47 protein-coding genes (2 of these 47 only partly in view) are annotated in these 57,671 nt (G+C 71.2%); 24 read left to right on the top strand and 23 right to left on the bottom strand.

The genetic code is table 11. The annotated features are described in order from the left end of the window. Positions 1-185, bottom strand: the 5' end (the start) of a protein-coding gene (cobM, locus tag ACGFMK_RS13545; protein ID WP_392761776.1) for a precorrin-4 C(11)-methyltransferase. Its footprint begins 574 nt before the window's first position; 185 of the gene's 759 nt are visible here — the first part of the coding sequence; the start codon lies at positions 183-185; the stop codon falls past the left edge of the window. A 472-nt stretch (positions 186-657) separates the two neighbouring features. After that, a complete protein-coding gene (gene cbiE, locus ACGFMK_RS13540; protein WP_392761974.1) occupies positions 658-1,785 on the bottom strand; it encodes a precorrin-6y C5,15-methyltransferase (decarboxylating) subunit CbiE in 1,128 nt (375 codons plus the stop codon). A 133-nt stretch (positions 1,786-1,918) separates the two neighbouring features. Between cbiE and ACGFMK_RS13535 the strand changes: the two genes are divergently transcribed. Genes ACGFMK_RS13535 through cobC form a run of 4 tightly spaced genes read left to right on the top strand, consistent with a single transcriptional unit; the run spans position 1,919 to position 6,837 of the window. Continuing rightward, complete coding sequence (locus ACGFMK_RS13535) at positions 1,919-3,883, top strand: putative cobaltochelatase (protein WP_392761773.1); 1,965 nt, start codon at positions 1,919-1,921, stop codon at positions 3,881-3,883. Then, a complete protein-coding gene (gene cobO / locus ACGFMK_RS13530) occupies positions 3,883-4,497 on the top strand; it encodes a cob(I)yrinic acid a,c-diamide adenosyltransferase (protein ID WP_392761771.1) in 615 nt (204 codons plus the stop codon). The genes ACGFMK_RS13535 and cobO overlap by 1 nt, the downstream gene beginning before the upstream one ends. Beyond that, positions 4,491-5,828, top strand: coding sequence for a cobyrinate a,c-diamide synthase (locus ACGFMK_RS13525; protein WP_392761768.1), 1,338 nt, complete (start codon positions 4,491-4,493; stop codon positions 5,826-5,828). Before cobO ends, ACGFMK_RS13525 begins: the two co-directional genes overlap by 7 nt. Beyond that, the gene (gene cobC / locus ACGFMK_RS13520) at positions 5,821-6,837 is read left to right on the top strand and encodes an Rv2231c family pyridoxal phosphate-dependent protein CobC (protein WP_392761765.1); all 1,017 of its coding nucleotides are present in this window, start codon (positions 5,821-5,823) and stop codon (positions 6,835-6,837) included. The genes ACGFMK_RS13525 and cobC overlap by 8 nt, the downstream gene beginning before the upstream one ends. A gap of 87 nt (positions 6,838-6,924) precedes the next feature. Here cobC and ACGFMK_RS13515 read toward each other — a convergent pair whose 3' ends face one another. Genes ACGFMK_RS13515 through ACGFMK_RS13505 form a run of 3 tightly spaced genes read right to left on the bottom strand, consistent with a single transcriptional unit; the run spans position 6,925 to position 9,309 of the window. Continuing rightward, entirely contained in the window at positions 6,925-7,656 is a 732-nt protein-coding gene (locus ACGFMK_RS13515) for an adenosylcobinamide-GDP ribazoletransferase (RefSeq protein WP_392761763.1), read from the bottom strand. A 23-nt stretch (positions 7,657-7,679) separates the two neighbouring features. Further along, positions 7,680-8,693, bottom strand: coding sequence for a nicotinate-nucleotide--dimethylbenzimidazole phosphoribosyltransferase (cobT, locus tag ACGFMK_RS13510; protein ID WP_392761760.1), 1,014 nt, complete (start codon positions 8,691-8,693; stop codon positions 7,680-7,682). A 13-nt stretch (positions 8,694-8,706) separates the two neighbouring features. Beyond that, complete coding sequence (locus tag ACGFMK_RS13505) at positions 8,707-9,309, bottom strand: bifunctional adenosylcobinamide kinase/adenosylcobinamide-phosphate guanylyltransferase (RefSeq protein ID WP_392761758.1); 603 nt, start codon at positions 9,307-9,309, stop codon at positions 8,707-8,709. A gap of 36 nt (positions 9,310-9,345) precedes the next feature. Between ACGFMK_RS13505 and ACGFMK_RS13500 the strand changes: the two genes are divergently transcribed. Together ACGFMK_RS13500 and ACGFMK_RS13495 are read left to right on the top strand one after the other, a co-directional pair. Next, on the top strand, positions 9,346-10,404 hold the full coding sequence (locus tag ACGFMK_RS13500; RefSeq protein ID WP_392761755.1) for a cobalamin biosynthesis protein: 1,059 nt from the start codon (positions 9,346-9,348) through the stop codon (positions 10,402-10,404). Beyond that, positions 10,401-11,882, top strand: a complete 1,482-nt coding sequence (locus tag ACGFMK_RS13495; protein ID WP_392761753.1) for a cobyric acid synthase — start codon at positions 10,401-10,403, stop codon at positions 11,880-11,882. The genes ACGFMK_RS13500 and ACGFMK_RS13495 overlap by 4 nt, the downstream gene beginning before the upstream one ends. Here ACGFMK_RS13495 and ACGFMK_RS13490 read toward each other — a convergent pair. The 3 genes from ACGFMK_RS13490 to ACGFMK_RS13480 are packed head-to-tail and all read right to left on the bottom strand — an operon-like array spanning position 11,879 to position 13,411. After that, positions 11,879-12,382, bottom strand: coding sequence for a hypothetical protein (locus ACGFMK_RS13490; RefSeq protein ID WP_392761750.1), 504 nt, complete (start codon positions 12,380-12,382; stop codon positions 11,879-11,881). The two genes, ACGFMK_RS13495 and ACGFMK_RS13490, sit on opposite strands and share 4 nt — an antisense overlap. Before the next feature lie 33 nt (positions 12,383-12,415). Beyond that, a complete protein-coding gene (locus tag ACGFMK_RS13485) occupies positions 12,416-13,183 on the bottom strand; it encodes a CbtA family protein (protein WP_392761748.1) in 768 nt (255 codons plus the stop codon). Positions 13,184-13,201: 18 nt separating this feature from the next. Continuing rightward, positions 13,202-13,411: a CbtB-domain containing protein gene (locus tag ACGFMK_RS13480; protein WP_392761745.1), complete on the bottom strand. Its 210-nt coding sequence runs from the start codon at positions 13,409-13,411 to the stop codon at positions 13,202-13,204. A 193-nt stretch (positions 13,412-13,604) separates the two neighbouring features. Between ACGFMK_RS13480 and ACGFMK_RS13475 the strand changes: the two genes are divergently transcribed. Both ACGFMK_RS13475 and ACGFMK_RS13470 read left to right on the top strand, forming a co-directional pair. Further along, positions 13,605-14,501, top strand: coding sequence for an ROK family protein (locus ACGFMK_RS13475; RefSeq protein ID WP_392761972.1), 897 nt, complete (start codon positions 13,605-13,607; stop codon positions 14,499-14,501). Between the two features lie 95 nt (positions 14,502-14,596). Further along, a complete protein-coding gene (locus tag ACGFMK_RS13470; protein WP_392761742.1) occupies positions 14,597-17,578 on the top strand; it encodes a tetratricopeptide repeat protein in 2,982 nt (993 codons plus the stop codon). Positions 17,579-17,609: 31 nt separating this feature from the next. On the opposite strand, the gene ACGFMK_RS13465 is transcribed toward ACGFMK_RS13470, so the two are convergent. From ACGFMK_RS13465 to ACGFMK_RS13455, 3 genes are all read right to left on the bottom strand, one after another. Then, positions 17,610-18,884, bottom strand: coding sequence for a helix-turn-helix domain-containing protein (locus ACGFMK_RS13465; RefSeq protein ID WP_392761739.1), 1,275 nt, complete (start codon positions 18,882-18,884; stop codon positions 17,610-17,612). Positions 18,885-19,011: 127 nt separating this feature from the next. Continuing rightward, positions 19,012-19,179 carry a hypothetical protein gene (locus tag ACGFMK_RS13460; RefSeq protein ID WP_392761738.1) on the bottom strand — a complete coding sequence of 56 codons (168 nt, stop codon included), beginning with the start codon at positions 19,177-19,179 and terminating at the stop codon, positions 19,012-19,014. Between the two features lie 116 nt (positions 19,180-19,295). Next, the gene (locus ACGFMK_RS13455; RefSeq protein WP_392761736.1) at positions 19,296-20,081 is read right to left on the bottom strand and encodes an NUDIX domain-containing protein; all 786 of its coding nucleotides are present in this window, start codon (positions 20,079-20,081) and stop codon (positions 19,296-19,298) included. A 116-nt stretch (positions 20,082-20,197) separates the two neighbouring features. On the opposite strand from ACGFMK_RS13455, the gene ACGFMK_RS13450 reads away from it, so the two are divergent. After that, positions 20,198-20,779 carry a toll/interleukin-1 receptor domain-containing protein gene (locus ACGFMK_RS13450; protein WP_392761734.1) on the top strand — a complete coding sequence of 194 codons (582 nt, stop codon included), beginning with the start codon at positions 20,198-20,200 and terminating at the stop codon, positions 20,777-20,779. Next, a complete protein-coding gene (locus ACGFMK_RS13445) occupies positions 20,779-21,123 on the top strand; it encodes a hypothetical protein (RefSeq protein WP_392761732.1) in 345 nt (114 codons plus the stop codon). Before ACGFMK_RS13450 ends, ACGFMK_RS13445 begins: the two co-directional genes overlap by 1 nt. On the opposite strand, the gene ACGFMK_RS13440 is transcribed toward ACGFMK_RS13445, so the two are convergent. Continuing rightward, complete coding sequence (locus ACGFMK_RS13440; RefSeq protein WP_392761730.1) at positions 21,095-21,274, bottom strand: hypothetical protein; 180 nt, start codon at positions 21,272-21,274, stop codon at positions 21,095-21,097. The genes ACGFMK_RS13445 and ACGFMK_RS13440 overlap by 29 nt on opposite strands. A gap of 10 nt (positions 21,275-21,284) precedes the next feature. On the opposite strand from ACGFMK_RS13440, the gene ACGFMK_RS13435 reads away from it, so the two are divergent. From ACGFMK_RS13435 to ACGFMK_RS13385, 11 genes are all read left to right on the top strand, one after another. After that, positions 21,285-22,091: a toll/interleukin-1 receptor domain-containing protein gene (locus ACGFMK_RS13435; RefSeq protein ID WP_392761728.1), complete on the top strand. Its 807-nt coding sequence runs from the start codon at positions 21,285-21,287 to the stop codon at positions 22,089-22,091. Between the two features lie 71 nt (positions 22,092-22,162). After that, on the top strand, positions 22,163-22,825 hold the full coding sequence (locus ACGFMK_RS13430) for a nucleotide exchange factor GrpE (protein ID WP_392761725.1): 663 nt from the start codon (positions 22,163-22,165) through the stop codon (positions 22,823-22,825). Next, the gene (locus ACGFMK_RS13425; RefSeq protein WP_392761723.1) at positions 22,818-24,491 is read left to right on the top strand and encodes an Hsp70 family protein; all 1,674 of its coding nucleotides are present in this window, start codon (positions 22,818-22,820) and stop codon (positions 24,489-24,491) included. The genes ACGFMK_RS13430 and ACGFMK_RS13425 overlap by 8 nt, the downstream gene beginning before the upstream one ends. Before the next feature lies 1 nt (position 24,492). Further along, positions 24,493-27,123 carry a hypothetical protein gene (locus tag ACGFMK_RS13420; protein ID WP_392761720.1) on the top strand — a complete coding sequence of 877 codons (2,631 nt, stop codon included), beginning with the start codon at positions 24,493-24,495 and terminating at the stop codon, positions 27,121-27,123. Further along, positions 27,123-28,319: a zinc ribbon domain-containing protein gene (locus ACGFMK_RS13415; RefSeq protein ID WP_392761717.1), complete on the top strand. Its 1,197-nt coding sequence runs from the start codon at positions 27,123-27,125 to the stop codon at positions 28,317-28,319. The genes ACGFMK_RS13420 and ACGFMK_RS13415 overlap by 1 nt, the downstream gene beginning before the upstream one ends. After that, complete coding sequence (locus ACGFMK_RS13410; RefSeq protein WP_392761715.1) at positions 28,316-30,751, top strand: hypothetical protein; 2,436 nt, start codon at positions 28,316-28,318, stop codon at positions 30,749-30,751. Before ACGFMK_RS13415 ends, ACGFMK_RS13410 begins: the two co-directional genes overlap by 4 nt. 3 nt (positions 30,752-30,754) lie before the next feature. Beyond that, positions 30,755-32,389: a hypothetical protein gene (locus tag ACGFMK_RS13405; protein WP_392761712.1), complete on the top strand. Its 1,635-nt coding sequence runs from the start codon at positions 30,755-30,757 to the stop codon at positions 32,387-32,389. Continuing rightward, on the top strand, positions 32,386-32,577 hold the full coding sequence (locus ACGFMK_RS13400; protein ID WP_392761711.1) for a hypothetical protein: 192 nt from the start codon (positions 32,386-32,388) through the stop codon (positions 32,575-32,577). Before ACGFMK_RS13405 ends, ACGFMK_RS13400 begins: the two co-directional genes overlap by 4 nt. Then, positions 32,574-34,094 carry an Hsp70 family protein gene (locus tag ACGFMK_RS13395; RefSeq protein WP_392761708.1) on the top strand — a complete coding sequence of 507 codons (1,521 nt, stop codon included), beginning with the start codon at positions 32,574-32,576 and terminating at the stop codon, positions 34,092-34,094. The genes ACGFMK_RS13400 and ACGFMK_RS13395 overlap by 4 nt, the downstream gene beginning before the upstream one ends. 16 nt (positions 34,095-34,110) lie before the next feature. After that, positions 34,111-34,743, top strand: coding sequence for a VWA domain-containing protein (locus ACGFMK_RS13390; protein WP_392761706.1), 633 nt, complete (start codon positions 34,111-34,113; stop codon positions 34,741-34,743). Positions 34,744-34,966: 223 nt separating this feature from the next. Next, entirely contained in the window at positions 34,967-35,899 is a 933-nt protein-coding gene (locus ACGFMK_RS13385) for a hypothetical protein (protein ID WP_392761703.1), read from the top strand. 2 nt (positions 35,900-35,901) lie between these two features. On the opposite strand, the gene ACGFMK_RS13380 is transcribed toward ACGFMK_RS13385, so the two are convergent. The 7 genes from ACGFMK_RS13380 to gltB form a co-directional block, all read right to left on the bottom strand. Beyond that, positions 35,902-36,564, bottom strand: coding sequence for a hypothetical protein (locus ACGFMK_RS13380; RefSeq protein WP_392761700.1), 663 nt, complete (start codon positions 36,562-36,564; stop codon positions 35,902-35,904). Between the two features lie 2 nt (positions 36,565-36,566). Beyond that, a complete protein-coding gene (locus ACGFMK_RS13375; protein ID WP_392761699.1) occupies positions 36,567-37,226 on the bottom strand; it encodes a hypothetical protein in 660 nt (219 codons plus the stop codon). 7 nt (positions 37,227-37,233) lie between these two features. Further along, positions 37,234-38,847 (bottom strand): Hsp70 family protein, encoded by a 1,614-nt coding sequence (locus ACGFMK_RS13370; RefSeq protein ID WP_392761697.1) that lies wholly within the window; start codon positions 38,845-38,847, stop codon positions 37,234-37,236. Between the two features lie 26 nt (positions 38,848-38,873). Then, positions 38,874-42,743 (bottom strand): CHAT domain-containing protein, encoded by a 3,870-nt coding sequence (locus ACGFMK_RS13365; protein WP_392761694.1) that lies wholly within the window; start codon positions 42,741-42,743, stop codon positions 38,874-38,876. Positions 42,744-42,789: 46 nt separating this feature from the next. Continuing rightward, on the bottom strand, positions 42,790-44,187 hold the full coding sequence (locus ACGFMK_RS13360) for a Dyp-type peroxidase (RefSeq protein WP_392761691.1): 1,398 nt from the start codon (positions 44,185-44,187) through the stop codon (positions 42,790-42,792). 260 nt (positions 44,188-44,447) lie between these two features. After that, entirely contained in the window at positions 44,448-45,899 is a 1,452-nt protein-coding gene (locus ACGFMK_RS13355; protein ID WP_392761688.1) for a glutamate synthase subunit beta, read from the bottom strand. After that, positions 45,892-50,463 carry a glutamate synthase large subunit gene (gltB, locus tag ACGFMK_RS13350; RefSeq protein WP_392761686.1) on the bottom strand — a complete coding sequence of 1,524 codons (4,572 nt, stop codon included), beginning with the start codon at positions 50,461-50,463 and terminating at the stop codon, positions 45,892-45,894. Before gltB ends, ACGFMK_RS13355 begins: the two co-directional genes overlap by 8 nt. 533 nt (positions 50,464-50,996) lie before the next feature. Between gltB and ACGFMK_RS13345 the strand changes: the two genes are divergently transcribed. Together ACGFMK_RS13345 and ACGFMK_RS13340 are read left to right on the top strand one after the other, a co-directional pair. After that, on the top strand, positions 50,997-51,629 hold the full coding sequence (locus ACGFMK_RS13345) for a YigZ family protein (protein WP_392761684.1): 633 nt from the start codon (positions 50,997-50,999) through the stop codon (positions 51,627-51,629). 280 nt (positions 51,630-51,909) lie between these two features. Continuing rightward, entirely contained in the window at positions 51,910-54,630 is a 2,721-nt protein-coding gene (locus ACGFMK_RS13340; RefSeq protein ID WP_392761681.1) for a GH92 family glycosyl hydrolase, read from the top strand. A gap of 36 nt (positions 54,631-54,666) precedes the next feature. Here the strand turns inward: ACGFMK_RS13340 and ACGFMK_RS13335 are convergent, their stop codons facing one another. The 3 genes from ACGFMK_RS13335 to ACGFMK_RS13325 all read right to left on the bottom strand — a co-directional run bounded on the left by ACGFMK_RS13335 (position 54,667) and on the right by ACGFMK_RS13325 (position 56,125). Further along, the gene (locus ACGFMK_RS13335; RefSeq protein ID WP_392761679.1) at positions 54,667-55,239 is read right to left on the bottom strand and encodes a GNAT family N-acetyltransferase; all 573 of its coding nucleotides are present in this window, start codon (positions 55,237-55,239) and stop codon (positions 54,667-54,669) included. 41 nt (positions 55,240-55,280) lie between these two features. After that, positions 55,281-55,538 (bottom strand): hypothetical protein, encoded by a 258-nt coding sequence (locus ACGFMK_RS13330; protein WP_392761676.1) that lies wholly within the window; start codon positions 55,536-55,538, stop codon positions 55,281-55,283. Positions 55,539-55,666: 128 nt separating this feature from the next. Next, complete coding sequence (locus ACGFMK_RS13325) at positions 55,667-56,125, bottom strand: Lrp/AsnC family transcriptional regulator (protein WP_392761675.1); 459 nt, start codon at positions 56,123-56,125, stop codon at positions 55,667-55,669. 77 nt (positions 56,126-56,202) lie between these two features. Here ACGFMK_RS13325 and ACGFMK_RS13320 point away from each other — a divergent pair, with 77 nt between their 5' ends. Further along, a complete protein-coding gene (locus tag ACGFMK_RS13320) occupies positions 56,203-57,219 on the top strand; it encodes a Glu/Leu/Phe/Val dehydrogenase dimerization domain-containing protein (protein ID WP_392761672.1) in 1,017 nt (338 codons plus the stop codon). 90 nt (positions 57,220-57,309) lie between these two features. Here the strand turns inward: ACGFMK_RS13320 and ACGFMK_RS13315 are convergent, their stop codons facing one another. Continuing rightward, positions 57,310-57,671, bottom strand: partial view of a PHP domain-containing protein gene (locus ACGFMK_RS13315; protein WP_392761669.1) — the 3' portion only. Its footprint extends 448 nt past the window's final position; the window shows 362 of its 810 coding nt (coding positions 449-810); its start codon lies off the right edge, out of view — the gene reads right to left on this strand; it ends in the stop codon at positions 57,310-57,312.

The following is a 57,671-nucleotide window of genomic DNA, read 5'->3' as shown; positions in this document are numbered from 1 at the left end:
ACGATCTGCTCCAGGCTCAGCCCGGCCGTGTCGACCTGCTCGGCGTCGGGGCAGTACGCGAGCAGATCGGGCGGGGTCATGCTGCCGGGGTAGAGGCAGACGCCGCAGCGTTCAAGCAGGCCGCGCCCGCGCACGGTGATCAGGTCCGCGGCCCCGGGGCCGGCACCGACGAAGTACACGGTCACCGGCTGCTCCCCGGGGTGTGGTTTGTGATGGCGTGGCCGGACGGTTGCCGTACTCCTGGCGTGCGGGCTGGGGTGCTGTCGCCGGTCGCTGGACGTACCCCACAGGTGTGGGCTTCGACGGCGCAACCGGTCGTTGGCTGTGCCTCAGGCGCGTGGGATGCGGCGGGGTGGCCGACGGGTTGCCGTTGCTCGCGCGCGCAGGCGGCGCAACCAGTCGTTGGCCGCGCTTCGCGGACGTAAGCCCCGGCGGTGTGCCCGGTTGGTCGTCGTTGCCCGCGGGTGCGGGTTGCGGTGGTGCAGCTGGACGGTCGCCGTGCCCCGTCGGTGCGGGCGCAACCGGCCGCTCGTCGCCCCGCGCGGGTGTGGGCTGCGGTGACGCAGCCTGCCGGTCGCCGCTGATCGCAGGTAGGCGTGGCGTGGCCGGGCGTCGGCCGCCTCCCGGGAATGCGGTCCCAGGCCGCGGCAAGGCCGGTCATTGGCTGCTCCACTGCGTGACCGTCCGCGCCGGCGTCCAGCCGGTGAAGCCGCCCAGGGGCGCGGCTCGTTCGACCGCGATCCGCAGCAGCTCGCCGCCGTACTGCTCGTACGCGCGGGCCAGCACCTGCTCGGCCTCCAGCGTGACTCCGTGCGCCACCACTCGGGCGCCTGTGGCCAGGCACGCGTCGAGGACACCCGGCAGCGTCACCCCGCCGCCGATGAAGACGGCGTCCGGTTCGGGTAGTGCGCTCAGCGCTTCGGGTGCTTCTCCGGTCACCACCTCCAGTTCCGGTACTCCCAGGTCCACCGCGTTGCGGCCGATCCGCTCGGCGCGCTCGGGCTCACGCTCGATCGCGATCGCGCGGTTCAGCCCGTGCATCCGCGACCATTCGATGCCGACGCTGCCCGCGCCCGCCCCGACGTCCCACAGCAGTTCGCCGGGGGTCGGGGCGAGGCGGGCCAACGCCGAAACCCGCAGGTCGCGCTTCGTCAGCTGGCCGTCGTGGGCGTACACGTCGTCCGGGATGCCGATCAGGGGCAGCGCCGGGCCGGTGCACTCCAGCGCGAACACCGTCAGCGGACCGGGATCGCCGGTCCAGCCGTCGGAGATGCGCTCTTCGGGCCCGCCCAGGTTCTCCAGCGCGAACAGCTCGCTCTCGCCATAACCCCGCACGGTGAGCAAGGAGCGCAGAGCCGCCGCGTCGGCACCCAGCACGAGCACTCGCCGGAACGGCGCCAGCACCCGGGCCACGCGCGCCGACGATCGGCCGACGAGGGTCACCACCTCGGTCTCCTCGGCGGACCAGCCCAGCCGGGCCCGGGCCAGTGTCACCGACGAGAGCGCGGGCAGCGCCTCGACTTCGTATCCATGGGCCACCAGCGTAGAACCCACCCCCGACAAAAACGGATCCCCGCTGGCCAGGACGCACACACGCCGGCCTTCGTGCTCGGCGAGCAGCGCGTCGAGCCCGGGCAGCAACGGCGACGGCCAGGCCACGGCCGGCACGTCCGGAGGCAGATACCCGAGCTGCCGCGGCGCGCCGATGACGACATCGGCGCCGAGCACCAGGGCCTGGGCCTGTTCGGACAGGCCGGGCCAGCCGTCGGCCCCGATCCCCACCACGGTCAGGCGTCGCGGGGGAGGCCTTTCGCCGGCCGGTGGACGTGATTCTTCGCGCACGATTTCCCACCCTAAGCGAGGCGGGCGCTGTGCGATGATCGGCTGGTCGCCGACCTCCGCCGCTGAAGGAGCGCTGTTGAAGCCGTATCCGTTCACCGCCGTCGTCGGGATGCCGGACCTGCGCCTCGCGCTGATCCTGTCCTCGATCTCGCCCGCCGTGGGCGGAGTGCTGGTGCGGGGCGAGAAGGGCACCGCGAAGTCGACGATGGTCCGCGCGCTCGCCGGTCTCCTGCCGGGCGTCGACGTCGTCGACGGCTGCCGCTTTTCGTGTGATCCCGCGGCGCCCGACCCGGCCTGCCCGGACGGCCCGCACGACGGCGCGAGCAGTCACCGGCGTCCCGCACGGCTGGTCGAACTGCCCGTCGGCGCGGCCGAAGACCGCGTCGTCGGCTCGCTGAACCTGGAGAAGGCGCTGGCCGAAGGCGTCACGGACTACCAGCCCGGCCTGCTCGCCGCCGCGCACCGCGGGCTGCTGTACGTCGACGAGGTCAACCTGCTGCACGACCACCTCGTCGACACCCTGCTCGACGCCGCCGCGATGGGCCAGGCGACCGTCGAGCGCGAGGGCGTCTCGGTGTCGCACGCGGCGCGGTTCGTGCTGATCGGCACCATGAACCCCGAGGAAGGCGAGCTGCGCCCGCAGCTGCTGGACCGGTTCGGCCTGACCGTCGAAGTCGCCTCCAGCCGCGACCCGGAGCAGCGCGTCGAGGTCGTCCGCCGTCGCCTGGCCTACGAAGCCGACCCGGACGCCTTCGCTGCTGGTTACGCCGACGAAGACACCCGCCTGGCCGAGGAAATCGAGTCCGCGCAACGGCTTCTGCCCGCCGTCAAGCTGCCCGACGACGCGCTGCGGCAGATCGCCGAGATCTGCGCGTCGTTCGAGGTCGACGGCATGCGCGCGGACATCGTCACCGCGCGCGCCGCGGTCGCGCACGCCGCCTGGGCCGGCCGCGACGAGGTGACCACCGAAGACGTCCGCGTCGCCGCGCGGCTCGCGTTGCCGCACCGGCGCCGCCGCAACCCGTTCGACGCGCCCGGAATCTCCGAAGAGCAGCTGGAGCAGGCGCTTCAGGACGCCCAGCCGCCCGAGCCCGGCCCCGAAGACGACGGCCCCGGCAGCGGTTCGACGCCGCCCGAAGCGCCGCAGGAAGGTCCCCCAGAAGTTCCTCAGGGTGACGCGCCGCAGGGCCAACCCCAGCAGCAACAGGGCGGGCCGCAAAAGACCGTCGGCGCCGGGGAGACGTTCAAGGCCCGCGTGTTCCGCGTCAAGGGCATGGGTGAGGGCGAGCGCGGACGCCGGTCGCGCGCGATCACCGACAGCGGGCGCACCATCGGCGTCCAGCCCCCGAGCGTCCGGGACGGCCGGCCGCACCTGGTCGCCACCGTCAAAGCCGCGGCGCCGCACCAGAAAGCCCGCGGCCGCGAGGGCGCCGGGCTGAAGATGCGGCGGCAGGACCTGCGGTTCGCGCTGCGCGAAGGCCGTGAAGGCAACCTCGTGCTGTTCTGCGTGGACGCGTCGGGCTCGATGGGTGCGAAGGCCCGCATGCGCGAGGTCAAGTCCGCGGTGCTGTCGCTGCTGCTCGACGCCTACCAGCGCCGCGACAAGGTCGGGCTCGTCACTTTCCGCGGTGACTCCGCCGAACTCGCGCTGCCGCCGACGATCAGCGTCGACGCGGCCGCGTCCCGCCTCGAAGGCCTGCCGACCGGCGGCCGCACGCCGCTGGCCGAAGGACTTCTGGAAGCCGCGCGAGTCCTGCGGGTCGAAGAGATCCGCGATCCGCGACGCCGTCCGCTGCTGGTCGTCGTCACCGACGGCCGCGCCACCAGCGGCGCGAACGCCGTCGCCCGCGCCCAGGCCGCGGCCGGGCTGCTCACCGGTGTCACGACCGTGGTGATGGACTGCGAGAGCGGCAGGATGCGCCTCGGTCTCGCCGCGGATCTGGCCGCGCACCTCGGCGGCGAGCACGTGCCGCTGGCCGACGTCGCGGCGGAGTCCCTCGCCGACGCCGTCCGCGCGCGCACCGCGGGAAGGGCTGCCTGATGCCGCAGGGGAAACCGGAAGTCGTCCCGAAGGACGGGCTGACCACGCGCCAGCGCCGCAACCGGCCGCTGCTCGCCGTGCACACCGGCGACATGAAGGGCAAGTCGACCGCGGCGTTCGGAATGGCGCTGCGCGCCTGGAACCAGGGCTGGTCGATCGGCGTGTTCCAGTTCGTCAAGTCGGCGAAGTGGCGCGTCGGCGAGGAAGCCGCGTTCCGCGCGCTGGGCAAGCTGCACGACGACACCGGCGAGGGCGGCCCCGTCGAGTGGCACAAGATGGGCGAGGGCTGGAGCTGGGCGCGCAAGTCCGGCACCGACGAGGACCACGCGACGAACGCGCGCGAAGGTTGGGCGGAGATCAAGCGAAGGCTCGCCGCCGAGACGCACGACTTCTACGTCCTCGACGAGTTCTCCTACCTGCTCAAGTGGGGCTGGCTGGAGGTCGACGACGTCGTGTCCACTTTGGTCGATCGGCCGGGCCACCAGCACGTGGTCATCACCGGCCGGTACGCGCCGCCGGAGCTGGTCGAAGCCGCGGACCTGGTCGCCGAGATGACCAAGGTCAAGCACCCGATGGACGCCGGCCAAAAGGGGCAGCGGGGGATCGAATGGTAGCGCGTGTGGTGATCGCCGCGCCCGGTTCCGGGCACGGCAAGACCACCGTCGCCGCCGGCCTGATGGCGGCCCTGCGCGCGGCCGGGCACCGGGTGTCCGGGCACAAGGTCGGCCCCGACTTCATCGACCCGAGTTACCACGCCCTGGCGACCGGGCGTCCGGCCCGCAACCTCGACCCGTTCCTGCAGGGTGAGGACACGCTGATCCCGTTGCTGCGCCACGGTTCCCGCGACGCGGACATCGCGGTGATCGAGGGCGTGATGGGCTTGTTCGACGGCGCTTTGGGTACCGAAGGCTACGCGTCGACCGCGCACGTGGCGCGGCTGCTGGACGCGCCGGTGGTGCTGGTGGTCGACGCTTCGGCGGCCTCGCGCAGCGTCGCGGCGACCGTGCTCGGGTTCGCCTCTTACGACACGCGGGTGCGGCTGGCCGGCGTCATCCTCAACAAACTGGGTTCGCAGCGGCACCTCGACGAGATCGCGTCCGCGCTGGAGGCGACCGGCGTTCCGCTGCTGGGTGCGTTGTACCGCAACGAAGAGATCCACGCGCCGAGCCGTCACCTCGGGCTCGTGCCCGCGGCGGAACGGGCCTCGGAGGCCGAGCGGGTGCTACCGTCGCTCGCCGCGTGGGTCACCGAGGGTGTCGACCTCGAGGCGATCGTCCGGATCGCGTCGGGTGCGTCGCGGCTTTCGGCTCCGATGTGGGAACCGTCCGGTGTGGACGGTCCGCGCGTGACGGTCGCGGCCGCGGGCGGGGCGGCGTTCACCTTCCGCTACACCGAGAACATCGAGCTGCTCGCGGCGTGCGGGGTCGACGTCGTGGACGTCGACCCGTTGCGGGACAGGACGTTGCCGGACGGCTGCGCCGGGCTGTACTTCGGCGGCGGGTTCCCCGAGGTGCACGCGGCCGAGCTGTCCGCGAACACGGCGTTGCGCGCCGAGGTGGCGAAGGCGGTCGACCGCGGGATGCCGGTCAGCGCGGAATGCGCCGGGCTCCTGTACCTGTGCCAGTCGCTGGACGGCGTGCCGATGGTCGGTGCGGTGCCGGCCGACGCCAAGATGACGGCGCGGGGCAAGCTCGGCTACCGGCGCGCGGTCGCCGTCGAGGACAACGTGGTGGCCACGGCCGGTCAGCGCGTCACCGGGCACGAGTTCCACCGCACGGAAGTCACGCCGTCGCACGGTGTTTCGGCGGCCTGGGGCTGGGACCGGCAGCTGGACGGCTTCGCGTCGCCGACGCTGCACGCGTCCTACCTGCACGTCCACTGGGCCGGCTACCCCGAACTGGCGCAGCGGTTCGCGTCGAGCGTCCGCGCCTTCGCCCATGGGTGACTACGACCTGCACCACCACGGCGACCGCGAGGTCGGGCCGGGGCTGGTGGACCTCGCGGTGAACGTCCGGTTGCCGCGACCGCCGTCGTGGCTGCGGGCCGAGCTGGCGTCCGCTTTGGACACTCTCGCGGCCTACCCTTCCGCTGTCGAGGCAACTTCCGCCGTGGCGGCACGGCACGGCCGTTCCCCATCGGAGGTGCTGGTCACCGCTGGTGCCGCGGAGGCGTTCACGCTGCTGACGTCGGCGCTGCGGCCGCGTCACGCGGTCGTCGTGCACCCGCAGTTCACCGAACCAGAGGCGGCGTTGCGGGCCGCCGGACACGCGGTCTCGCGCGTGGTCTTGTCCGAAGTGGACGGGTTTGCGCTCGATCCGGCCGCGGTGCCCGAGGACGCGGATCTGGTGTTCGTCGGCAACCCGACGAACCCGACGTCGGTGCTTCACCCGGCCTCTTCCCTGCGTGCGCTGGCCCGGCCTGGTCGGTTGCTGGTCGTCGACGAGGCGTTCCTGGACGCGGTCCCCGGTGAGGTCGAGAGCCTGGCTTCCGGCTGTCCCGGTGTCGTGGTTCTGCGCAGCCTGACGAAGACCTGGGGTCTGGCGGGGTTGCGGGCGGGTTATGTGCTGGCCGAACCTGCCGTGGTCGAGCGGCTGCGAGCGGTTCAGGTGCCGTGGTCGGTGTCCACTTTGGCCGGTGTCGCGACGGTGGCGTGCTGCCGTCCGTCCGCTTTGGAGGAAGCCGAAAAGCTTGCTGTGGCGGCGGAATCGGACCGTGAGTACCTGGTGTCCGGCCTGGCCGCGGTGGGGATTCCCGTGCTGGGTGAACCGCGTGGCCCGTTCGTGCTGGTGCGCGTGCCCGGTGGCGCCGACGTTCGGCTGCGGTTGCGTGAGGCGGGCTACGCGGTCCGCCGCGGCGACACGTTCCCGGGGCTGGGGCCGGACCACCTGCGCCTGGCGGTGCGCGACCGCGAGGTGACGGACGCCTTTCTCACGGCACTACGCAGATGTGTTTGAACGACGTCGCGTCGCGGCGGACCAGGAAGTTCACCTCGTGGGTGACTGGATCGTGACGGCGGCGACCAGAGCGCCGGGCGGGAGGTCTCAGGTCGACAGCGCGAGCAACGCGGCCGCGACGCCGGCTTCGACGCCCGCGCCGAGGACGTCGCCGGTGACGCCGCCGAGCCGCTTGGTGCAGCGCCAGAGAAGCGCCGCGGCGACGGCGTAGGCCAGCAGCACCGCCAGCGGCCCGCGCCACCAGGCCAGGCCCGGCGCGAATGCGGCCAACGCGGCCGCGACCAGGGCCACGGCTGCTGCGGCGGCCTTGGGCACCGAGCCCGCGACGGTCGCGCCGAGCCCCTCCGGCCGGGCCGGCGGGACGCCTTTCGCGCAGGACATCGACAGCGTGCAGCGCCCGGCGAGCACCGCCACGACGGCTGCCGCGATGCCGTGGTCCGCGGTGATCGCCCCGGCGAGCGCGCCGACCTGGACGAGCAGGACGAACACCAGCGTCGCGACCCCGGTCGGCCCCGAGTCGCCGCGGCGCATGACGTCGAGGGCCTTGGCGCGGTCGTAGGAGGCACCGAGGCCGTCGGCGGTGTCGGCGAGCCCGTCGAGGTGCAGGCCGCGGCTGCCGAGCGCGACGGCGCCGAGCGCCAGCCCGGCAGTGGCGAGGGCGGGCAGGTGGACGGCCTGCCCGGCGACGACCACCAGCGCGGCCGCCGCGGCCAGCGGAATCGCGGCGAGCGGCGCGAGCAGCATGGCGCCCCCGGCGACGCGCCGATCGATGACGCGTGGCGCCGGGACGGGCACGGTGGTCAGCGTCCCGGCGGCCATTCGCGCGGCATCACCCCAGCGGCTCAAGCCAGGTCCGCCAGCAGGCCCATTTCCGCGAGGATCGCCCGGGCCGCGCGCAGCGTCGGGATCGCTTGCACGGCGCCGCTGCCTTCGCCCAGCCGCAGCCCCAGGTCCAGGATCGGTTCCAGGCCCAGCGCCTTCAGCGCGAACGCCTGCGACGGCTCCGTCGAGCGGTGCCCGGCCAGCCACCACTGCTCCGCGCCCGGTGCGATGTCGCGGGCCACCAAGGCCGCCGCGCCCGAGAAGACGCCGTCCAGGACCACCGGGATGCCGTGGACCGCCGCCTGGACCAGGAACCCGGCCGTCGCCGCCATGCACGCGCTGCCCAGCGCCGTCAGGCGCTCGAACGGGTCCTCCACGCGGCCCGCGGTGCGCGTCAGCGCCGCCGAGACCGCCGCCGTCTTGCGGTCCAGGCCCGCCGCGTCGACGCCCGTCCCGGTGCCGACCACCTCGGCGGCCGGCAAGCCGAGCGAAGCCGCGACCAGGGCCGCGCACATCGCCGTGTTGCCGATGCCCATGTCACCCGGGATCAGCACGTCCGCGTCGCGTTCTTCGTCCGCGATCGCGCGGCCCGCGTCGAACGCTGCCCGCGCTTCGCCCGGCTCCAGGGCATCCTCGACGTCGATCGAGCCCGAGCCGCGGCGGATCTTGTGGGCCGTCACGTCCGCGGGGACGTCCGAGCCGTCCCAGTCGACGCCGATGTCGGCGACCCGCACCTTGGCGCCGACCTGCGCGGCCAGCACGTTCACGCCGCTCTTGCCGGCGAGGAACACCCGCACCATCGCCGCGGTCACCTCGCGCGGGTACGCCGAGAGCGCGGACACGCCGTGGTCGCCCGCGAAGACGACCACACGGACGTCGTCCAGCGGGCGCGGCGGCACGCTGCCGTGCGCCGCGGCCAGCCAGGCGGCGATCTCCTCCAGCCTGCCCAGCGAGCCGAGCGGCTTGACCAGGCCGTCGAGCCGCTCGAGCGCGGCGGCGCGGGCGGCGGGGTTGGGCACGGGTACGTCGAACACGGGGCGCCTCCGGTTACAGGTCGAGCACCCGGCCCGCGACGACCAGCTGAACCCGGTCGGCGTCGGCGGACACCCGGTTGTTGAGTGCGCCCAGCACATCACGGAACAGCCGTCCGGACGAGGTTGCGGGCACCACACCACTGCCGACTTCGTTGCTGACCGCGACCACCGGCACCCGCGCCGCGGCCCACGCGGCCAGGAAGTCCTCGAGCCGGTCGTCCAGCCGGTGCTCCCAGCCGCGCTTCTGCTCCCACGCGCCGACGTCGTCCAGCACCCGCGAGAGCCAGGTGCCGAGGCAGTCGATCAGCAGCGGTTCGGTCGCTTTCCGGAGGGTGCCCGCGAGGTCCGTGGTCTCGACGGTCTTCCAGTTCGACGGCCGCCGCGCCTGGTGCGCGGCCACCCGGGCGGCCCATTCGGGGTCGTCGTCGCTCGCGGGCAGGCCGGGCGCGACGTAGACGAGGTGCGGGTGGCGGGCGACGAGCCGCTCGGCGTGCCGTGACTTCCCCGAGCGGACCCCGCCGAGGACGAGCACCTTTCCTTCGTCGCGTCCGTACCGGCGAAGGGCGCGGGCCAGGTTCTCCAGATACCCGGCGAGCCGGTGCGTCAGCTTGGTCATACCGGGCATTGTGGTGCACGCGCTAACGTGCGCCACGTGCCACTCCGTCTAGGGACAACCGCGGCCGGACTCGTTACCGGATATGTCGCCGACGCACTGTTCGGTGACCCCCGTCAGGGGCATCCGGTCGCGATCTTCGGCACCGCCGCGGCAGCGCTCGAACGCCGCATGTGGGCTGACTCGAAGGCGCGCGGAGCCGCGTACGCGGGCTTGTGCGCCTTCGCAGCTGTCGGCCTCGGCGCCACGCTTCAGACCGCGACGCGGCGACGCTCCTTCGCGCGCTTCGCGGCCACTACCGTCTGTACGTGGGTCGTTCTCGGCGGACGCGGTCTCGCGGACGAAGGCGCGGAGATGGCGAAGCTGCTCGAAGCGGGCGAAGTGCCTTCGGCGCGTCAGCGGCTCTCGCACCTCTGCGCGCGCGACGCGACGACGCTCGGGTCCGCCGAGCTGACCCGCGCGGCCACCGAGTCGATCGCGGAGAACACGTCGGACGCCGTGGTCGCGCCGCTGTTCTGGGGAGCGGTCGCCGGGCTACCCGGCCTGCTCGGCTACCGCGCGCTCAACACGCTCGACGCCATGGTCGGCTACCGCTCGCCGCGCTACCGCGAGTTCGGCTGGGCCGCGGCGCGCGCCGACGACCTGGCGAACCTGGCGCCGTCCCGGCTCGGAGCCGCACTGACAGCGGTGTGCGCGCCTCTCGCCGGTGGGCGTTCGCGGGCGGCTTGGCGGGTCTGGCGACGCGACGGCGGACTGCACCCGAGCCCGAACGCGGGTCAGGTGGAGGCGGCGTTCGCGGGTGCGTTGGACATCCGGCTGGGGGGTACGAACAGCTACGGCGGTGAGGTCGAGCGCCGGGCTCGGCTGGGCGAGGGACGTGATCCCGAGCCGGTCGACCTGCGGCGGGCGGTGCGACTGTCCCGCCTGGTCGGGCTCGCCGCGGTCATGGTCGCCGCGGTGGCAGCCCCCACCACTCCCTGGGGGGCGGCCCCTGTCCAGTCTATCGGGGTGAGGACCGGCGGAAGGGCCGCTCGGCGATCTGTGGACAACTCGGCCGACGCCGCCGCGGCTGTGGACAACTCCGGGGGTGCCCGGTGAGCGGCCTGCTCGTCGCGGGGACGACGTCCGATGCCGGGAAGAGCCTCGTCACCTCCGGGATCTGCCGGTGGCTCGCCCGGCGCGGGGTGCGGGTTGCGCCGTTCAAGGCGCAGAACATGTCCAACAACTCGATGGTCTGCGCCGACGGTGCCGAGATCGGGCGTGCCCAGTGGTTGCAGGCGCGGGCGGCCCGCGTCGAGCCCGAGGCCGCCATGAATCCCGTCCTGCTCAAGCCCGGCAGTGATCGGCGCAGTCACGTCGTCGCGCTCGGGAAGCCCTTCGGGACGCTCGAAGCGGGGGAGTACGCGACCGGGCGGGCCGGTCTCGCCGAGATCGCCTTCGGCGCGTTCGAGGATCTCAGCGCGCGCTACGACGTCGTCGTCTGCGAAGGCGCCGGCAGCCCCGCGGAGATCAACCTGCGCGGCGGCGACTACGTCAATCTGGGGCTGGCGCGGCGGTTCGGGCTGCCCGTGCTCGTGGTCGGCGACATCGATCGCGGCGGGGTGCTCGCCGCGATGTTCGGCACCCTCGCGCTGCTCTCGGCCGAGGACCAGGCGCTCGTCGCGGGCTGGGTGGTCAACAAGTTCCGCGGCGACGTCGGCCTGCTGCGTCCGGGGCTGGACAGCCTCGAGAAGGTCACCGGCCGGCCCGTGCTGGGCGTGCTGCCCTGGCTCGACCGGGTGTGGATCGACTCCGAGGACGCCCTGGCCGCGGCCGGCTGGCGCCGGGAGGCCCATCGCGGCGGCTTGAGCGTGGCGGTGGTCCGCTTCCCGCGCGCGTCCAACGCCACCGACGTCGACGCCCTCGCCGCCGAACCCGGCGTCACGGTGTCCCTGACCGCCGACCCGGACACGGTCGCGGCGGCGGACGTCGTGGTGCTGCCCGGCTCCCGCGCCACGGTCGACGACCTGGCCTGGCTGCGCGCCCGCGGCCTCGATGCGGCCCTGGCGGCCCGGGTGGCGGCCGGGAAGCCGGTCCTCGGCATCTGCGGTGGTTACCAGATGCTCGCGGAGTCCATTGTGGACGACGTCGAGTCCGGCGCGGGCGAGGTCACGGGCCTGGGCCTGCTGCCGGCCCGGGTCACGTTCGCCGAGGAGAAGGTGCTCGCGCGTCCGTCGGGTGAGTGGCGCGGCACCCCCGTCGAGGCCTACGAGATCCACCACGGCTCGGTGACGGCGTCCGCGCCCCTGGAGTCCTTTCTGGACGGTCACCGGTCCGGCGCGGTCTGGGGAACCCTGTGGCACGGCGCGTTCGAGAACGACGCGTTCCGCCGCGCGTGGCTCACCGAGGCGGCGGCGCAGGCGGGCGTCGCGTGGACGCCGTCACCGGACGCGCCGGGCTTCGCCGACCTGCGTGAGGACATGCTGGACCGGCTGGCGGACGCCGTCGACGAGCACCTCGACACGGCGGCGCTGCTCACCTTGCTGGAGCTGGGGGCGCCGAAGGGCCTGCCGTTCGTGCCGCCCGGCGCGCCCTAGCCGTCACGGCCCGACGTGCTCGGTGAGCTTGCCGCTCGCCTTGCCGAAGGTGCAGGTCGCCTTCCGGGCCCCGGCACGCCAGGACGACTCGGTCGGGACGTGCGCGCGGAACTCGAGGCCGGGCGGCGGGGCGCCGTCGGTGAAGGACGCGGGCCCCGCAGCGTGGCGAGGCCCGGGTGGGACTCCTCCCCGTTACCGACGTCGACCTGCTCGGCGATCTGCTCGTCGCAGGCCATCCGGATCACGTTGCCGCCGTCCGCGTCGGCGCCCAGGCAGTCGCCGACCGCCATGCCGCTGACGTAGTCCGGGTCGGCCGCTCGCCCGGCGGTCGCCGGCCCGTTGCCGCTCCGGATCCCGAAGCCGAACGCGAACGGGACCAGCTCCAGCAGCGCCATGACGAACACCGTGATCGCGAACCCGTCGGTCCCGGCGGACTCGACGGGTCCGCCGACCGTCGTCTGGCTGTGGTTGGACAGCGTCGAGCGCGTGTCACCGAACAAGATTTCCCCAGAGGAGCGGCGCCGCTTCCGTGATCACGAAACGGCGGCGGCCGGGGCCTTCCTGTTCAGCGACTTCTCCGCGAGGGCACCGAAAGACAGGCCCAGGGCCAGCCAGAGCGTCGCCTGCGTGCCGACCGAGGCCGTGCGGAAGCGCCAGAGGGTCGACGCCGGGAACGCCGCCGGGATCTCGTCGACCACCGGCATCAGCCACGCCACCAGGGCGACCACCACGACGTAACCCACCGCCGCGAGGAGGAAGCCGTTCAGCGCGCCGAAGCGGTCGGCGAGCTTGCGGCCGAACACCGTCGCCAGGATGCCCGCGAGCAGCGACACCGCGACGAACCCGAAGTACAGCTCGGTGCGCGAGCCGATCGTGCCCGGCTGGCCCACCGCGGGCGGGTTGGCCGGGTACTTCAGGAACGGGATCAGGAACACCACGGCGAACGCGCCGCCGGTGAGCAGCAACGCCGTCACGCGCGGCCGCAGGTTGCCGAGCCGGCCTTGGGCGAACGCGAAGGCGAGCGAGAGCAGGCCACCGATCGCGACGGCGTAGACCAGCACCCCCGCCAGCAGCCCGACGGTGCTCTGGATGTCCCGCGGGACGAGCTCCTCTTCGGGCGCTTCGGCGGCCTGGCCGGTGTCGGCGGTCCCGGCGCCGTGGGCGTGGTCGTGCGAGAGGGTCCCTTCGAGGCCGATGGACGCGTCGACCGGCGGCTCACCGAAGGCGTAGGCGAAACCGAACGCGAGCACGCCGGCGATCAGGCCCGCGAGCATGCCGCGGACCAGCAGGGTCTTCATCATGGGAGAACGTGCCGCCGATCAGTGGCAGGGGAAGGCCAGCAGGTGCCGGCCGTCGTGCACGAACTCGTGGACGTACATGTTCGCGAAGATCGAGGTGGCGCCCTGTTCGGCGCTCACGAAGTAGACCGCGATCAAGGCGAGGAGCACCACGAACACTGCCCACGGGACGATCTCACGAAGCGGGATCCGGACGGGGAGCGGAACGGCGGGAACTGCCGCTTGCGACATGGTGGGGGCCTCCTCGGGCTTTCGCGGCCTCATCGGGGTTCATACGACGGTCCGGGTCTGGCTTCCCCCTCGTGGGGGTCACAGTGGCGCGACCGCGCGGACTTGCACCGCGTTCCGGAATTCGTCGTCTTGCCGGTTGAGCGTAGGGCCGCACTTCCGGGTCCGTCAATGTGACAATGCGCCGGTGACTCGAATGGTGGCGGCCCTCGATGTGGGCGGTACGACGATCAAGGCGGCGCTGCTCGACGAGCAGCTGCAGCCGAAGGCGACGCTGCGGGCCGAGACGGCGCGCAGCGCGGACGGCACGGCGCTCGCCGCGCAGGTGGCACAGATCGTGGCTTCGTTGTCGGAGCAGGCCGGTACGGGCACGCCCGCGGCGGTCGGCGTGGTGGTGCCCGGGATCGTCGACGAGGAGACCCGGATCTGCCACTTCTCGGCCAACCTCGACTGGCGCGAGGTCCACTTCGGCGAGCTGCTGGAGGACCGGGTCGGGCTCCCGGTGGCGTTCGGGCACGACGTCACCGCGGGCGGCATCGCCGAGTTCCGCGTCGGCGCCGGGCAGGGGGTGCGGAACGCGGCGTTCATCCCGGTCGGCACCGGGATCGCGGCCGCGCTGCTGCTCGACGGCCGGATCCACCGCGCGGGCGGGCAGGCGGGCGAGGTCGGCCACATCGACGTCGGCCACTCGCTGAAGTGCGGCTGCGGGGCGATCGGCTGCCTGGAGGCGATCTCGTCGGCGGCGGCGATCGCCCGCCGCTACACCGAACGCACGGGCCGCCCGGCCGACGGCGCCCGCGAGGTGGTGGAGCTGGCCCGCCACGGCGACGAGGTGGCGGAGGAGGTGGTGCAGGACGCCCTGGACGGCCTCGGCCACGGCATCCGCACCCTGCTGACGCTGCTCGGCCCGGAGGTGATCGTCCTGGGCGGCGGCCTGTTCACGGCGGCGGACTACGTCCTCGAGCCGGTGCGCGCCTGGCTGGCCTCGCACCTGACGTTCCAGAAGATGCCGGAACTGCGGATCGCGAAGCTGGGGGACGAGGCGGGCCGGCTGGGCGCGGGGCTGCTGGCCTTGGACCGGCTGGACGGCTGAGCCGGTGGGGCGCGGTGGATGCGGAAGTGGACAGAACCTGGACAGCTTCCGCGTTCCGCTCGATCCCCCGTTCGGCCGCGCCAAAGTGGGTGCCGATGGAAGACGGTGTGGAGATCCGGCTGCTCGGCCAGTTCGAGCTGTGCCGAGGTGGCGTTGCGCTGGAGCTGGGTGACCTCCAGCAGCGGTACATCCTTGCGGTCCTCGTCCTGCACGCCAACCGCGCGGTTTCGACGGATCGGCTCATCGAGATCGTGTGGAGCGGTCAGGCGAAACCCCGGACCAATCTGGTGCCCGGGTACATCGCCAAGCTGCGGCGGATCCTGCGGGAGAGCGGCGGTGTGAACGAGCCGGTCATCGACCGGGCGCCCACCGGCTATGTCCTGCGTGTCGAACCCGCCCGGATCGACGCTGTGCGGTTCGCGCAGCTGCAGACCCGGGCCGGTGCATGCGACGACCCTGCGGAGCGGCTGCCGATTCTCCGCGAAGCAGTGGCCCTCTGGCGCGGGTCCTACCTGGAAGACCTCGACAAAGACCGTGTCGGAGCTGCCGAGCTCATTTCCCCCGAGGAAGCCTTCCTGGACGCCCTCGGCGACCTGGCCGAGCTGGAGCTCGCACAGGGTAACCACCGTTGGGTGCGGGACCGGCTGCGGCCGGTCGTCCACGTCGACTGCACCCGGCACCGCCTGGCCGGGCTGCTGATGCGGGCCCTGACCGCCAACGGCGACCGCGTGCAGGCCATGGATGTCTACCACCGGACCCGCGCCGCGCTCGACGAGTTCGGCATGGACGTCCCCGTCCCGCTGCGCAAGCTGGCCAGGGTGACCCAGGTGAACGACACTCCGGACACACTCCCGCCGACTGCCCGTCTCTTCACCGGACGCCGGAGTGAACTCGCCGGCATCGGCTCTCGGCTGCTCGCCGCCGCGGCCGAAGACCGGCCCGGCGCGGTGTGGGTCAGCGGGATGCCGGGGATCGGGAAGACCGCCCTCGCCGTCGAGGCGGCGCACCGCATGCGCCGACTGTATCCGGACGGCCGGATCTTCCTCTCCTTGAACGGCTTTGTCCCGCAGGTGCGGCCGAGCGAGCCCGGCGAGGCGTTGGCGGCGCTGCTCGAAGCGCTCGGGGTGCCGCCCGAGCAGCTCCCCGGTACGACCGGTGAGCGGCTCGCGCTCTACCGGTCGACGCTGGCCGGGACGCGCACTCTGGTCGTGCTGGACAATGCCGCATCAGAGGACCAGGTCCGGCAGCTGATTCCGGTCGCACCAGGCTGTGCCGCGCTGATCACCAGCCGGTGGGTGGGCGGTCTGGACGTCGAGGATGAGATCCGGCTCGGTTCGTTGGACCCGGCCGAGGCCGCGCAGCTGTTCACCGGGTGGATCGGCGCCGAGCGCACCACCGGCCAGCAGACCCTGACCGGAGAAGTGGTCGCCCGGTGCGGGCACGTCCCGTTGTCCGTCAAACTGGCCGCGGTGCAGATGCGCCTGCACGGCTCCTGGTCCCTGCGGGATCTGCTGCAGCTGCTGGAGCGGTCCGGGCAGCTCCATGCCGTGGCCGGTTTCGGTGATGCGGTCGCGGTGTCCTACCAGCAACTGCCCGATCGGCAGCAGTACCTCTTCCGGCTCTTCGGACGGTTGCCCGGAAATGACATCACCGTCCGCGCAGCCTCGGCCCTCGCGCGGTGCACCGTGCCCGAGGTGCGTGCGTTGCTCGACGGTCTGTACCGCGCCAGCTTGATCGACGAGCTCGAGCCGGAGCGCTACGCGATGCCGGACCCGCTCAAGCACTTCGCCGCCGGCCTCCCCGTGGGCGACCCGGGCGCGCAACTGGAGGCGTTGACCGGCCTACTGGACTTCTACCTGGGGTCCGTGGCCAACGCGGTCGCTGTGGCCTACCCGTTCGACCAGGACCGCCAGCCGCCGGTGGACCGGCGCGGGACGGCGGCGCTGACGTTCGCCGACGCGGGCGCTGCTCGCGCCTGGTTGTCGGATGAACGCGCGAACCTGCTCGCCGCGATCAGGTTCGCCGCAGCGAACGGGATGTCGGAACACACCTGGCTGCCGGCCGTGCTGCTGTGGCGCTGGCACTACGCCGGCGGGCACCTGCACGACTGGGCCGAAACCCTCGAACTCGCCCGGACGGCACTGACGGCCGCGGGCGACGACGACGTCGGCCTGGCGCACGTGCTGTTGCGGCTGTCCGGCGCCAGGAGAACCGCGGGACGGCCGGCGGAGGCCGTCGACCTGGCCGCGCAGGCCCTGGCATTGTGGACGGAGCTCGACGACGTCCTGGGGCGGGCGAACGCACTGTGTGCCATGGCTCTGGGCGAAATGGACCAGGGCGCCGAGCGATCGGCGATCGCGCACTTCGAGGCGGCGCTGGCGGACTACGAAAGGGCCGGGGACCGGCGAGGCCAGGCCAACGCCCTCAGCAACTTGGGTCAGCTCGACGAACTTCGCGGGGACTTGCAGCGTGCCGAGCGACGGCAGGCGGCCGCGGTAGGCCTTCTGCGCCGGCTGGGGCACACCCAGGGCCTCGCGCACGCGCTGGACAACCTGGGCGTGACACGGCGTCGGCTGGGCCGGTGCCAGGAAGTGCTCGCCGATCACCAGCGAGCCCGCGAACTGGCGGTGGCAGTCGGCGACCGGGGCTGCGAAGCGCACGCGCTCACCAACATCGGCACCGTGCACCGCATCACCGGTGACCGCGCGAGCGCCGCAGAGTTCCAGGAACGGGCCGGCGAGCTCGCCGAGGCACTGGGCGAACCCGGCTTGCGCGCACAGGTGCACCTCGACCGGGGCGGTGTGCTGTTGGAAAGCCGGGATGACGGCCGTGCCCGCGCTGCCTACCTCGCCGCACTGGACCTGGCCGCCGGTGCCGGCGACCGCGGGAAGCAGGCGCAGGCTCACCACGGGGTCGCGCGGGCGTTGCACAACTCCGGAGCGCACCAGAGCGCACTGGTCCACTGGCGGGCCGCGGTCGGGGTGTTCACCGAATTGGACCGGCGTGACGCGGAGGTCGTGCACCGGGAATGGACCTCACTGGGGTGCGCGTGCCGGGAAACGGAAACCGAGCCGTAGGCGTGTGACCTCGTCCGGCAACGCCTCCGGGTCAGGTGTCCGGCGGCATCCGGAGCCGCAGGACCTTGCTCAGCTCGTGCCGCAGATCGCGGACCGCCGCGTGGGTGTGCCAGCGGGCGGTCAGCTTGGCCAGTTCCCGCAAGTCGATGCGAATCGTCGCCGAGTCGACCCGGGCGGCGTCTTCGATCACTTCCCTAGCCAGTTCACAGGCGTGGTCGATCTCGCCGTTCCCGGCGTGCGCCAGCACACGCCGGGAGCCGAAGCGGGCGCGCGCCCGCAGGGCGCCACGAGCGATCTCCGGTACGTGCCGGTCCAGGCGTTCCGCGGCTTCCGCCGGACGGCCCAGGTCGTAGAGGGACCACCCTTCCACCAGCGCGACTTCGTTGCTCACGCTGGCGGAACCCAGTACCGGCGCGGCATCCGTCGCGGAGTCCCGTTCGGCGAGGAGGGCGGTCGCCCGGCCAATGGAACGCCGGTAGGCGTCAAGATCGCCGATCAGCGCGTGCCCCTGCGCCTCACAGCGGGCCGCCAGGCCGAGCACGCGGGAACCTGCCCGGCGATCCGCCTGCGCTCGCTGCGCCAGGTCGATGGTGGAGAATGGATCCTGGTGGTACATCGCGATCTCGGCGCGCCGGACGAGCGCGTAGCTGGCCAGGCTGTCGTTCCCTGCTTCGACGGCGCACTCGACGGCTTGACGTGTCCACCAGAGCGCGGCGGCCTCGTCGCCGGCTTCCTGGCTCATCCACCCCGCGTACTCCGCGCCATGGGATGCCAGAAGCAGCAGCTGAGATCGCAGGGGCGCCGGGCTTGCCGCCGCGAGCCCGTGCAGGGTGTTGACGTGCGCGACCAACGGCGCCAGCACGAGCGCCGGGCTGCTGTGCGTGCCCAGGGTGCGGTAGTAGTCGAACGATGACCGCAGGGCCGCCAGCATCGGCTCGTCGATCACCGGCCGGCTGCCCCCGGTCAACGCGAAACCCACTGCCGCGCCCATTCCGGCCAGCACCTGGCGGCGGGGGAGACGGTGGAACCGTTGGGTGCCCGATACGTCCAGCACCATCACCCACACCTCCCCCTGGCCGAGTTCGACTTCGGTCGACACGTGCTCGGCGATCATCTCCGAGAGCGTCCCGCCGGTGCCCAGAACTCCGTCGCACCGGCGGGCGATGTCCGCGGTCGGCGGACTGAGATCATTTTCTATTTTGCTGAGGTAACTCTTGCTGTAATTGATCTTCTTGGCCATTGCGGCCAGTGAAATCCCGTTTTCATTGCGAATGAGTCGCAACGTGGTCCCGAACGAATCGGCCATCTCGGCCCCCTCGTGTCATCACCCGGATCGTCGAGGCAGTACAGCATCCGGATGGTCATCACCGCAAGAATGGGGTGCGGGACCGCCGGTTCGTGAAATCGTCACCGGAAATGAGCTGTGTGCCGGCTCAGTCGATCCAGCCGTGCCCGTCGGGCGACGCCGACGAGGGGGGCTGGGCCGCCGCCTTCGGCCCCGATTCGTTCGTGACGGCGCTGGACGCCAGCGTGACGAGGATGGCGAGAACCGCCGCGGCGATCTCGATGACGAACTTGACGAAACACGGGTTCCTCGGCATGTGCCCTCCTCGGCCACCGGGCGCCGGATCGCGCCCTGTTCCGAGGATCGGCCGGAGGTCCCCGACGCGACAACGGGTTGCGCGTTGCCTGCGTCACGGGGGCCGGGAAACGCCCATCAGGCCAGGCCGAGCGCCCGAGTGGCGAGGAGGGCGAACGAACTTCCGGCGTGTGGCATGCGCCCATCCAGGGTCAGGGAAAGCGCCTCCTCGAAGGAAAGCTGGTGAACTTCCAGGTCGGCTTCGCCCGCCTCCGGGCGCGCGGTGCCGCAGTGCAGGCCGGTCGCGAGGAACGCGTGGTCGCGGTGATCCGTGAACGAGTCGGCGCAGTTCACGGTGCCGAGGTGGCGCCAGCGCTCGGCAGTGAGTCCCGTTTCCTCCGCCAGCTCGCGGGCGGCGGCGGCCCGCGGATCCCGGTCCTGGGGGTCGATGCCACCCGCGGGGAGCCGCCACTGCACTTCGTGGTGGACGTAGATCCATTGGCGTGTCACGGTGACCCGGCCGTTGTCGGTCATCGCGACGACAGTCACGGAGCCGGGGGAAACGACGTGGTCATAACGCCCGCGCGAGCCGTCGGGGCGGACGACCGCGTCCTGGCGCACCTCGAACCAGGGTGAGGTGAACACGCTGGTCGAGCTCTCGCGGGACCAGCTACCGGGTGCGGCGTCCGCCTCTTCGTCGATCACCGTCCGAGTCAACCACAGGCCCGTGATTTCCGGATGCATTCCCGATCCATTCCTGGTCCACCCAGGTCTTGCATCATCCGGCGCGACCGGCGGAGACAGCGGCGGTCGCCGGTCCGCGTTAGGCCGGGTGGCCGAGGAGGGGGCCGGCCGGCCGAACGCCTGCTGCGGCTTCCGGGGGTAACGCTTGTGCAACATCCATAACAGCGCGGAGCCGCGCATCGATCCTTGGTGCGTTGTTCGAATCCCGGCGACGCAGGCCGGGCCGAAATCGTTGTGCAGGATTTCCGGACCGCGAGTATCACGCCGGCCGAAATCGCCGGTGAGGAGTACGAGTAATGATCAACATCTTCCTGAGTTACCGCGCCGACGACGGTGTGCACGCGAGTGCGCGAATCTCGAGAATGCTCGCTGAGCACTTCGGCAGGGACCGGGTGTTCCGCGATCACGACTCGCTTGAGCTCGGGTCCCGCTACCCGGATGAGCTGCGAGGGGCGCTCACCCGTGCCGACGTCGTGATCGCGATCATCGGGCCGAACTGGCTCGGCGCGCGGCGCGGCGTGAGCAGCCGATGCGTCGACGACCCCCGCGACTGGGTGCGGACCGAGCTGAGGACCGCCTTCGAGTCGCGACGCCGGGTCGTGCCGGTGCTGCTCGACGACGTCCCGGTGCCGGCGCACGATGAGCTGCCACCCGACATCGCCGAGGTCAGCCGGCTGACGTACTGGCGGGTGCGGAACCGCACCCTCGACGCCGACGTCCACGCCCTGATCCGATTGCTGGACCCGTCGGCCGTCGAGGATCCGCCGGACGCCGGTCACCGCGCGGGCACACAGGTCAACTACGGGATGGGTGGCGTGCTGTACGCGAACCAGGGTGTGCAGCACATCCACGGCACCCCGGTTCGAGGTGAGCGGTGATGAGCAGGCGCACCGGCGACGACCGGCGAAAACGGCAGGCCAACCACGGTGGCGACGGCACGCTCTACGCCAACCAGGGCACCCAGAACGTCCACAATGGCGACTACTTCGACAACGGGGACTACCGAAGCACCCACATCCAGCAGATCGCGCGAGCGCGTTCGCGCGCCGGGTGGTGGGTGCTGGCCATTCTGGTCGTGGACGTCGGCTACTTCTTCTACGGAAAGGCCGCCTACACCGGGGTTTCCGGCGACACCGGCGACATCTGGCGCATGGTGGCCTTCTTCGTGCTGCTCTCCCTCACCGGAAGCTTGATCAGGCGCTGGTTCCGGGTCGGCCGATGACGGAGACGTCCACTCGCCGGGTCGTCCGCGCCGGAACAGTGCTCTGGACGGTGCACGACAGGGGATCCGCCGCCGTGGACGTCGGCGGGCCGTTGTCCACCAGCCGGGCCTGCGCGGTCATCGCCGCGTTGCTGCCGGACCCGCGGTTCACGTCGGTGGGCGTGCGGGAGCTGCCGCCCGGTGCCACCGACGACAAGGTGATCTCCGCCGTGCGGGTGCTCGAAGAGCTCGTGGTGCTTCAGGATCCGGCCGAAGCCCAGGTGCGGCCGGACGGCACGCACGGCGTCAGCCGGCTTTCACGTCACGCCTGGCCGGAATCGGAGCTGGAGCTCTTCCCCGGCTTCCGGGCGGATCTGCTCGAGCCGATGCCCCGATCCGCGGTCGCGCTGGACGACCCGGCTGGCCGCGCGTTACTCGACGGGGTGCTGGGGCCTTACCGCATCGAGTACCCTGCGGGCCCAGTCGGCGCGCCGATGCTCTTTCTCAACTACCGCACGGCTGCGGGCACCGAGGAGGTCCTCCGGCTGGACCGGGAACTACGGCGACGGCTCGGCCGCCACGCCGTCTTCCGCGACCACCGTGAACTGCAGGCCGGCGACGAATATCCGGTCAAGCTGCTGGACGGCGTACGCCAGGCGAAGGTTCTGCTCGCGGTGATCGGCCCGCGCTGGGAAGACACCTTCGACGCTCATGGCGGACGGCTGGTCGACGACAGCAGCGACTGGGTCCGCAGGGAGATCGCCGAGGCGTTCCGCCGCGGCGTGCGGGTGGTTCCGATCATCCTGGGCCTGCGCGGCCCGCTGAGCAAAAAAGACTTGCCGCGGAACATCGAACGGCTCGCCACCCTGCAGGTGGTCCAGCTGGCCCACCGCGGCTCCGAGGCTTCTCTGCGGGCTTTCGTGGACGACCTGCTCGCGCAGATCTGGCCCCTGCTGCAAGAAGGGGACGACGGCCCCACCGGGCCGTAACAGACCACCGCGGTCGGCGACTCAAGGGCGACCGTGCACCGGAACACGAGAAGAACACAGGAGTTGATGGCGTGGGTGAATCAGGTCTGGAGAACGTCGCCGTTCGGGATCCCGAAGTGGGCGAAGGGGAACCGGCGACGGACGAGGCGCCGCCCGTCGGCGTCGCGGCGTTGACGGAAGCCGTTTCCGCGCTGGGAGAGCAGTTCCGGGCGCACCAGGCACGCGCCGAGGCGCGTGAGCGCGTGATCGATCAGCTGCACGGCGAGGTCGAACGACTGCGTGCGGGTGAACAGGCCGTGGTCCTCCGCCCGGTCGTCACCGACCTGCAGAACCTGCGCGGCGAACTGCTGCGGCAGGTGCGCACGCTACCCACGGAAATGGGCCGGGACCGCGTGATCGCGTTGCTCGAATCATTCGCGCTCGAGGTGGAGCTCGCGCTCGAACGGTGCGGCAGCGTTCCGGTCACTCCGCGGGTGGGGGACCGGTTCTCCGGCCGCGAACACCGGGCGGTGAAGAGTTTGCCGGCCGCGAGCCCCGACGAAGACGGGACGATCGGTGAGGTGCTCGCCGACGGCTACCAGGACATCACCACCGGACGGGTGGTCGCCGCCGCGAAGGTCCACGTCCTGCGGTGGGCACCGGCCCCCGTGGCGACGGACAGCGGGCGGCACGCCGTGTCCGCCGAACAGAACCGAGCCGGCGACGCGAACGAGGGGAGCACGAACGATGGCTGACGAGACACTCCGGGTTTTCGGCATGGACCTGGGCACGACGTATTCGGCGATCGCGTTCGTCGACGAAAGCGGGCGGACGACGGTGTGCCGGAACACCGAAAACGCCGAGACCACACCGTCGGTCGTCTACTTCGAGAACGAGTCGAACGTCGTCGTGGGCACTGTGGCGAAGGAGTCCGCGGCGACCGAACCGGACCGCGTCGTGTCGCTCGTCAAGCGGAGCATGGGCGAGAAAGCGGTGTACGACTTCGATGGGAAGTCGTACACGCCTGAGTCGATCTCGGCCTTGATCCTCAAGCAGCTGGCGCAGGACGCGGCCGAGTACAGCGGCGGCGCGGTCGACAAGGTCGTCATCACCGTGCCGGCGTACTTCGGCATGCTGGAGCGCGACGCGACCAAGAACGCGGGGAAGATCGCCGGGCTGGACGTGATCGGCATCGTGCCGGAGCCGGTGGCCGCGGCACTGCACTACGAGGCCACAACGGGCGCGCAGGACAAGACCGTGCTCGTCTACGACCTTGGCGGCGGAACCTTCGACACCACGGTGATCCGCGTCTCCGCAGAGGAGATCGAGGTCGTCTGCACCGACGGCGACGACCGGCTCGGCGGCGCCGACTGGGACGCGCGGCTGCGGGACCACCTGCTGAGCGCCTTCACCGATTCGGTCCCGCCCGGGACCGATCCGGAGGACGACGACGAGTTCCTGCACTCGCTGAGCACCATCGCCGAGAACACCAAGAAGCAGTTGTCCAAAGTGGACTCACGGCCGGTCGCCCTCCGCGGCGCCGGAGCCAGCACGCGGGTCGACGTCACGCGGGCCCAGTTCGAAGAGCTGACGAAGGACCTCCTGGACAAGACGATCGACATCGTCCGCCGGACACTCGAGACGCTCGAGAAGAAGTCCCCGGGCGCGAAGATCGACGAGGTCCTGCTCGTCGGCGGCTCGACGAGCATGCCGGCCGTGGCCGAGCGGCTGCGAGCCGAGTTCGGCTGGAACCCCAAGCTGCACGACCCGCACTTGGCCGTCGCCAAGGGAGCTGCGCTGTACGCGCTCGGCCGGGTCGTGCACCGTGAGCAGACGGAGGCGCGGGAGCAGGCGGGCACCTCGGCCGACGCCGAGGCGCGGGCCGCGGAGGCGGTCAGTGACCTGGAGGCCCGGACCGGTATTTCGGCCGGCACCCTGACCACTCTCGCCGACAAGCAGACCCGGAACGTCCTGCCGAAGGCGTTCGGGGTCAAGCTGCAGGACACCAGCGACCCGGACTGGGAACGCAAGCCGGAGAGGTGCTACGTCCAGCACCTGGTGCACGCCAACGACCCGCTGCCCACGGGTGGCCGTGAGCTGAAGGCCGGCACCGTGGCCGAGGGGCAGCGGGCGATCGAGATCGAGCTCTACGAGCAGTCGGGCGCGGTCGCCGGGCCCGAGATGTTCGAGAACAAGGAGCTCAACGCCGGTCGGGGGACGATCGAAGGACTCCCGCCGCTGCCCCGCAACTCGCCGATAGACATCGTGATGGAGGTCGACGAAGAAGGCCTGCTGATCGTCAAGGCGACCGAGCCGAGCTCCGGCAAGAACCTCGACATCCGGGTCCGGGTCAGCGTGCTCTCGGAGGAACAGGTCGAAGAAGCGGTCAGCGCCGTTTCCGCGCTCACGGTGTCGAGCTGACATGGCACCATTCGATCCCAAGGCGTACGAGCAGGCCGTCGTGAAACCCCTGCGCGGCTGGTCGGGCCGGGAGCTGCCGGACGACCTGCTCGCGCGGTACGCCGTCGACCTCGGCATGGCCGACCACGAGGTCGAGCGCCGGTTGCGCGAGGTCCGCTCCCGGTGGAACAAGGGCCTCAGCAGCCCCGGTCACGTGCAGAAGGTCTACCGCGCGTTCCTGAAGGCGGACGAGCAGCTGCAGGAGACCCATGGCGCGAAGCTGACGCGGATCGAGTGGTGGCGTGAGTACGCGACGGCCCGCCAGGGCGCCAACCAGCAGCGGATCGAAGATCTCGCGAAGACCCTCGCGCAGAACTTCGGCGTGCTGGGACTGATCGCGCCGGGACAGCTCGACGCGACGGTCCGGGCCACCTACGCGTCCCTGGCCCCGGGCGAGGTCGACGAAGCGCTCGTCAAGGCCGGCGTCACGCGTGGGACGCCCCTGGAGCTGCCCAAGTCGAGCGGTCTGGTGGACACGACCTACCGCCACCTGGTCGACCACCTCGTGGACGCCGGCTGCGCGAGCGTCGTCGAGCTGCTGCTGGGCGAGCGGAAGCCGTTCCACCTCCTGGACGAGAAGGCGGCGGCCGACGTCTCCGGGACGGCGGTCGCGAAGGCGGTCGACCGGGAGAACCGGCGGGCGGGAAACCAGGGTGCGCGGCAGGCGCTCGGAATTCTCACCACGGCGGCGAAGGACGGGAGCGATCTGCGGAAGCTGGCCCTCTTCCACCTGCTCGACGAGGTTCGGAAGCAACACGGGCAGGGCGTGCCGACCAGCGCCGTCCTGAAGCAGCTCCTCGCGACCGGCTGGGAGCCCGCCGAGGGGCGCCTGGCGGTGTTCAGCGTGCTGAACGAATCGGCCACAGCGCCGGCCGGGAACCTCGCGTCGGTGCGCGAACTGCTCGAAGAGGGCCGGCTCGCGGCAGCCGAGCAGCTGGTCGCGTCGATCGCCGGGGCGGACGACGCCGCGGCGGCGGTCGCCCTGGTGGACCGGCAGCGCACCCGCGTGCGCGAACTGGTCGGTGCGGCCCGCGAAGCCCTCCGGACGGGCGCCGAGTCGGACGCCGGGCACCAGCTGCGACAGGCGGTCGCGCTGGCCGCCGACGACGAAGAACTCCGGGCGGAGCTGAGGCGGGTGCCGCCGGAGCCGGTGCTGGCCGTGACCGTGCAAGAGGACCGCGCCGGCGTCCGGGTGTCCTGGCGGCAGGCGACCAGTCACGACGACACGATCCAGTACCGCGTCGTCCGCCGGCCCGCGCGGACGCCGGCCGACGTCGACGACGGCGTCGCCATCGATGCCGAGGCCGGCCGGACGGTGCTGTTCGACCCGCAGGTGCCCGCCGCCACCCCGGTCGGTTACGCGGTGTTCGCCGCTGTGGCCGGCGGTGCCTGGTCCCGGCCCGCCGGCGCGGTCGTCGAGGTCGTACCCGGAGTCGGCGATGTCCAGCTGTCCTTTTCGGACGGTGCTGTGGAGGGGCGGTGGTCGCTCCACCCGGAGGCGGTCGGGGTCGACGTCCGCCGTGGCGACGGCGTAGCGATCAAAACGGTCACTCGGACGCAGTTCCGCGACAAGACCGTGCCCGAGGGCACCGAGCAGGTCTACACGCTCGTCGCACGGTACCGCCACGCCGACGGTAGCGAGACCGGTTCGGCCCCGGTGCGTGCCCGCACGACGACGACCGGACGGCCGATGCCGGTGCGGGCACTGAGCCTGCGCCCCGCCGAATCCGGCGCGACCCAGGTCGTGCTCGGCTGGAAGAGCCAGCCGGACACGGAGGTGGTGATCCGGCGGGCGGCGCACCCGTGCCCGTGGGAGTTCGGGGCCCTGGTGGACCCGGTCGCCCTCGCCGGCTACGGGGAAGAAGTCGCCGGCTCGCGCGACGAGCGCGACGGGTGGCAGCTGCTCACCGCGGACGTCCCCACCGGCCGGTTCCACTACGTGGCCTTCACGATGGGTCCCGACGGCGCCATCCGCGGTCACGACGACTCCCTCGGCATCGCCCTCCCCGTCAGCGGAGTCAGCGGTAGCCGCCTCGGAGACGAGGTCCTGCTGGCCTGGGAGTGGCCGGAACAGGTCGGCACGGCCGATGTGCGCTGGCGGACCGCGAACGACTCGGGCTCGCAGCTCATCACCCGCCAGCAGTACCGCACGGGCGGTGGTTGCCGTGTCAGGTGCGGTGCGGGCGGTGTGACGGTCAAGGTGCGGACCAAGGTGCTCACCGAGGGCGGCGAATGCACCTCGCCCGACGTCGAGGTGGTCGTCCCCGACCGGCCTCCGACGGTGCGCTACGCCGTCGACATGAGCAGGCGCCCGGTGTTCGGCGGTGGGACGGTGAAGGTGCGGATCAGCGCCGACCAGGAGATCGCCCGGTGCCAGGTGGTTCTCGTCGTCGCCGAGGGGCCGGTGATGCCGAGACGGCCGGGCGACGGGATCGAGCTCGCACGAGGGGAGCGTGCCCTGGCCGCCGACCGCGAGGTGGAGCTCACGGCTCAGCTCCCACGGCTGCGCAAACCGTACTGGGTCCGCTGCTTCGTCGACACCGAAGGTGTCCGTGTGGTGGATCCCTCCATCAATCAGCTGAAGGTGTCCTGATGTCCAAAGTGGCCTGTCCGTACTGCTATCACCGGATCGACGCCGGCAAGCTGAGGTTCCAGTGCACCGGCCGGGCCGCGCCCGGGCGCGAACGGTGCAAGCGCGTCGTGGACGAGACCCGCCAGCAGCTCACCGGCTACGGGTCGGCGTCCCTGCCGACGTTCCCGCCGCCGGAGTCCCGCAACCCCATCGCGGCTCGGCTGGCGCCGTGCCCGGACTGCGGCACGCCGACCGGCATCCGGGCGTGCCCGGTGTGCCGGACACCGTTGCCCGCCAACTTCGCCGACAGCCGCAGCCCGCTGATCGGCATGGTCGGCGGCAAGAACGCCGGCAAGACTGTCTACACGACCGTGCTGGCGCACGAACTGCGGAACAACATCCGCCGCCGGTTCGCGGCGGACATCTGGTTCGCCGGCGACCAGCAGGGCGGGATCGGCTCGGTCAGCGACTGGCTCGCCGACTACGAGCAGGCCCTGTTCAGCGACAGCAGGCTCTTCGAGTCGACCATCAGCTCCGCCGACGGGATGAAGGTGCCCCTGGTACTCCAGTGGCGCCAGCCGAGGCGGGCCCTCGGGCGCGAGTTCCACACCACCACGACATTGTCCTTCTACGACGCCGCGGGCGAAGACATGACAACCCAGGAGTTCGTCAACGCACAGGCGTATCTGACGTCGGCCGACGGCCTGATCGTGCTTCTGGACCCGTTCCAGCTCAAGGGTGCCCTCGACCGGATCCGCGTGCCGGACCTGAGCCGCCGTGAGACCGAGCCGCCGATCAACGTGCTCACCCGGATCACCGAGCTCCTGCGCAGCAGCGGCGGGGTCAGCGCCCGCCGCAAGATCTCGACGCCGATCGCGGTCGTGTTCTCGAAGTTCGACGCCTTCTTCCCGATGCTGGGTGACGGCCACCCGCTGCTGGAGCCGCCGCGGACGGGACCGAACTACGACGAGTCCCACGGGCGGGACACCGACGAGCACCTGCGTGCCCTGCTGAGCGAGCTCGACGCCGACGACATCGACGCGCACCTGCGGTCGCACTACAAGAAGTTCCGGTACTTCGCTGTTTCGTCATTGGGAGCCGAGCCGGACTACGACCGGAACCGGGTCGATCCCCGCGGTGTCCGGCCGTTCCGCGTCGACGAGCCGTTGCTCTGGTTGCTCGGCTTGTTCAAGGTCATCGATCGGAGCACCTCGTGAGCGGACCGGCCGAATTCGACTCCCTCTACTACACCGACTGCGTTCCGGGGCAGGGGCTGCGCGGTGGCGCCGGATTCCAGTTCCAGGCGGTGTCGTCCGGGGTTTCGCACGACGTGATGTCGCTCGTACAGCGGACTTCGCTGTACGAGGCGCCGGTGGCCTGGATGCGCGAACAGCGTCCCGTCGCGGAGTACCCGCCGTCGCTTACGCACGTCCACGACGAAGGCGTCTACACGACCGCACGCGGCAGGTACCTCGGTGCCGAGGCCAACGGTGTGCGCGAAGGGAACCAGTTCACGCACGCCATCGCCACCAAGGACGTGGAGAGCTACGGTCTGACCCGGCCGGCCCAGCTCTGGGCGGCGCCTCTGTGGGAGGAAGAACCCGCGGCCACCACTCAGTGCGACACCGTCCCGGCCGAGCCGGAGCCCGGCGTGTGGAGTGTCGACGCGCTGCGCGAGTGGGTGCTCGGCCGCCCGGACGGCGAGGAGTGGCTGCTGGCCGTGCACTCGGCGTTCGACCGGATCCACGCCCCGGACGGGCGGCGCGTGCTCTTCGTCGGCGACGACGCGACCACGGTGGCGGGGTGGATCGCCGCCGGGACCGTTCTGCTGGCGCAGTCCCGGGCCCTGCGGATCGGGTTCCGGGTCTTCGCCACGAACCCCCGGCAGAGCCGTCACGACGTCCTCGCGGTCCACGACGACTGGGCCGGGCCGCTCGGCAACCCCGAACGCGACAACGGGTTCGTCGTGTTCAACCTGACCACCGGACGGCACTCGGCCGTCGAGCCGACCGACGGTGCCCGGCACTGGGTGCCCCGGTTCCTGCGCGGCGACCCCTACGACGCTGTCGACGCGATCGAGCTGACGCAGCGGTTCGCGGCCACGGCCGACCGGCCCTCCGCCGCCGATCGCCTGGCGGCGTCGGTCGTGGCACTGGGAGAGGCCGTCACCCGGCCCGCGCAGGTCGAGGGGCTCGTCACCTGGCTGGGCGGTACCGCGGTGTCCCACCCGGAAGAAGTGCTGTCACCGATCGTGGACGGCGTCCTCGCCGCACGCCCGCCGCTGCCCGTATTGCGGAACCTCCACCAGGCGATCCAGGGGCACGCGTTGACCGGGGAGCCCGCGGACCGCGTCGTCGCGGCCGTGTTCGCCGCCGAGCTCGGCGTCCTGACGGGTTCTGCGCCCGCGGCGCCGGGTGAGCTCGGCGCGCTGGCGGAGGCGGCGGCGAACGCGGTGCCGCCGGAGCGGATGAACGACCTGCTCGTCCTGACCGCCCGGTTCGAGGTCCGGCCGCGGATCGCGGCGTTCGCCGCCGGTGCGCACCGGTTCGTCCGGTGGTGGGCCGACCACCCGGACACCACGGCGAGCCCGGGGCGCTGGCCTTGCGGGGCCGAGCTGATCGACCTGCTCCGGGACGAGCTCACCGGCCGGCTCGACGGGCCGCACGGCGAGCGCCACTTCGAAGACGTCCGGCGGCATTGGTGGAAGTACCTGCTCTCGACCGCGACCGACCCGGCCACCATCCTCGACGCCACCGTGACGTCCGCCGCGATGGCCGCGGGAGACTCCGAGCGGCGGGACGAACTGTTCGACCACGTTTCGGCGAAGCTGCGGGAACAGCCGCCGGCCGTACGCGGGCAGCAGTTGTGGCGGGCGCTGTTCACGTACTCCCCGCCCACGTTGCCCGAGCTGACCCGGTTCTTGGAAGAGGTGCCCACGGGGTCGGTGGTCGGCTGGCTCGAGGAGCACGTCGGCGGCGCGCTGGACGAGCTGATCGGTGATCGCCCGGACGCCGACGGCCTCAACGCCCTCGCACTGGTCCGGCGGCTCGGGGTGCTCCCGGTCCGGGCCGAGCTCGCCGCTTGCGCTCAGGAAGACGTCAAGCTGCGGAACTGGCTGAAGACCGCACGTGGCGGTCAGCCCGCGCCCGCGACGCTGAAGCGCATCAGCGAACCGGTCCTCACCGCGCGGGCCGCCCAGATCGTCGCGGCGTTCTTGGACGGCTTCCCACTCTCGGACGCGATCGGCCTCGTGGAGCTGTCCGGGCCGGCTCTGGCGGCGGCGCTCCTGCGTGAGCTGCCCCGGCACTGGGAAGACGGGGGAGGCGGGGACACAGCGGTCGCGCTCACCTTCGTGACCATCGGCGTACCCGCAACGTCGGAAACCGCGGCGATCCGCGCCGAGAGCCAGCTGGCCAAGTGGGTCAAGCTGACCCATCGCACCCGGCTGGCGGCGATCGGGAAGCTGCTCGGCACCGCCGACGAGCAACTCGCCGCGGACTGGGGCCAGTTCGTGCGCGGCCGGCCCGCGGCAGGCCAGACGGAGCGCGCGAAACGCGTCAAGAAGCCGCCCCCGAGCCGGGGAGACCGGGCGCCCAAGAAGGAGGGCGGCCTGCTGAGCCGGCTTCCCCGCTTGAACAAGGAGAGGTGAGCCATGGGTTACGTGATCGCGTTCTTCGCCGTCCTCGTCGGGCTCTACTTCGTCGCCTGGCTGGCCCTGGCCGGATTCCTCTGGGGCCTGCTGCCCGCGCTGATCATCGCGGTCCCGGTCGCGGCCGGGCTCGGCGCGCTGGGCGCGGCCGTGTCGGCGCTCCTGACGCTCGCCGGACGGCGGGCCGGCCCGGCGACGGTCACGCCAGAGCAGGTCGTGGACGGCTCGAGCGGCTTGCCGGCGTTGCGCGGCGACAGCCCGTTCGGCCGGGATCCCGCGTGGCCGAGCTACTTCAGCGCACAGGCCGCGGTGGACCTGAAGCAGATCTGGGTGGCCCACCTGGACGTGCTCGCCGACGGCTGGCAATGGATCGGCCGGATGTTCCGCGGGTCGTGGCCAGGCCGGATCGTCGTGGTGCTCCTGTTCGGCCCGCTGTGGCTCGGCGTGAGCGGCGGAGCCCTCGCCGCGACCGCGATCATCCTCGGCGTCGCGGCGCTCGTGCTGCTGGCGCTGTGGGGGCTCTGGATGGTGCCGACCGGGCTCGTGCGCGCCGCGGACCAGTCGGTCCGGCGGCTGCGCAAGGCCAGCGGGAGCTGTCAGACGTGCTACCACGTGACCGCGTTGCCGGCATTCGCCTGTCCCGGGTGCGGGAAGCTGCACCGCGACGTCCGGCCCGGCCGGCTCGGGGGGCTGTGGCGGCGGTGCGAATGCGGCAAGGTGCTGCCGACGTCGGTGCTGCGGATCGCCGTCAAGTCGCCGCCCCGCTGCCCGCGCTGCGACGAGACGTTGCGGGCCGGCGCGGCGGTCGTCACGGACGTCCGGCTCCCGGTGTTCGGACCGGTGTCCGCGGGTAAGACCAGGCTGGTCTACAGCGGCCTGCTGGCGATTCGCAACGGGGTCGCCGCCAACGGGGGCACAGTGGACTTCGTCGACGAGGACAGCCAGCAGACCTTCGACCACGCGACTTCGCTCATCTCCGCCGGGGGCGACACGGCGAAAACCCCCGCGGGCGAACTGCCCGCGGCCATCACGGCGCGGTACACCGCCGGACGGCGACGGGCCCTGCTGCACCTGTTCGACGCCGCCGGCGAGTTCTACGCCGATCGCGACGACAACACCGACCTCGAATTCCTGGACCACGCCCAAGGACTCGTGTTCGTCGTGGACCCGTTCTCGATCCCCTGGGTTCGCGACCAGCTCGGTGACGCCGCGAACTCGGACGTCATCGCCCGCGCGAACCCCGCGTCCGACAACCCGGAACGGGTCTACCACGTGACGGCCAAACGGCTCCGCGACTACGGCGTCGCCACGGGCAAGCGCAGGCTGGCCATCACCGTCGTCAAGGCCGACCTCCTGGACAGCCTCCCGCTCGCCGGGGAACTGCGGCCCGGGCACATCCGCGACTGGCTGGAACGGGCCGGCATGGACAACCTGGTGCTCGGTGCGGAGCGCGACTTCGGCGAAGTCGAGTACTTCGTGGTCGCGTCGCTCACCCGCGTCCAGCCGACCGATCCCCGTTCGCCCGCCGGGCCGCTCGCCTGGCTCGCGGCCGGCGCAGGCCTGAGGCTCTGGCCTGATCCGGTCGTCCCCGCCGCCGATCCCGAAGTGCCCGACAAGCAACCCGAGGAGGCCTTGTGACCCGGCGAACCGGAGTTCCGCCCGCCTACGTGACCTATCGCAGTGTCGTCTCCGCCGTCGTCGTCGGCCTGGTCGTGGTGGCGGCGCTGATTGTCCTCGGGGAGTACACCGGCTGGTGGCAGGCACTTCTCGAGTGGTGCCGGGCTTCGCAGCAGGCGTGGACCGACCTGCATTGGAAGGCCGTGTGATCATCGGGATCGATCTGGGCACGACGTTCTCCGCGGTCGCCGTCCTGGGCGCCGACGGCGAGCCATCCGTGCTGTCCAATGGATTGGGTGAATCCACCACGCCGTCGGTCGTCTACTTCGACTCGCCCGGCTCGGTGCTGGTGGGTACGGCGGCGCGCGACGCGGCCGCGGTCGACCCGGACAACGGCGTGGCTCTCGTCAAACGCCGGATGGGCGAGGAGTTCGAACTGCTCTTCCACGGGACGGCGCACACCCCGGAGTCGATCTCCGCGCTGATCCTGCGCAGCCTGGTCGAAGACGCCAAGCGGCAAACCGGCGCCGACGCGGGTGAAGAGGTGCGGGCGGTGATCACCGTGCCCGCTTACTTCGGCGTCCGGGAGCGCGAGGCGACCTTCCAGGCCGCGCGCTTGGCCGGGATCGAAGTGCTGGAGCTGCTCGCCGAACCCGTCGCCGCGGCCCTGCACTACGGCGTCGCGGCCCGGCCTGGCAGCACAGTGCTCGTGTACGACCTCGGCGGTGGGACGTTCGACACGACGGTCCTGCGGATCCAGCGGGACGGCGCCCAGGTCGTCGCCACCGACGGCGACAGCCGCCTCGGCGGGGCCGACTGGGACGAGCGCGTCGCCGACTTCCTGACGCAGAGTTTCGCCGCGGCGGAGCCGGACTCCGATCCGTACGACGAAGAGCTGTTTCTCCACGAGGTGCGGCTGATCGCCGAGGTGGCCAAAAAGGACCTGAGCGAGCGCGCGTCGAGGCCGGTGTCGCTGCGTCTCGGCGGTCGGCGGGTGACGGTGCCGTTCGACCGCTCGACCCTCACCGGCATCGGCTCGGACCTCGTCGACCGCACTCTCGCGATCGTGGACCGCGTGCTCTCGAGCGCCGAGGGCAAAGGTATCCGCCAGGTCCATGAAGTCGTTCTCGTGGGTGGCTCGACCCGGATGCCGGTGATCGCGGCCGCCGTCGAGGCACGGCTGGGGCGGACCCCGCGGCTGCTCGACCCCGACCACGCCGTGGTCCGTGGCGCCGCGATCCGGGCCGGCGAGCTGGCCGGCGCCGGCCGGGCGAGCCGGTCGACGCGTTCGGTCGTCCCGCGCAGCTTCGGTGTCCTGATCGACGACAGCCACGCACCATCCGGCGACCGCCGCGTCGTCGTGCACACGGTGCACCGCAACGCACCGCTGCCGGCCGCCGCCACGACCGAGTTCTGCACGATCGTGGCGGGCCAGGACTCGGTCCGGGTCCAAGTGTTCGAACAGGCGGGTGAGCTTCCCTCGGAAGACCCGGCGGCGAATCGGCGGGTCCTGGACGGCGAGCTGACCGGGCTGCCGCCGCTCCCGGCCGGCTCCCCGATCGAACTGACGCTCCGCGTCAGTGAGGACGGCCTGCTCCGGGTCACCGCGCGCGAACCGCGCAGCGGCACGGTCTTGGAGCTCGAGGCCTACATGGACGGCGTCGTCGACGGGGAGTCGACCCGGCGCCTCGCGACCGCGCTCGGCACGCTCACCGTGCGGCAGTGAAGGCTTGGAGGAGACCTTGAGTGACTGGGTTCGAAAGCGGTTCGACGGCGTCGGCCTGACACAGTCGCCACCCGGCCCGCACTTCACCGCGGTGCAGGCGAAGTACCGGGGCGCCGTGCTGCTCTGCATCGACGTCAGCGGGTCGATGCTGGGCACCCGGCTGGAGCAGGCGATGGCGGGCGGGAAGCAGTTCCTGGCCGAGGCCTTTTCGGCCGACTACGACTGCGGCCTCGTGCTGTGGCACCACGGCGTCGAGGCCTACCTGCCGGTGGGCACTTCGGCGGAACGCCTGCTGACCCGGCTCGACGAGCCGGTCGGAAGTGGCGGCACCGACCTCGTGCCGACGCTGGAGCTGGCGAAGCGGGACTTGGCGCCCTTGACGGTGGATCGCGTGTTCTGCGTCTTCGGCGACGGCGACGTCGGCGATGCCCAGCGCGCCCGCGTCCTCGCGCGTGAACTGTGCTTGAAGGGGGTCCGGATCGTGGTCCGCGGCCTCGGCCAGGGAGCGGCGTCGGCCCTCTCGTCGCTGGTGTGCGAGGGCGTCCGCGACGAAGAGCGCTTGATCACGGACGAGCAGTCGATCAGCGCGGGCATCGCCTCGATGGCCAAAGGCCTGACCACCGGCCGATCGGCGATCACCAGGAGGTGACCATGGCGTTCTTCGATTTTTTCAACTGGCACCCTCTGGCGAGCAGCGACTGGTACTGCCCGCGGTGCGGTCGTGGGAGGAAGGGGAACGCGGACAGCGCGCAGGGAACTGGGATGTGCAAGGGAAAGAGGCCGAAGCGGCACCCGTCGCAGCGGCTCATCAGGAAGCCGGACCCCTTCTTCGGCTTGCGTGAAACGGACCAAGAAGGCGCCTGAGGTGACCCGTGGACAAACTGCTGACGGCGTTGCTCAGCCCGTTCGCCGGTCGCCTGATCGCGACGGTTTCCCTTGCCTCGACGGTCTTCTGGGCCGTGGGCCTGGTCGTGCTGGGGGCGTGTCACCCGCAGCCGCTGCCCGCGTGCGCGAGTGGTGGCGGCGACCTGTGCGGTGTGCTGAGCGGCCACTGGGCCCAGGCGGTCGTACCCGCGCTGTTCTTCTTCGGTGGGGTGTTCGTGGTTTCCACCGTCATCCTGTCCTTTCCGCGGTGGACCCTTGAGGCACTCTCCGGGCGTGGGTGGTGGTGGCGGGTCCTCGGCAGGGCCTGCCAGGACAGGGCGCGGACGCGCCACGCGGCGAGTGCGACCAGGAGACGGCAGCACCGCTCCCGGTGGTACCCCCACGGCGTCCCGTGGAACTACCCCGCCTACCTGCTGCTCCCGACCGACGTCCCGTTGGAGCCCACCAGGCTGGCCAACGTGTTCGCGGCCACCCAGCAGCGGATTCTCTCCCGGCACGGACTCTGGATGAGCAGCTGCCAGTGGCTGCTGCTGGAGGTGTCCCCGCCGGAGAAGAAAGCCGAATTCGAACAGCTGTCCCAAGCTGTTCTCCGGCGCGTGCACGCCCTGGAGTGGTTTGTGCTCACCACGGCCTGGGCCTACTTCCTGCCCGCGGCCGGTGCCCGGGTGGCGTGGGTGCTCGTCTGCCTGGCCGCGGCTCACTGGGCCTATCGCGAAGTGTGCCGGGCCGCCGCCGAGTACTGCGAAGTGCTCGACGCCACTGTCACGACGCACCGCATGCGGCTCTACCGAGCCGCGGGTTTTCCGCTGCCGCAGTCGACGTCCGAAGAACTGGCGAAAGGCCACGAGCTGTCCGCCTATCTGGACCGCAGCCGGCCGACCGGTCACGTGGAGTTCGTCTGGCCGGACGCCGCCGGCTGAGCTCAGGTTTCCTTCCGAGGCGGCATGATCCGGGCCCGGTACTCGACCAGCATCGAGTTCAGCCAGTGGGCGCCCAGATCATCGTCCAGGTCCAGGCCGAACAGCGGGTCCGGATCGAGGACCGCGGGGCCGCACCGGTCGCCGAACAGGACCACCGCGCGGCGGGCCGACTGGCAGCGCGGGGGCCAGATGAAGCCGGCCGTCCGGTCCGATCGGCTCCTGATCCAGGTGGCCCACCGCCGGACCTGCGGGTGTTCGCACTCCTCGGCTTCGATGAGCCACAGGTCCTGCGCGACGGCCGCGAGATCCGCCGCGTCGCACAGGCTGACGAGCTCGAGCTCGGCCGTCGTCGCCACCGCGCTGACCCGCTGGCCGCGGACACCGACGCGCCGCACGGTCCGGACTTCCGTTGCCGTCAGGGGAATCCCTTCGAGGAGCAGGTCCGCGACCGCCGTGCCGGGTTCGAGAGCGGAGTTGTACGCGGCGTACGGGTCGGCGGGCGACCCGTCGAACCGGCCCGCGCCGGCCCGGCGGCCGACCCGGTACGGGGTGAAGTCGGTCGGCTTGACGCTCTGGAGATGAATCCGCCACAACGGCGTACGGGCGGGCAACAGGAAGCGGTTGGGCTTGCCGCGGTACTCGGCGGGCGGCAGGTAGTCGGGCACGCTCAGGCCTCCGCTCGTTCGGCTTCGGCCGCGTCGATCAGCACTTGGTCGGGCACCTCACCGATCAGCATGGCCGGCACGTCGGCCAGCCACGCGTGCCGACCCAGCCACCAGTCCGCGACGCCCCACGGATCGTCCGCGACGTCCAGGATCCGGTTGATCCGGCGGACGAGGTCGGTACGGGGCCCGAACTGGAACACCGGCCATTGCCGCTTGCCGCCGTCCGTGACGAGGCTGAGCAGATCAGGGTCGGCCGGATCAGCGCCCCTCGCGCGTACCTGGTGGTCCTGCAGGGACTTGGCGGCGAGCAGCCACCTGGTGGCTTGCCGGTGCGTCTCCTCGGGCCTCGGCGCGCCGACGAGGGAAAGGCGCAGTGACGCGGCGCTGCGGATCACCTTGTTCCGCGAGCGCGGATCGAGGTTCGGGCTGTGCAGCCGCACCACCCCGTCGGCGGCGAGCGCCGCCCGGAATCGATGGTCCGGGGGCAGCAGATCGCCGACGAGATCGCACAGTTCGACGGCTTCGGGGATCATCCCGTCGACGGACGGCTCGCTGAGGAAGCGGTCGGCCGCGGCCCGGATAGCACCCGCTTGGTCACCGAGGAGCGGCTCGATCCCCGGCCAGTCCTCGGCGAGCACCTCGATGGCTTCGAAGACACCCATGGCCGCCTCAGCCCCGCACTTCGTGACCGGCGATGTCCGCGCGGGCGGACGCCACCGAGGCCTTGTCCATCTCACCGATCTGCAGGTCGAAACTGACCGTCGCGCCGGACGACGGTTCGAGGGCCCGGACCGTCAGGAGCCCGGTCTCGGACATGAAGAAGGTGACGTTGAACGGCGAGCCGGCCGGGCGGGCCGGCAGGTTGCGCAGCATGCCGCGCCCGATCCGGACGTTGGCGGACAGCTCGTCGGACTCGTATTCGGCGGCCTGCTCCCAGACTTCGATCTCGGCCATTCGCTGGTTGTCCGCCACCACCGCGAACGGGTACGGGCCGGTGTCGGCGGGGAGTGTGGTGTTGGCCTGTAACAGGTGCACGATCATCTTGCGGGCGCGCAGGGGGTCGGTCAGCGCGATCGGGTCCCGGGAGTCGACAGCCATCACCCCGAACGCCTTGGGCACCACCGCGGTCACCTTCCGGGCGGCCATCGCTTCGACCTCGGCGACGTCGAGCGTCAAGCGGTCGGCCAGGCTCCTCGCCGATCCACCCTGCTTGACGTGCTGGAACGCGGCGTGGATCGCCGCGCCCTTGGCGACGGCCAGGTCGGGCTCGTGGAGACGGCCCGGCAGTCCCAGCTCGCCGGACAGGCGCCGGGCGACCGCGGGCATCTTGGCCATCCCACCCACCAGCACGAGGTGGTCGAAGTGGTCGACGCCCCGCTCCCGGGCCAGCTTGACGGTCCGCCCGGCGACGTCGGCGACGCGGTCGAGCAGATCGCCGGTGAGTTCTTCAAGTTCGGAGCGGGTCACGGTGACCCGGGCGACGGCGCTGCTGAAGCGGAGTCCGACCGTGCGGCTTTCCCTGCTGCTCAGATCTTTTTTGAGCTGCTCCGCGATCCTCGCCAGGTCCTGGAGGAACAGGTCGTCCCGCGTCGGGTCCAGGTCCGGGTGCTCGCGGGTGAAACAGGCGAGCAAGTGGTCCTGGACCCGCTTGTCCCAGTCCGCGCCGCCGAGGCGGCCGTCGCCGTGCGTGCAGACGACCTGGACGGCTCCTTCGTCGTCGAACCGGATCACGGTGGTGTCGAACGTACCGCCGCCGAGGTCGCAGACGAACACGTGCCGGGTGCCTGCTTCCTTGTCCGGCGCCTGGTGGTTCAGCGCGGCCGCGACCGGTTCGGGCAGGACGTCGAGCACGTGCAGCCCGGCGATCTCCCCGGCCCGGCGGGTCGCCTGCTGCTGGGCCACACCGAAGTAAGCCGGCACGGTGATGACGACGTTCTCGACTTTCACTCCGGTTTGGGCTTCGGCGAACCGGGCGAGGTCGCGCAGGATCAGCGCTCCGATCTCCTCGGGAGAATAGGTCTTCCCGTGAAATGTTCCGGCGCTTTCGGTGGTCCCGATGAGCCGTTTCGTCAGGGCGGCGACCAGCTGTGGAGCGAGGAGTGCGGAATTTTTCGCGGACGCGCCGACCAGCACCTTCATCGGCGCTTCGAAGTAGACGACCGAGGGAGTGGTCTCTTCGCCGAGGTCGTTGCGGATCACAACCGCCTTACCCGCCTCGTCCACCCATGCGATGCAGGAGTGCGTGGTGCCGAGGTCGATCCCGAACGTGGTTTCCGCCGGCATTCGCGCGCCGCCCTTCCGGATGTGCTTCACAAGCCTTGATAGGTGAACGCTGCCCAGGCGTCCGGCGTTTCGAGTCCTGGCCGTTTTTCTTCTCCGGCCAGCAACCCGGTGATCCTTTTCGGCAGTTCGCGCCGGGGGTCGAGCATCCAGGTCTGAGTGGCGCGCAACGCGATCGCCGGATCCGGATAACCGGAATTGAGGTAGTGGTGGAACATCACCATGAACAACGCCGTCGCGCGATCGTTCACCGGCCAGCGCGTGCCGACCACGCCGGCGGCACCGCCGGCGAGAAAAGCGGTGGCCAGGGTGAGCGCCTCGTCGTGCGAGCTGCCGGTCAGGTCGCTGACACAGGCGGACAGCACGACCAGGCTGCCCGGCGCGGTGGGTGGGCGGCGGGCCGCCTGCTCGAGGATCTCTCGCAACGACAGGCGGACGCCGCCGGTCAGCTTGAAGTGCGAGTCGAGGGGCGGGTCGGCTCGTTCGGCGTGGCTGCTCAGGTGCAGCAGCGACGCGCCGGGCGAACCCGCGCGGGGAAGGCAGGCCTGGATCGCCTCCGCCGTCGGCGCCCGCCCGTGCCCGATGTCGGAGCCGGGGTAGTGGTACTGAAGCTCCTTGACCTCTCGCCGGCTCCACAGGAGGTCCAGCGCCCCGGCGCCGATGGCCGGCGCCTCCGACCATGCACGGCGGCCGCGTCGGCTCGCGTCGACGAACTGGCGGGCCGAAGCCGCGTAGGTGATTACCGCGTCCTGGCAGGCGTATCGGAGGCCGCCCCGGATCCGGCGTCCGGCGGCGTGCCAGGGCACCGAGCCGAGCGACCCCACGGGCGCGAGGACGATCCGCGGGACGTCCCGCCCGGCCGGGCGGGACGTCGCCAGCACCGGCTCCATGATGCTCCAGGCCCATTCGCTGACCGCTTCGAACGTCCGCCGCCACCGGCTCAGCGCGGTCTTCCCGGAATCGCCGTCGAGGTCGGCGAACCGCTGCAGCTCCGCCTGGGCGTCCTCGAAGGCTTTGACGGGACCGCCGTCGCCGGTGACCAGCTGGGGCAAACAGTGGGTCCGGATGCTGCCGTCGGCGGTCACCACCAACGCGAACCCCTTGGACAGCTGGTACTTCGGGACCAGGTAAACCAGCGCGACGGCGCCGGCTGTCTCGAGCGCCTCGGTGATGTCGCCGACCGAAGGCGGCGAAAGCAGGCGCTGTTCGGTCTCGGTGCCTTCGACGGCCCGCAGCACGTCGTTTCTGAGCGTGTCAGGCACCCGAGCGGTCACGGCGTCGTCGCCTGATGTGCGCGGCGCCGCGCTCCTGGCGGCCCAGCTGTCGGCCAGGTCGTCGTGGCCGCCGGCCCGCAGGAGCGCCGGAGCGTCGACTTCGGACGTCGCGGCGTGCAGGACCATCGCCCGGCCGAGCTCCAGCGCGCGCAGCGCCGAGCCGGTGTCGCCGCCCTCCAGACACCAGTGCGCCACGGCGCACGCCTCGCCGTCGGCCCGCAATGACATCGCGAGAGCGTCGCTCGCGTCCGCCTGGATCAGGACGTCGCGCATGCGGGCGCGCAGTCCCTCGAGGCCGGCGGTGGCGGCCCTGGTGAGATCGCGGCGGTTGCGGTCGTTGCGCATGTAGTACGTCTCGCCGAGCTGGTAGTACGCGCCTGCGGTGTCGGACAGCCCGGGTTCGTCCAGGGTGAGCTGGAGGCACTCTTCGTACCGCAGCAGGGCGTTGTCGAGGTCCCGCGGCTGCAGGGTGATGGCGTGGCGGGTGCGGAACGCGAAACCGAGGGAGTCGAGCAGCAGGAACCGTTCGTTCAGCAGGTCCGAAGGTTTGGCCAGCTCGGCCGCGAGCGTGGCGATCGCACGGTCGATCCGCTTCGGATCCCGGGCCGCCATTCCCGCGCCGAGCAGGAGCATCGCGCCTTCGGGATTCGCGCCGAGCAGATCGGGGCCGTCCATCGCGAGGACGTCGTCCACGCTGTCCAGGAAGCCGCGCAGCTCGGGACCCGACGTCGGGAAACCCGGGACCGGCCCGGAGTGCGTGGAACGGATGATCTCCATGATCGGCCGGAGCCTGCCCCAGTCGTAGACCTCGTACTGCTCGGGCGGGATCAGCGGAAGCACCTCGGCGAGCTCGGCGGAGGCGGCGTCGAGGCCTTCGCGGGTGAGCTGCCCGGGACGTCCGAGCTTCGCCATGACACTGGTGAGCCTGGATTGCCACACCGCCAGGTTGCCGGTCTTGTCCCCGGTCGCCGTTCGTGCGCCGGCTTCGGTGAACGCTTCGGTCGCGGTCAGGTCGTCGAGCACGTGGTCGATGTTGTATCGCTGGGCCAGCAACGCGGCGACGTTCGGGCCCACCAGCTTGTGCAGCTCGTGTCCGTCGGGCAGGCCGGCTGAGGCATCCTGGATCCGGGTGATGGCCGAGCTCGTGAGATGCCGGTCATTGCGAAAGACGCCGCGCAGTCCTTCGACCCAGCCGGTCATCATGCCGACGATCGCGTGCTCGGTGGGCCGGTCCGCGTTGGCGCGGTGCGTCTCTTCCAGCATCCCCTGGATGCGTACCACGGAGTCGATGCGCTTCGTCGTGAAGGCCTGCTGGATCGCGGTGATGGTCAGCGCGCAGACCGTCCGGATCCGCGCCGGGTGATCGCCCAGCTCGTCAAGGGCCCGTTCGAGCCGAGTGATCTGAGCGGTCAGGTCGCCGTGGAACACCATGCCACCGGAAGGCGTCGCGATGACCGCGCCGAGCAGGTCGCGCGCCAGCGAATTGAGCGGGTGGTCGCCGATCTGACCGAGGGCGCCGAGCAGCTCGTCGATCGCGGGACCGGTGCTGACCGAAGTGCCTTCGAGCTCGCCGAGCCGGGCCTCGGCGGCGACCCGCATGGTGGTGAGCACCCCCGATCCAGGGGAGTCCGGCTCGGTTTCACGCTCCACCACACCGAGCAGTGACACCAGGTCGCCGACCTGGTCGGCACCCATGCCCGCCGGGTCGGTCCCGTCGTCGTGTCCGGCGACGATGCGCAACATCGCGCTCGGCTCCGCGAGCGCCCCGCTGCCCGACATCGCGTCGAGGTGGCGCAGCGCCGTGTGCCCGGCTTCCGCGGAGTGGTATCCGAGGCCGCCGCCGCGGACGTGCTCGACCATCGCGCCGGTGATGGCCCCCGGACCCATCCGGAACTCCGCCGGAAAGTGCCGGCAGATCGACAACTGGGCGAGGATCAGGTGTGCGGCGTCCTGTGCGTCCGAACCGGCCGCCGGGTCCTCCGACGCCGCCGTCAGCAAGCCGGTCGCGCGGTCGTGGTCCGTGTTTTCGCCCCCGGCGGTGAGGAACCGGAAGGCCAGCAGCATCCCCAGCCGGAGCCGGGCGGTCAGCGCGATGTCGTCGTCCGGCTCGGCGCCGGCCAAACCGGTGTCGAGCGCGCCGACGGCCTCGTCCACCTCCGGGGGCGCGCCGGCCGGCTGCTGCAGGATCCGGTGCGCGAGCCCCAGACCGAGCCAGAGGCAGACCTCGGCCTTGTCGGCGTCTTCGGCGTCCCCGGTTTCGAGCAGCGCCTTCGCCTCTCGCAGGGTGGTGATCGCTGCGTCACGGTCGTCGGTCTCACCGGCTGTGGCTTCGGCGTCCCGGCCGTCGAAACGATCCATGAGCGCGATTCCCTCGATGTACCGCACGTAGGCCAAGGCGGTCGCATCATCCGGTGCGTCGAGGTATCCGGTGAGCTTTTCGGCGACTTCGATGACGTCCGACAAACCGCCGGGCACACCGTCACCGGCGGCGGAAATCGCGCTGTCGAAGGCTCGGCGAAGTTGCTCGAACTCGGCCGAGAGCACAGTGGGTTCCTCGTCGTCCGAGCTCATCGGCAGCCATTCTAGTCGCGGGAACCGGCCGGAAAAGCGACAAAATGTGGCCATATTCGGGCGCGGGCGCAGAACCAGGGCCGCGCCCGCACCGCGGGGATCAGAGCGAGCGGAGGAACGCCAGTGACGGCATGAAGAAGTACTCGCCGCCCTTGAGCGTCACCGACTGGGGCACCGGGTCCGCCGGGTGCTGGGCCGAGCCGCCCCAGTCGACCGTGTAGTCGGACGGCGCTCGCGTGCCCTGGCCGATCACCGGGTCCAGGCCCGGGGTGACGCCCTCGACGATCGGGAAGCCCGGGTTGTCCGCCCAGATCGCCTGGGTGAACTCGAACTGGTTGCCCAGCACCGAGTTGAAGGCCATGAACAGCAGCCCGACCCCGCCGCTCGGGCGCGCCGCGGGCGGCAGGTCCGCGTTCGGGTCGTCCGGGCGCTCGCCGTAGGTGACGCCGCGGCGGGCCATCAGGTGCAGCCGCTCTTCGGGCGGCTGCTCGGCGCCGCCGGAGCCGCGCGGGTTCGTCTTGCGGATGTGCGCCTGGAACGGGCACTTGAGCGCGGCGCGGTCGCTTTCGTAGGTGAAGTTGTTCGACACCGGGCTCTCGGCGCCGTCTTCCCGCTGGGTGGTCAGCGGCGTGCCGTCCTCGAACCGGCCGATGATCATCGCGCCGGCGCGCTCGCGGTCGTCGCCGGTGAGGCCGAGCGTGTCGGCCAGATCCGATTCCGCCTGTTTGAACCGGCGCACGTTCTGTTCCAGCTTGCGGAAAACGAAGTAACTGCCGAAATGCACGCCGGGATCCGGCGCGGCGGTGTCGGCCACCAATACCTGGGAAAGCGGCGCCGCCGGGTTCCACACGTTGATGCCGTCGGTGCTGTTCTTTTCCGCGTCGACGTCTTCGGTCAGGAACAACGGCTGGCTCCGGCCGTCGACGTAGCCGAAGTGCTCGATGCCCTCGCCGCGCGCGTTGACCCGGCCGAGCCCGGTCTCCTCCGCCGCGACCGTGACGGAGTCCGGCAGCAGGCCGAGGATCTCGTTGCGCCGCGCGGTCATCGCCTTGTCGGTGGCGTCCCCGACGAGCACGACGGCGTGGATTTCGCCGTGGTAGCCCGGATCGAACGTCGAGCGCGGCGGGTCGTTCAGCCGCCGCCGGGTGTCCGGGGCCGCCATGCCGCGCCGGAACGCCTCGTCCTGCGGGAAGTTCTCGACGCCGAGCACGCGGTAGCCCGCCGCGGTGAGCCCGACGCCGACGTACGGTGTCCCGGCGGCACCGCCGCTCTTGAACCCGCCGACCTCGGTGAGATGTTCCTTGGCGGACTTCATCTTCCCGGTGACCGAGACGAGGAGCGCCCGCGCCTCCGCCGGGTCGCCGAACGTCAGGAACAACGCCGAAAGGTGATCACGCACGTGCGCCTTGAGGATGTTCGGCTGCAGTTCGCCGAGCATCGTCGCGGCGTCGCCGCTCGCCGTGGTCCAGGACAGTGTGGTGGACAGATCGACAGACATCAGGGTCCCCTCCCCAAGTAAACCGCCTTGCGGCGGTACCCGGCCGGCGCCTCCCCTTCGGCCGGCCGGGCCCCCTGAACACAGAATGCAACGAACCGGCGGCCTCGCGCCACCGGTTCGGCGGTTTCACACGAAAGATTAAGGTGAACGCGGAATCGTCGCGGAAACGGAAACGCGGGCCCGGTGGGGGCCCGCGTTTCCGTTCGAGGGGGACAGCGCCGGCGGAGGTGGCGACGTTGGCACCCCCGCCGGCGCCGGGCTCAGGCGATCGGGCGGTCCGTCGGCGCGATCGGCGCGGGCAGGATGCCGCGCCCGGTCAGGAAGGCGTCCACCCCGGCCGCCGCGGAACGGCCTTCGGCGATGGCCCAGACGATCAGGGACTGGCCGCGGCCCATGTCGCCCGCGACGAACACGTTGTCCAGGCTCGTCTTGAACGCCTTGTCGCGCGCCACGTTGCCGCGCGCGTCCAGCTCGACGCCGAGGTCCTCGACCAGGCCCTGCTTCTGCGGCCCGAGGAACCCCATCGCCAGCAGCACGAGCTGGGCGGGCAGCTCCGTCTCGGTGCCTTCGACGGGGACGAACTTGCCGCCCTCGTTGCGCACCTCGACCAGCTTCAGCGCCCGCACCCGGCCGGACTCGTCGGCCACGAACTCCTGCGTGTTGACCGAATACCGCCGCTCGCCGCCCTCTTCGTGCGCCGAGGACACCCGGTAGATCATCGGGTAGGTCGGCCACGGGTGGGCGTCGGACCGGGCCTCCGGCGGCCGCGGCATGATCTCCAGCTGCGTCACCGAACGGGCGCCCTGGCGGTGCGACGTCCCGACGCAGTCCGCGCCCGTGTCGCCGCCGCCGATCACGACGACGTCGAGGCCCTCGGCCGAGTACGGCGAGACGTCGAGGTCGCCGGAGGCGACCCGGTTGGCCGGCGGCAGGAACTCCATCGCCTGGTGGATGCCGTCGAACTCGCGGCCGGGGATCGGCAGGTCACGCCAGTCGGTCGCGCCACCGGCGAGCACCACCGCGTCGTACGACGACCGCAGTTCGTCGACGGACAGGTCCACGCCGACGTTCACCGAGGTCCGGAACTCCGTGCCCTCGGCCGCCATCTGCGCGATCCGCCGGTCCAGGCGGTGCTTCTCCATCTTGAACTCGGGGATGCCGTAGCGCAGCAGCCCGCCGATCTTGTCGGCCCGCTCGAGGACCACGACGCTGTGGCCCGCGCGCGTGAGCTGCTGCGCCGCGGCAAGTCCCGACGGGCCGGACCCGACGACCGCGACCTTCTTGCCCGTCTGGGAAACGGGCACCTGCGGCGTCACCCAGCCTTCGGCGAAGGCGCGGTCGATGATGGAGATCTCGACGCGCTTGATGGTCACCGGATCGTCGTTGATGCCGAGCACGCACGCGGTTTCGCACGGCGCCGGGCACAGGGTGCCGGTGAACTCCGGGAAGTTGTTGGTCGCGTGCAGCCGCTCGGCCGCCTGCTGCCAGTCTTCCCGCCACACCAGGGTGTTCCACTCCGGGATGAGGTTCCCGAGCGGGCAGCCCTGGTGGCAGAACGGGATGCCGCAGTCCATGCAGCGGCCGGCCTGCTTCTCCAGCTTCGTCGACGCGAAGTCCTCGTAGACCTCGCGCCAGTCCATCAGCCGCAGGTCGACCGGACGCCGCTTCGGCTCTTCGCGCGTGGTGGTCAGAAAGCCCTTGGGGTCAGCCATGTGCGGCCTCCATGATCGCCTCGTTCACGTCGCGCCCGTCCCGCTCAGCCTGCACCTGGGCGGCGAGCACGCGCTTGTAGTCCTTCGGCATGACCTTGCCGAACCGGTCGACGCCCGCGTCCCAGTCGGCGAGCAGGGCCCGCGCGACCGCGGACTCCGTTTCGTCGTAGTGCTTTTCGAGGGCCTCGCGCAGGAAGTCGGCGTCCTCGGAGTCGAGCGGGTCGATGTCGACCATCTCCGGGTTGACGCGGTGCACGGGCAGGTCCAGCACGTACGCGACTCCGCCCGACATCCCGGCCGCGAAGTTGCGGCCGATCTGCCCGAGCACGACCATCCGGCCGCCGGTCATGTACTCGCCGCCGTGGTCGCCGACGCCTTCGACGACGGCCAGCGCGCCCGAGTTGCGCACGCAGAACCGCTCGCCGACCTTGCCGCGGATGAAGATCTCGCCGCTGGTCGCGCCGTAGCCGATCACGTTGCCGGCGATGATGTGCTCCTCGGCGGCGTACTGCGCCTCCTTCGGCGGGCGCACGATCAGCCGGCCGCCGGAAAGGCCCTTGCCGACGTAGTCGTTGCCGTCGCCGTAGAGCCGCAGCGTGATGCCCTTCGGCACGAACGCGCCGAACGACTGGCCCGCGGTCCCGGTGAAGGTGACGTCGATGGTGTCGTCCGGCAGCCCTTCGCCGCCCCACCGCTTGGTCAGCTCGGAGCCGAGCATCGTGCCGACGGTCCGGTTCACGTTGCGCACCGGCAGTTCCAGCCGCACCTTGTCACCGGAGTTCAGCGCGCCCTCGGCGAGCTGGATCAGCGTGTTGTCGAGCGCCTTCTCCAGCCCGTGGTCCTGCTGCGTCTGCTGCAGCCGCAGGCCCGCCGGAGCCATGTCGGGCACGTGGAAGATCGGCGACAGGTCGAGCCCGGACGCCTTCCAGTGGTCGATCGCCTTGCGCTTGTCGAGGAACTCGGCGTGGCCGACGGCCTCGGCGATCGACCGGAAACCCAGCTCCGCCAGGTACTCCCGGACCTCCTGGGCGATGAACTCGAAGAAGTTGACGACGTACTCGGCCTTGCCGCTGAACTTCTCGCGCAGCTTCGGGTTCTGCGTCGCGACGCCCACGGGGCACGTGTCGAGGTGGCAGACGCGCATCATGATGCAGCCCGACACCACCAGCGGCGCGGTCGCGAAGCCGAACTCCTCGGCGCCGAGCAGCGCCGCGATGACGACGTCGCGGCCGGTCTTGAGCTGGCCGTCGGTCTGCACCACGATCCGGTCGCGCAGGCGGTTGGCCAGCAGCGTCTGCTGCGTCTCGGCCAGGCCCAGCTCCCACGGGCCGCCGGCGTGCTTGATGGACGACAGCGGCGACGCGCCCGTCCCGCCGTCGTGCCCGGAGATGAGCACGACGTCGGCGTGCGCCTTCGAGACGCCCGCCGCGACCGTGCCGACGCCGACCTCGGACACGAGCTTCACGTGGATGCGCGCCCGGGGGTTGGCGTTCTTGAGGTCGTGGATCAGCTGGGCCAGGTCCTCGATCGAGTAGATGTCGTGGTGCGGCGGCGGCGAAATCAGCCCGACACCCGGCGTCGAGTACCGCGTCTTCGCGATCCACGGGTACACCTTCGCGCCGGGCAGCTGCCCGCCTTCGCCGGGCTTCGCGCCCTGCGCCATCTTGATCTGGATGTCGTCGGCGTTGACCAGGTACTCGCTCGTGACGCCGAAACGCCCCGACGCGACCTGCTTCACGGCGCTTCGCCGCTCCGGGTCGTAAAGCCGCTCCGCGTCTTCGCCGCCTTCACCGGTGTTGGACTTCCCGCCGAGGCGGTTCATCGCGATGGCGAGGGTCTGGTGCATCTCCATCGAGATCGAGCCGTACGAGATCGCGCCGGTGGCGAACCGCTTGACGATCTCCGAGACCGGCTCGACCTCGTCGATCGGCACCGGCGCGCGCTTGCCGTACCGGAAGTCGAACAGCCCGCGCAGCGTCAGCAGCTTCTCGGCCTGGTCGTCGACGGCCTTCGTGTACTCCTTGAAGACGTCGTACTTCCCGGACCGCGTGGAGTGCTGGAGCTTGAACACCGTCTGCGGGTTGAACAGGTGCGGTTCGCCTTCGCGGCGCCACTGGTAGTCGGCGCCGGTCTCCAGCTCGCGGTGGGCGGCGCGGACGCCGTCGGCCGGGAACGCGTAGAGGTGCCGCTTGGCGACCTCGTCGGCCAGCGTGTCGAAGCCGACCCCGCCGAGGCGCGAGGTCGTGCCGGTGAAGCAGTTGTCGACGACCTCTTCGCCGAGCCCGATCGCCTCGAAGATCTGCGCGCCGGTGTAGGACGCGACGGTCGAGACGCCCATCTTGGACATCGTCTTGCGGACGCCCTTGCCCAGCGCCTTGATCAGGTTCTGGGTCGCCTCCTTCGGCGTCACGCCCGGGATCAGGCCCTGGTGGGCCATCTCCTCGACGGTCGCCATCGCGAGGTACGGGTTGACCGCGGCGACGCCGTAGCCGATGAGCAGCGCGATGTGGTGCACCTCGCGCGCGTCGCCGGCCTCGACGATGAGGCCGACCTGCGTGCGCGTCTTCTCGCGGACGAGGTGGTGGTGCACCGCGCCGGTCAGCAGCAGCGAGGGGATCGGCGCGTGGTGCTCGTCGACCCCGCGGTCGGACAGCACGATCAGCCGCGCGCCGTCCTCGATCGCCTCCGACACCTCGGCGCGGATCTCGTCGAGGCGCTGGACCAGCGCCTCGCCGCCGCCGTGGACGTTGTAGCGGCCGAGCACGGTGACGGCCTGGAACTCCGGCAGCGTGCCGTCGTCGTTGACGTGCACGAGCTTGGCGAGCTGGTCGTTGTCGAGCACCGGGAACGGCAGCACGATCCGGCGGCACGACGCCGCGTCGCCGGCCAGCAGGTTCGGCTCGGCGCCGATCTGGGTGCCGAGCGCCGTCACCAGCTCCTCGCGGATCGCGTCCAGCGGCGGGTTCGTGACCTGCGCGAACAGCTGGATGAAGTAGTCGAACAGCAGCCGCGACCGGCTGGACAGCGGCGCCAGCGGCGAGTCGTTGCCCATCGAGCCGATCGGCTCCGCGCCGGTGCGGGCCATCGGCTCGAGGATCGTTTCGAGGTCTTCCTCGGTGTAGCCGAACGCCTGCTGGCGGCGCACGAGCGCGGCGTGCAGCGGCACCTCGCGGTCGCGCTCGGGCAGGGCGTCGAGGTGCAGCAGGCCGGCCTCGACCCACTCGTCGTACGGGTGCGCCGTGGCGAGCTCGCCCTTGATCTCCTCGTCCTCGACGATCCGGCCGGCCTCGGTGTCCACCAGGAACATCCGGCCGGGCTCGAGACGTCCCTTGCGGACGATCGTCGCCGGGTCGATGTCGAGCACGCCGACCTCCGAGGCGAGCACGACGAGACCGTCGTCGGTCACCCAGTAGCGGCCGGGGCGCAGGCCGTTGCGGTCGAGCACCGCGCCGATCTGGCTGCCGTCGGTGAAGGCGACCAGCGCCGGGCCGTCCCACGGCTCCATCAGCGTCGAGTGGAACTCGTAGAAGGCGCGCCGGGCCGGGTCCATCTCCTGGTGGTTCTCCCAGGCCTCCGGGATCATCATCAGGACGGCGTGGGGCAGCGAGCGGCCACCGAGGTGGAGCAGCTCCAGGACCTCGTCGAAGGACGCCGAGTCGCTGGCGCCGCGGGTGATCACCGGGTAGATGCGCTTGAGGTCACCCGGGATCAGGTCGGTCTCGAGCAGCGCCTCGCGGGCGTCCATCCAGTTGCGGTTGCCGCGCAGGGTGTTGATCTCGCCGTTGTGCGCGACGTACCGGTACGGGTGCGCCAGCGGCCACGACGGGAAGGTGTTGGTGGAGAAGCGGGAGTGCACCAGCCCGAGCGCGCTGGTGACCCGCTCGTCGGTGAGGTCGGCGAAGAAGCGCTCGACCTGCGGCTCGGTGAGCATTCCTTTGTAGACGATCGTGCGCGAAGACAGGCTGGGGAAGTAGACGTCCTCCTCGGCCAGCTCGCGCTCGGCCCGCTTGCGGACGCAGAACGCGCTGCGCTCGATGTGCAGCGGGTCCGAGTGCTCCGGCTTCGGGCGGCGCGCGGTGAGGAACAGCTGCGTGAAGTGCGGCATCGTCTCGGCCGCGGTCGGCCCGCAGTGCTCGGGGTTGACCGGCAGCTCGCGCCAGCCGAGCACGCGCATGTCCTCTTCGGCCGCGATGCGCTCGATGGTCGTCATGGCCCGGCCGCGGCGTTTTTCGTCCTGCGGCAGGAAAGCGGTGCCGACGGCGTAGGCGCCCGGTTCGGGCAGCGCGAAGCCGACGACCTCGCGGTAGAACTCGTCCGGGATCTGGATCAGGAGCCCGGCGCCGTCCCCGGTGTCCGGTTCGGCGCCCCGCGCCCCTCGGTGCTCCAGGTTGCGCAACGCGACCAGGGCCTTCGAGACGATGGCGTGGTCCCGGCGCCCGGTGAGGTCGGCGACGAACGCGACACCGCAGGCGTCGTGTTCGTATTCGCTCCGGTAGAGGCCGTTGGCCTCGGCGTTGCTGAGCTGCTCCCCCGACGGGGGGAGGGCGCTGGCACGGTGGGTCACGGCTGGCCGCCTCCCAAGGCGTTGGCGTGACCGGTACTCACCTCATCGAGTGGTTCGAACTGAACCGGTTAACGAAGTGGTCCGGTAGCGCGATGGTCAGTCGAGAACAGTTGCTGTTGTCGAAGTGCAAGATGCCGCGAAGTGCCGGCCGGGCGGGGACGCCTGGAAGCCGGACGCGGGTCATCTGGGAGGCCGCACAACGCTGGGCAGCCGAACATGTCGGTCCTGCGTGCGCGCGAAGACAGACCACTGTGGTGGGGGGTCAGCCGGAGCGCGCGGTGTTACTCCCGGGTTCGCCGGGTCTTATGACGATAGTGTGAATTCGCTGTTATCGACATACGTCGTTGTCCCCGGGTGGGAAATGCCACGCTTGCGTTGACGAGCCCGGGGGTAGTCCCATATGTCGGGCCGGGCCTCCCGCATGCCGGTGAAATGTGCTCCTGACCTGCGGAAACGTCTGTCGCAAGTGGTCTGATGCGGGTGTCGTGACCCGGCCTCGGGGTGGCAAGCTGGGTGCATGGTGAACCCGTCCGATGACTGATCGTTATCTCTCCGTGGCTCGCGAAGGTGGTCACGAGGTGGAGATCAAGCGCTCCCGGTTCCTCTGCGCGCTCGCTCCGGTGACCTCGGAGGACGCCGCGCGGGAGTTCATCGCGGGCCGCAGGCGGGCCGATCCGGGTGCCCGGCATCACTGTCACGCCTTCGTTCTCGGCCCCGACGGGCGCACCCAGCGTTCCAGCGACGACGGCGAACCGGCCGGCACCGCGGGCACGCCGATGCTGGAAGTGCTGCGCCGCCGCGAGTTGACGGACACCGTCGCGGTGGTGACGCGGTACTTCGGCGGGGTGCTGCTCGGTGCGGGCGGGCTCATCCGCGCGTACGGACAGGCTGTCGCACAAGCGATCGACGTGGTAGGCGTACTAGAACACCGTCGACTCAAGGTGTTCGAGGTCGCGGTCGGCTACGACCGCGCGGGCCGCCTGGAGAACGACCTGCGCGCGTCGCGGTACGTCCTGCGCGCGACCCGCTTCGACGAGCTGGCGCGCTTCGAGATCGGCCTGGCATCCGATGAGGACACGGAGTTCCGCGGCTGGCTCGCCGACCTCACGAACGGCGAAGCCACGGCGACGGAACTCGGCGAGCAGTGGGTCACCGCGGGCTCCTGACTGCGGACCACTCCCGGGCGGTGGTCCGACCGCTCGCGGATTCGCTTGGCACGCAACGGTGATTCGGACTTTCGGTGCTACCGCGGAGGTATTCGCCCGTGGCACCATGTCCCTTCCCCGACCCCGGATCACACCGGCCCCCGACGCGGGCCGCGCACCACCTCCATCACCACATCAGCCTCACCAGTCTCAAAAAGCCGCACTTTCGCTGGAAAAGTGCGGTTCGAGGCGCGGGGTGACAACGTTGTCAGCGACTGCGTGACGAGGAGAGGAAGGTTCCATGTCCGGACCACTGTCCAGGTTCAGGAGACGGCTTCGGGGAGCGGCGCTCGCCGCGGTCCTCGTGGGCGCGGGGCTCGCCGCCCTGCCCGCTCCGCCCGCCGGCGCCGCGGCGCTCGCCCTTACGCAGTACGTGAATCCCTTCATCGGCACGGACAACAGCAACTCGCCCAACCCGGTGCCCGGCGGCGCCGGCGGCAGCACCTACCCGGGCGCGGTCGTGCCGTTCGGGATGACGCAGTTCAGCCCGGACACCCCGACCGGGTCGCCGTCCGGCTACCGCTACAGCGACACCAGCATCGAGGAGTTCAGCCTCACCCACTTCAACGGCGCGGGCTGCCCCAACAACGAGGACCTCGGCCTGCTGCCGATCACCGGCGCGATCGGCACCTCGCCGGGCACCGGCTGGACCGGGTACGCCGGCCGCTACACGAAGGCCAACGAGTCGGCCGCGCCCGGCTACTACAAGAACAAGCTGGACAACTACAACACGACCGTCGAACTGTCCGCCACCAAGCGGTCCGGCTTCATGAAGCTGACCTACCCGAACACGACGACCGCGCGCCTGCTGGTCAACCCCGGCCGCAGCGCGACCGGCAACCGCGCCGGATCCGTCAGCATCAGCGGCAGCCAGCTCACCGGCTCGGCGACCGGAGGCGGCTTCTGCGGCTCGTCCAAGACGTACCAGATCTTCTACGTGATCCAGTTCGACCGCGCGCCCAGCGGCTTCGGCACCTGGCTCGGCGGCACGGTGAACGCCGGCTCCGCGAGCAGCAGCGGCACGAACGCCGGCGGCTACGTCACGTTCGACACCTCCACCAACACCACGGTGCAGGCGAAGGTCGGCATCTCGTTCGTCAGCCTGGCCAACGCGCAGGCGAACCTCGCGGCCGAGAACCCCGGGTTCGACTTCGCCGGGATCCGCGCCGCGGCCGACACGAGCTGGAACACGATCCTCAACCGCGTCCAGGTGACCGGCGGGGCCGCCGCGGACCTGCAGAAGTTCTACACGGCGCTGTACCACGTGTTCCAGAACCCGAACATCGCCAGTGACACCAACGGCCAGTACCGCGGGTTCGACCAGGCGATCCACACGGCGACCCACACCGTCTACCAGAACTACTCCGGCTGGGACATCTACCGCTCCTGGGCCGCGTTGATCGGGCTGGTCGCGCCCGACGAAGCCAGCGACATCGCCAAGTCCATGGTGCTGGACGGCCAGCAGGGCGGGCTGCTGCCCAAGTGGTCGCACAACAACAACGAGCACTTCGTGATGACCGGCGACCCCGGGCCGATCGTCGTCGGCAGCATGTACGCCTTCGGCGTCCGCGGCTTCGACACGGCGGCCGCGCTGACACTGATGGACAAGAGCTCCAACGGCGGCACCGCGCAGGGGCAGGCGATCCGCGGGCGCCAGTCCGGGTACGTCAGCCGGCACTACGTCACCGAAGATCCGTCGGACTCGCTCGAGTACTCGGCGTCGGACTTCGCGGTGGCACAGTTCGCCAAGGCCGTCGGCGACACCACGAAGTACACCACGTACATGCAGCGGGCCCAGTGGTGGCAGAACGTGTTCGGCACCGATTCGGGTTACGTCCAGCCGCGGGACAGCAGCGGCACGTTCGCCTGGCCGGTCGTGCCGTCGAGCAACAGCGGCTACACCGAGGGCAACCCGTCGCAGTACACCTGGATGGTGCCCTACAACTACCAGGGCGTGATCAACCTGATGGGCGGCGCGAAGACCGCCGTCCAGCGGCTGGACCACCACTTCACGCAGCTCAACGGCGGCCTCACCCAGCCGTACTTCTACATCGGCAACGAGCCCGAGCACGGCGTGCCGTGGGCGTACAACTACGCCGCCCACCCGCAGGGCACCAGCTCGGCGGTGCGGCGCGTGATGAACGAGTCGTTCACCACCGGCGCGGGCGGCGAGCCCGGCAACGACGACCTCGGCGCGACCTCCGCCTGGTACGTCTTCGCCGCGCTGGGGATGTACCCGGCGACCCCGGGCGCGGACGTCCTGGCCCTGCACGGCCCGCTGTTCCCGTCGGTCTCGATCATCCGCCCGAGCGGCACGATCCAGATCAACGGCAGCGGGGCCGGCCAGGGTGCGCAGTACGTGCAGAGCCTGAGCGTCAACGGTGTCGCGACGACCAAGTCGTGGATCCGCTACGGCGACATCGCGGGCGCGTCGACGCTGAACTACACGATGGGCTCGTCGGCGAGCGCGTGGGGCACGAACGCGGCGGACGTCCCGCCGTCGTACAACGACGGGTTCACCCCGCCGGCCGCCGCGCCGGAGCTCGGCACGAACCTGGCCCAGGGCAAGGCGGCGACGGGCTCGGCGGCGTGCGCCTCGTCCGAAGGCGCGGCCAACGCCGTCGACGGCAGCCTGGCGAACAACAGCAAGTTCTGCACCACCGCCGCCACGAAGTTCCTCCAGGTGGACCTCGGGTCGGCGCAGAACGTGTCGTCGTTCGTCGTCAAGCACGCCGGCCTCGGTGGTGAGACCACGGGCTGGAACACCGGCGCGTTCACGATCCAGACGTCGACCGACGGCACGAACTGGACGACGGTCGCGTCCGTGACCGGTTCGCGGGCCAGCCGCACGTACCACCCGATCACGACCCGGTCGGCGCGGTACGTGAAGCTGAACCTCACCACCCCGGCCAACGACGGCAACGGCGCGGCCCGGATCTACGAGTTCGAGGTCTACCGCTGAGTCACGGGGACTCGTGGGTGCCGCCCAGCGCGGCGCTCACGAGTCCCTGGCCGCGAGCCAGTCCTCGCGGGTGATCGCGTATTCGACCTCGCCGTGCTCCGAACCCGGGGCACGTTCGTGCTCCGGGAACTCTTCGAAGTACGTGCGGACGAACGTCATCTCCAGTTTTTCCATCACCCGCCGCGAGCGCTGGTTCACCGTCATGGTGAACGCCGTGACGCGCTTGACCCCCAGGTCGTCGAAACCCTTCGCGAGCAGCGCGGCCGAGCCTTCGGTGCCGTAGCCCTTGCCCCAGGCGGCCTGGTGCAGCCGGTAGCCCAGTTCGGGTTCGTCCGGCGGATCGGCCGGCCGCGACCGGAAATGGAACCACCCCAGGAAATCACCGGTCGGCTTCTCGATCGCGGCCCAGAACCCGTAACCGGGGAAACGCTCGTAGTAACCGAGGAACGCGGGGAGATCGAGAGTGACGATCTCGGTGCGATCCGCGGGCCTGCCCCCATTGAGGTACTTCATCACCGCGGGGTCGTCGTAGAGCTCGAACAGCGCGTCCGCGTCGTTCTCGGTGAACCGGCGGAGGATCAGCCGCTCGGTTTCGAGGAATACGTGCATCGGGTGATGCTGGCAGTGCCCCCACCGCCCTGGCAAAACAATTACGCGGCGGCCGCGAGAACCTCACCCAGCGCGTGCGAGCCGGCTTCGGTGAGTAGTGCCGGAACGCGTTCGCCGCACTTGCCCGGGCGGGCCGGCGCGATCAGGCCCAGGCGGGCCAGCCGGTGCACGGTGGACTGGTCGCAGCAGCTCAGGCCGTCGATGAAGAGGTCGGGTTCGCAGCTGCAGCTGATCTCGGCGTGGCCCACTGCCACGGCTCTCAATGTGGCCCGCTCACGATGGTTCAGTTCGGTGATCATGGCGGCGCCTCCTTCCCGTCGAGCTCATTAGACGCCCCGCCACCGACAGTTTCCGCCTCTCAGCGTGCGAATCCGGGTATTTAGGGGGTGTACTCAGGGGTGGCGTGTCGTCCACGTCCGGGTACCCCTTAGGCCAGGGGTTCCAACGTCGTCTTGCGCAGGTGCCGGAAAATGATCGAAGTGCGGAAGCCGACGACCTCCCGGCGGATCGCGAGCCGGTCGGCGAGGAACGCGTGCAGCCCGTCGATGTCGGGGGCGGTGACTTCGATCAGGAAATCGTCGCTGCCCGCCGTGACGTAGACCGAAAGCACTTCCGGCAGTTCGCCGATCGACTGCTGGAACGCGTCGATCACCGCCCGGCTCAGCGGCCGCACCTGCGCCGCGACCAGGGCCCGGACGCCGCGGTTGAGGCTCGCGAGGTCGATGTCGGCGTGGTAACCACGGATGACGCCGCGCTCCCGCAGCAGCCGGATCCGCTCGAGGCAGGTCGAGGGCGCGATGCCGACCTTCCGCGCGATTTCGCGGTTGGTCTGCCGCGCGTCCTCCTGCAGCAGCCGCACGATCGCCGAATCAAGTTCGTCGAGCACCGGAACCTCCTGGTCGTCACCGAATTTCGTTCGGCCATGGATCGAGACAGCCGATCTTCACTCTAGTTTCGGGCCCTATGACCGCACATGAGCAACTCGTAGCCCGCCGTGGCCGCCGATCCGGGGTCACCACGATGGTCGCCATCCATTCGAGCGCGCTCGGCCCGGCCGTCGGGGGCTGCCGCTTCAGGGCCTATCCGGGCCTGACGGAGGCCGTCGAGGACGTCCTGCGCCTGTCGGCCGCGATGACCGCGAAGTGCGCTGTCGCGGGCCTCGCCTTCGGCGGCGCGAAGAGCGTCATCGCGCTCGAGCCCGGCCGGGTGCTCTCGCCGGCGGAACGCCGGGACGTCCTGCTCGACCACGCCGAGCTGATCGCGTCGTTCGACGGTGCGTACCTGGCCGGCCCGGACGTCGGCACCGGCCCGGCCGACATGCTGGTGCTCCGCGAGGTCACGCCGCACGCGTACTGCACACCCGAAGCCGCGGGCGGCACCGGCTCGTCGAGCGGCCCGACCGCGGTCGGCGTCCTCGCCGCCCTGCGGGCCGCGTCGGGAACGCCGTCGATGGCCGGGCGCCGGGTGGTGATCAGCGGGTACGGCTCGGTCGGCGCCCACCTGGCCGCGAGCCTGCAAGCCGAAGGCGCGTCGGTGGTGGTGTCGGACATCGATCCGGCGAAGCGTGCCGAGGCTCGCGGCTTCGAGTGGGTCCCGCCGGAGAAAGCGCTCACCCTGACCGCGGACGTGGTGATCCCGGCGGCGGTGGGCGGCGTGCTGACCCCGGAGACGGTGGCCCGGCTCGACACGCCGCTGGTGGTGGGGCCGGCGAACAACCAGCTGTCCGACGACGCCGTCGCGGACGCCCTCGCCGCCCGGGGCGTGCTGTGGGTGCCGGATTACGTGGCGAGCGCGGGCGGGATCGTCTACACGCTCTCGCGGGAGGCCGAGGGCCTGGACCACGCCGCGGCGCTGGCCCGCGTCGAGGCGATCGAGGAGACGGTGGCCGACATCCTGGCGTCGGCGCGGTCCCACTCGACGACCCCGCTGCGGGAGGCGGCCGCCCTGGCCGATCGCCGCCTCACCTCGGGCACTCGGTAACGCCCCGATGTGGCGTCGGGTGCATCTGACGCACCCAATGTGGCGTTCGGTGCATCCAGCGCACCCAACGCCACATTGGGGCGCTTGGGCTCAGGGGCGCAGGGCGGCCAGCACCTCGGGGGTGGTGGTGAAGTCGCCCAGGTGGACCGGCTTGCGGTCGCCGTGGAAGTCGCTCGAGCCCGTTGCCAGCAGGCCCAGGTCCGCGGCCACCGTCCGCAGCCGCTGCCGGACCTCCGGCGGCTGCTCCGGGTGGTCGGCCTCCACCCCGGCCAGACCCGCCGCGGCCAGCGTCGCCAGCTGCGCGTCCGACACCTCCGCCCGGCGCTTCGACGACCGCGGGTGGGCCAGCACCGCCGCACCGCCCGCTCCGCGGACCAGGGCGATCGCGTCCGCCGTGGGCAGGACGTGTTTCGGGACGTCCGCGCGGCCGCCGTCGGCCAGCCAGTCCTGGG

Origin of the sequence: Amycolatopsis sp. NPDC049252 (genome assembly GCF_043197175.1) — a bacterium.
GTDB lineage: Bacteria > Actinomycetota > Actinomycetes > Mycobacteriales > Pseudonocardiaceae > Amycolatopsis.
The sequence above is the reverse complement of the archived record's forward strand: the minus strand, read 5'-3'. Positions and strand labels throughout refer to the sequence as shown.

Excerpts from the sequence above, each read along its gene's own strand:
- ACGFMK_RS13505 (WP_392761758.1), bottom strand. The coding sequence starts at position 9,309 with ATGACCAAGCTGACGCACCGGCTCGCCGGGTATCTGGAGAACCTGGCC.
- ACGFMK_RS13450 (WP_392761734.1), top strand. The coding sequence starts at position 20,198 with ATGATCAACATCTTCCTGAGTTACCGCGCCGACGACGGTGTGCACGCG.
- ACGFMK_RS13525 (WP_392761768.1), top strand. The coding sequence starts at position 4,491 with ATGGTAGCGCGTGTGGTGATCGCCGCGCCCGGTTCCGGGCACGGCAAG.
- ACGFMK_RS13415 (WP_392761717.1), top strand. The coding sequence starts at position 27,123 with ATGTCCAAAGTGGCCTGTCCGTACTGCTATCACCGGATCGACGCCGGC.
- ACGFMK_RS13330 (WP_392761676.1), bottom strand. The coding sequence starts at position 55,538 with ATGATCACCGAACTGAACCATCGTGAGCGGGCCACATTGAGAGCCGTG.
- ACGFMK_RS13345 (WP_392761684.1), top strand. The coding sequence starts at position 50,997 with ATGACTGATCGTTATCTCTCCGTGGCTCGCGAAGGTGGTCACGAGGTG.
- ACGFMK_RS13370 (WP_392761697.1), bottom strand. The coding sequence starts at position 38,847 with ATGCCGGCGGAAACCACGTTCGGGATCGACCTCGGCACCACGCACTCC.
- ACGFMK_RS13470 (WP_392761742.1), top strand. The coding sequence starts at position 14,597 with ATGGAAGACGGTGTGGAGATCCGGCTGCTCGGCCAGTTCGAGCTGTGC.
- ACGFMK_RS13475 (WP_392761972.1), top strand. The coding sequence starts at position 13,605 with ATGGTGGCGGCCCTCGATGTGGGCGGTACGACGATCAAGGCGGCGCTG.
- ACGFMK_RS13405 (WP_392761712.1), top strand. The coding sequence starts at position 30,755 with ATGGGTTACGTGATCGCGTTCTTCGCCGTCCTCGTCGGGCTCTACTTC.
- cobC (WP_392761765.1), top strand. The coding sequence starts at position 5,821 with ATGGGTGACTACGACCTGCACCACCACGGCGACCGCGAGGTCGGGCCG.
- ACGFMK_RS13425 (WP_392761723.1), top strand. The coding sequence starts at position 22,818 with ATGGCTGACGAGACACTCCGGGTTTTCGGCATGGACCTGGGCACGACG.
- ACGFMK_RS13320 (WP_392761672.1), top strand. The coding sequence starts at position 56,203 with ATGACCGCACATGAGCAACTCGTAGCCCGCCGTGGCCGCCGATCCGGG.
- cobO (WP_392761771.1), top strand. The coding sequence starts at position 3,883 with ATGCCGCAGGGGAAACCGGAAGTCGTCCCGAAGGACGGGCTGACCACG.
- ACGFMK_RS13480 (WP_392761745.1), bottom strand. The coding sequence starts at position 13,411 with ATGTCGCAAGCGGCAGTTCCCGCCGTTCCGCTCCCCGTCCGGATCCCG.
- ACGFMK_RS13360 (WP_392761691.1), bottom strand. The coding sequence starts at position 44,187 with ATGTCTGTCGATCTGTCCACCACACTGTCCTGGACCACGGCGAGCGGC.
- ACGFMK_RS13355 (WP_392761688.1), bottom strand. The coding sequence starts at position 45,899 with ATGGCTGACCCCAAGGGCTTTCTGACCACCACGCGCGAAGAGCCGAAG.
- ACGFMK_RS13420 (WP_392761720.1), top strand. The coding sequence starts at position 24,493 with ATGGCACCATTCGATCCCAAGGCGTACGAGCAGGCCGTCGTGAAACCC.
- ACGFMK_RS13455 (WP_392761736.1), bottom strand. The coding sequence starts at position 20,081 with ATGCGCGGCTCCGCGCTGTTATGGATGTTGCACAAGCGTTACCCCCGG.
- ACGFMK_RS13515 (WP_392761763.1), bottom strand. The coding sequence starts at position 7,656 with ATGGCCGCCGGGACGCTGACCACCGTGCCCGTCCCGGCGCCACGCGTC.
- ACGFMK_RS13460 (WP_392761738.1), bottom strand. The coding sequence starts at position 19,179 with ATGCCGAGGAACCCGTGTTTCGTCAAGTTCGTCATCGAGATCGCCGCG.
- ACGFMK_RS13340 (WP_392761681.1), top strand. The coding sequence starts at position 51,910 with ATGTCCGGACCACTGTCCAGGTTCAGGAGACGGCTTCGGGGAGCGGCG.
- ACGFMK_RS13335 (WP_392761679.1), bottom strand. The coding sequence starts at position 55,239 with ATGCACGTATTCCTCGAAACCGAGCGGCTGATCCTCCGCCGGTTCACC.
- ACGFMK_RS13375 (WP_392761699.1), bottom strand. The coding sequence starts at position 37,226 with ATGGGTGTCTTCGAAGCCATCGAGGTGCTCGCCGAGGACTGGCCGGGG.
- ACGFMK_RS13485 (WP_392761748.1), bottom strand. The coding sequence starts at position 13,183 with ATGATGAAGACCCTGCTGGTCCGCGGCATGCTCGCGGGCCTGATCGCC.
- ACGFMK_RS13445 (WP_392761732.1), top strand. The coding sequence starts at position 20,779 with ATGAGCAGGCGCACCGGCGACGACCGGCGAAAACGGCAGGCCAACCAC.
- ACGFMK_RS13465 (WP_392761739.1), bottom strand. The coding sequence starts at position 18,884 with ATGGCCGATTCGTTCGGGACCACGTTGCGACTCATTCGCAATGAAAAC.
- ACGFMK_RS13365 (WP_392761694.1), bottom strand. The coding sequence starts at position 42,743 with ATGGCCACATTTTGTCGCTTTTCCGGCCGGTTCCCGCGACTAGAATGG.